48 protein-coding genes and 1 CRISPR repeat array (1 of these 49 running past the window's edge) are annotated in these 57,671 nt (G+C 48.3%); of the genes, 29 read left to right on the top strand and 19 right to left on the bottom strand.

All coding sequences use genetic code 11. The features are described from left to right. From OU814_RS19405 to OU814_RS19320, 18 genes are all read left to right on the top strand, one after another. Nucleotides 1–4 carry the final stretch of a hypothetical protein gene (locus OU814_RS19405; RefSeq protein ID WP_268241829.1) on the top strand. Its footprint begins 503 nt before the window's first position, so only the last 4 of its 507 coding nucleotides appear in the window; its start codon lies beyond the left edge, outside the window; the stop codon is at nt 2–4. A gap of 132 nt (nt 5–136) precedes the next feature. Further along, entirely contained in the window at nt 137–463 is a 327-nt protein-coding gene (locus tag OU814_RS19400) for a hypothetical protein (RefSeq protein ID WP_268241828.1), read from the top strand. Beyond that, nucleotides 460–1,101, top strand: coding sequence for a hypothetical protein (locus OU814_RS19395; RefSeq protein WP_268241827.1), 642 nt, complete (start codon nt 460–462; stop codon nt 1,099–1,101). The genes OU814_RS19400 and OU814_RS19395 overlap by 4 nt, the downstream gene beginning before the upstream one ends. 79 nt (nt 1,102–1,180) lie before the next feature. Beyond that, nucleotides 1,181–1,615, top strand: a complete 435-nt coding sequence (locus OU814_RS19390; RefSeq protein ID WP_268241826.1) for a hypothetical protein — start codon at nt 1,181–1,183, stop codon at nt 1,613–1,615. After that, nucleotides 1,612–1,896: a hypothetical protein gene (locus tag OU814_RS19385; RefSeq protein WP_268241825.1), complete on the top strand. Its 285-nt coding sequence runs from the start codon at nt 1,612–1,614 to the stop codon at nt 1,894–1,896. Before OU814_RS19390 ends, OU814_RS19385 begins: the two co-directional genes overlap by 4 nt. After that, entirely contained in the window at nt 1,868–2,551 is a 684-nt protein-coding gene (locus tag OU814_RS19380; RefSeq protein WP_268241824.1) for a hypothetical protein, read from the top strand. Before OU814_RS19385 ends, OU814_RS19380 begins: the two co-directional genes overlap by 29 nt. A 2-nt stretch (nt 2,552–2,553) precedes the next feature. Next, nucleotides 2,554–2,883, top strand: a complete 330-nt coding sequence (locus OU814_RS19375; RefSeq protein ID WP_268241823.1) for a hypothetical protein — start codon at nt 2,554–2,556, stop codon at nt 2,881–2,883. Further along, nucleotides 2,859–4,457: a hypothetical protein gene (locus tag OU814_RS19370; protein ID WP_268241822.1), complete on the top strand. Its 1,599-nt coding sequence runs from the start codon at nt 2,859–2,861 to the stop codon at nt 4,455–4,457. The genes OU814_RS19375 and OU814_RS19370 overlap by 25 nt, the downstream gene beginning before the upstream one ends. Nucleotides 4,458–4,790: 333 nt before the next feature. Continuing rightward, nucleotides 4,791–5,759 (top strand): helix-turn-helix transcriptional regulator, encoded by a 969-nt coding sequence (locus tag OU814_RS19365; RefSeq protein ID WP_268241821.1) that lies wholly within the window; start codon nt 4,791–4,793, stop codon nt 5,757–5,759. A gap of 275 nt (nt 5,760–6,034) precedes the next feature. Then, nucleotides 6,035–6,259, top strand: coding sequence for a hypothetical protein (locus OU814_RS19360; protein WP_268241820.1), 225 nt, complete (start codon nt 6,035–6,037; stop codon nt 6,257–6,259). 89 nt (nt 6,260–6,348) lie between these two features. After that, complete coding sequence (gene cas6 / locus OU814_RS19355) at nt 6,349–7,020, top strand: type I-MYXAN CRISPR-associated protein Cas6/Cmx6 (protein ID WP_268241819.1); 672 nt, start codon at nt 6,349–6,351, stop codon at nt 7,018–7,020. Beyond that, a complete protein-coding gene (cas3, locus tag OU814_RS19350; protein WP_268241818.1) occupies nt 7,013–9,418 on the top strand; it encodes a CRISPR-associated helicase Cas3' in 2,406 nt (801 codons plus the stop codon). Before cas6 ends, cas3 begins: the two co-directional genes overlap by 8 nt. After that, nucleotides 9,411–11,069 carry a type I-MYXAN CRISPR-associated protein Cmx8 gene (cmx8, locus tag OU814_RS19345; protein WP_268241817.1) on the top strand — a complete coding sequence of 553 codons (1,659 nt, stop codon included), beginning with the start codon at nt 9,411–9,413 and terminating at the stop codon, nt 11,067–11,069. The genes cas3 and cmx8 overlap by 8 nt, the downstream gene beginning before the upstream one ends. 33 nt (nt 11,070–11,102) lie before the next feature. Continuing rightward, on the top strand, nt 11,103–11,993 hold the full coding sequence (cas7i, locus tag OU814_RS19340; protein ID WP_268241816.1) for a type I-B CRISPR-associated protein Cas7/Cst2/DevR: 891 nt from the start codon (nt 11,103–11,105) through the stop codon (nt 11,991–11,993). Next, nucleotides 11,994–12,704, top strand: a complete 711-nt coding sequence (gene cas5, locus OU814_RS19335) for a type I-MYXAN CRISPR-associated protein Cas5/Cmx5/DevS (protein WP_268241815.1) — start codon at nt 11,994–11,996, stop codon at nt 12,702–12,704. It begins immediately after the preceding gene. Nucleotides 12,705–12,856: 152 nt separating this feature from the next. Continuing rightward, a complete protein-coding gene (locus tag OU814_RS19330; protein ID WP_268241814.1) occupies nt 12,857–14,533 on the top strand; it encodes a type I-MYXAN CRISPR-associated endonuclease Cas4/Cas1 in 1,677 nt (558 codons plus the stop codon). Between the two features lie 8 nt (nt 14,534–14,541). Next, on the top strand, nt 14,542–14,835 hold the full coding sequence (cas2, locus tag OU814_RS19325) for a CRISPR-associated endonuclease Cas2 (RefSeq protein ID WP_268241813.1): 294 nt from the start codon (nt 14,542–14,544) through the stop codon (nt 14,833–14,835). A gap of 249 nt (nt 14,836–15,084) precedes the next feature. Next, a CRISPR array of direct repeats spans nt 15,085–21,039; the repeat unit is 36 nt; unit sequence GCGATTCGATCTGTGATGCCGAAAGGCGTTGAGCAC. A gap of 794 nt (nt 21,040–21,833) precedes the next feature. Next, complete coding sequence (locus OU814_RS19320; protein WP_268241812.1) at nt 21,834–22,064, top strand: hypothetical protein; 231 nt, start codon at nt 21,834–21,836, stop codon at nt 22,062–22,064. Between the two features lie 190 nt (nt 22,065–22,254). Here OU814_RS19320 and drmC read toward each other — a convergent pair whose 3' ends face one another. From drmC to drmD, 15 genes are all read right to left on the bottom strand, one after another. Further along, a complete protein-coding gene (gene drmC / locus OU814_RS19315) occupies nt 22,255–23,058 on the bottom strand; it encodes a DISARM system phospholipase D-like protein DrmC (RefSeq protein ID WP_268241811.1) in 804 nt (267 codons plus the stop codon). A gap of 3 nt (nt 23,059–23,061) precedes the next feature. Continuing rightward, complete coding sequence (drmB, locus tag OU814_RS19310) at nt 23,062–24,933, bottom strand: DUF1998 domain-containing protein (protein ID WP_268241810.1); 1,872 nt, start codon at nt 24,931–24,933, stop codon at nt 23,062–23,064. 8 nt (nt 24,934–24,941) lie between these two features. Next, the gene (drmA, locus tag OU814_RS19305) at nt 24,942–28,937 is read right to left on the bottom strand and encodes a DISARM system helicase DrmA (protein ID WP_268241809.1); all 3,996 of its coding nucleotides are present in this window, start codon (nt 28,935–28,937) and stop codon (nt 24,942–24,944) included. Then, nucleotides 28,934–31,024: a UvrD-helicase domain-containing protein gene (locus OU814_RS19300; RefSeq protein ID WP_268241808.1), complete on the bottom strand. Its 2,091-nt coding sequence runs from the start codon at nt 31,022–31,024 to the stop codon at nt 28,934–28,936. Before OU814_RS19300 ends, drmA begins: the two co-directional genes overlap by 4 nt. A 172-nt stretch (nt 31,025–31,196) precedes the next feature. Next, nucleotides 31,197–31,817: a ribonuclease III domain-containing protein gene (locus OU814_RS19295; RefSeq protein ID WP_268241807.1), complete on the bottom strand. Its 621-nt coding sequence runs from the start codon at nt 31,815–31,817 to the stop codon at nt 31,197–31,199. Between the two features lie 64 nt (nt 31,818–31,881). Continuing rightward, nucleotides 31,882–33,174, bottom strand: a complete 1,293-nt coding sequence (locus OU814_RS19290) for a hypothetical protein (RefSeq protein WP_268241806.1) — start codon at nt 33,172–33,174, stop codon at nt 31,882–31,884. A gap of 327 nt (nt 33,175–33,501) precedes the next feature. Then, a complete protein-coding gene (locus OU814_RS19285) occupies nt 33,502–34,803 on the bottom strand; it encodes a PDDEXK-like family protein (protein ID WP_268241805.1) in 1,302 nt (433 codons plus the stop codon). A gap of 380 nt (nt 34,804–35,183) precedes the next feature. Further along, nucleotides 35,184–35,522 (bottom strand): HepT-like ribonuclease domain-containing protein, encoded by a 339-nt coding sequence (locus tag OU814_RS19280; protein ID WP_268241804.1) that lies wholly within the window; start codon nt 35,520–35,522, stop codon nt 35,184–35,186. Beyond that, a complete protein-coding gene (locus OU814_RS19275; protein WP_268241803.1) occupies nt 35,506–35,823 on the bottom strand; it encodes a nucleotidyltransferase family protein in 318 nt (105 codons plus the stop codon). The genes OU814_RS19280 and OU814_RS19275 overlap by 17 nt, the downstream gene beginning before the upstream one ends. 15 nt (nt 35,824–35,838) lie before the next feature. Further along, nucleotides 35,839–40,044: an Eco57I restriction-modification methylase domain-containing protein gene (locus OU814_RS19270; RefSeq protein WP_268241802.1), complete on the bottom strand. Its 4,206-nt coding sequence runs from the start codon at nt 40,042–40,044 to the stop codon at nt 35,839–35,841. A 35-nt stretch (nt 40,045–40,079) separates the two neighbouring features. Then, nucleotides 40,080–40,754 carry a DUF1232 domain-containing protein gene (locus OU814_RS19265; RefSeq protein ID WP_268241801.1) on the bottom strand — a complete coding sequence of 225 codons (675 nt, stop codon included), beginning with the start codon at nt 40,752–40,754 and terminating at the stop codon, nt 40,080–40,082. A 160-nt stretch (nt 40,755–40,914) separates the two neighbouring features. Next, nucleotides 40,915–41,058 carry a hypothetical protein gene (locus OU814_RS19260; RefSeq protein ID WP_268241800.1) on the bottom strand — a complete coding sequence of 48 codons (144 nt, stop codon included), beginning with the start codon at nt 41,056–41,058 and terminating at the stop codon, nt 40,915–40,917. Next, nucleotides 41,051–41,179, bottom strand: coding sequence for a hypothetical protein (locus OU814_RS19255; RefSeq protein WP_268241799.1), 129 nt, complete (start codon nt 41,177–41,179; stop codon nt 41,051–41,053). The genes OU814_RS19260 and OU814_RS19255 overlap by 8 nt, the downstream gene beginning before the upstream one ends. 33 nt (nt 41,180–41,212) lie before the next feature. Next, nucleotides 41,213–41,704 carry a hypothetical protein gene (locus OU814_RS19250; RefSeq protein WP_268241798.1) on the bottom strand — a complete coding sequence of 164 codons (492 nt, stop codon included), beginning with the start codon at nt 41,702–41,704 and terminating at the stop codon, nt 41,213–41,215. A 39-nt stretch (nt 41,705–41,743) separates the two neighbouring features. Next, on the bottom strand, nt 41,744–44,902 hold the full coding sequence (gene drmD / locus OU814_RS19245) for a DISARM system SNF2-like helicase DrmD (protein ID WP_268241797.1): 3,159 nt from the start codon (nt 44,900–44,902) through the stop codon (nt 41,744–41,746). Nucleotides 44,903–45,327: 425 nt separating this feature from the next. Between drmD and OU814_RS31385 the strand changes: the two genes are divergently transcribed. The 9 genes from OU814_RS31385 to OU814_RS19195 all read left to right on the top strand — a co-directional run bounded on the left by OU814_RS31385 (nt 45,328) and on the right by OU814_RS19195 (nt 52,006). After that, nucleotides 45,328–46,072, top strand: a protein-coding gene (locus OU814_RS31385; RefSeq protein WP_442786146.1) for an IS1 family transposase whose coding sequence is annotated in 2 segments (ribosomal slippage) — nt 45,328–45,587 and nt 45,586–46,072 — 747 coding nt in all. Because the reading frame shifts where the segments join, the coding sequence is not laid out codon by codon here. 700 nt (nt 46,073–46,772) lie between these two features. Then, nucleotides 46,773–47,447 (top strand): hypothetical protein, encoded by a 675-nt coding sequence (locus tag OU814_RS19230; protein WP_268241794.1) that lies wholly within the window; start codon nt 46,773–46,775, stop codon nt 47,445–47,447. Nucleotides 47,448–48,054: 607 nt separating this feature from the next. Continuing rightward, entirely contained in the window at nt 48,055–48,351 is a 297-nt protein-coding gene (locus tag OU814_RS19225) for a hypothetical protein (protein WP_268241793.1), read from the top strand. A gap of 66 nt (nt 48,352–48,417) precedes the next feature. Further along, complete coding sequence (locus tag OU814_RS19220) at nt 48,418–49,566, top strand: saccharopine dehydrogenase family protein (RefSeq protein ID WP_268241792.1); 1,149 nt, start codon at nt 48,418–48,420, stop codon at nt 49,564–49,566. A 6-nt stretch (nt 49,567–49,572) separates the two neighbouring features. After that, nucleotides 49,573–49,773, top strand: a complete 201-nt coding sequence (locus OU814_RS19215) for a hypothetical protein (RefSeq protein WP_268241791.1) — start codon at nt 49,573–49,575, stop codon at nt 49,771–49,773. 21 nt (nt 49,774–49,794) lie between these two features. Then, on the top strand, nt 49,795–49,932 hold the full coding sequence (locus OU814_RS19210) for a hypothetical protein (RefSeq protein ID WP_268241790.1): 138 nt from the start codon (nt 49,795–49,797) through the stop codon (nt 49,930–49,932). A 151-nt stretch (nt 49,933–50,083) separates the two neighbouring features. Then, nucleotides 50,084–50,428 carry a rhodanese-like domain-containing protein gene (locus OU814_RS19205; RefSeq protein ID WP_268241789.1) on the top strand — a complete coding sequence of 115 codons (345 nt, stop codon included), beginning with the start codon at nt 50,084–50,086 and terminating at the stop codon, nt 50,426–50,428. A 44-nt stretch (nt 50,429–50,472) separates the two neighbouring features. Further along, nucleotides 50,473–51,201: a TerC family protein gene (locus OU814_RS19200; RefSeq protein ID WP_268184743.1), complete on the top strand. Its 729-nt coding sequence runs from the start codon at nt 50,473–50,475 to the stop codon at nt 51,199–51,201. A gap of 76 nt (nt 51,202–51,277) precedes the next feature. Continuing rightward, nucleotides 51,278–52,006, top strand: coding sequence for a Bax inhibitor-1/YccA family protein (locus OU814_RS19195; RefSeq protein ID WP_268184742.1), 729 nt, complete (start codon nt 51,278–51,280; stop codon nt 52,004–52,006). Nucleotides 52,007–52,335: 329 nt separating this feature from the next. Here the strand turns inward: OU814_RS19195 and OU814_RS19190 are convergent, their stop codons facing one another. Together OU814_RS19190 and OU814_RS19185 are read right to left on the bottom strand one after the other, a co-directional pair. Next, nucleotides 52,336–53,133: a cyclase family protein gene (locus OU814_RS19190; protein ID WP_268184741.1), complete on the bottom strand. Its 798-nt coding sequence runs from the start codon at nt 53,131–53,133 to the stop codon at nt 52,336–52,338. 222 nt (nt 53,134–53,355) lie between these two features. Continuing rightward, complete coding sequence (locus OU814_RS19185) at nt 53,356–53,874, bottom strand: hypothetical protein (protein WP_268184740.1); 519 nt, start codon at nt 53,872–53,874, stop codon at nt 53,356–53,358. 486 nt (nt 53,875–54,360) lie between these two features. On the opposite strand from OU814_RS19185, the gene OU814_RS19180 reads away from it, so the two are divergent. Both OU814_RS19180 and OU814_RS19175 read left to right on the top strand, forming a co-directional pair. After that, a complete protein-coding gene (locus tag OU814_RS19180; RefSeq protein ID WP_268184739.1) occupies nt 54,361–55,767 on the top strand; it encodes a cytochrome P450 in 1,407 nt (468 codons plus the stop codon). Between the two features lie 28 nt (nt 55,768–55,795). Further along, nucleotides 55,796–56,983: a hypothetical protein gene (locus tag OU814_RS19175; RefSeq protein WP_268184738.1), complete on the top strand. Its 1,188-nt coding sequence runs from the start codon at nt 55,796–55,798 to the stop codon at nt 56,981–56,983. Between the two features lie 62 nt (nt 56,984–57,045). Here the strand turns inward: OU814_RS19175 and OU814_RS19170 are convergent, their stop codons facing one another. Together OU814_RS19170 and OU814_RS19165 are read right to left on the bottom strand one after the other, a co-directional pair. Next, complete coding sequence (locus OU814_RS19170) at nt 57,046–57,288, bottom strand: hypothetical protein (protein WP_268184737.1); 243 nt, start codon at nt 57,286–57,288, stop codon at nt 57,046–57,048. 221 nt (nt 57,289–57,509) lie between these two features. Beyond that, a partial coding sequence (locus OU814_RS19165) for a dihydroxy-acid dehydratase domain-containing protein (protein ID WP_268242086.1) occupies nt 57,510–57,671 on the bottom strand: 162 nt, incomplete at its 5' end.

The raw sequence follows: 57,671 nt of genomic DNA, 5'->3' as shown, positions 1-57,671 counted from the left end.
TTAGTCGTTGGGAATCCAACGACTTTCTAGTTTGGAGCCGTCCAAAATGCTGGGCAGTTTTTTATTGTGTTGATAGTCCAACGCTTGGACTGTGATTCCAACCCTATCTTTTCCAACCCTTGGAACCCCTGGAAGTATGCCGACTGTTGAAGTGACTGCGATCAATAGCTGCCCGGTTCTGAATGTCACACAAGCTCGCCAGTGTCTCGGAATTCAGAGTCCGACCACCTTTAACGCGGATCGCGAGGTGTTTAACTTGCAGCAGGTTCATCACTTTACTCAAGCCGATCTCGTCCAGTTATTCACGTTGCGGCTCTGGCTCCAAGCCCGTCCTGGAGTCAATAGTCGTGAGAGTTTCAAGCGGTTTTATCGTCAGCCTGCCCTCCTGAACCTCAAATTCCAGCAGTGGGGCATCCACCTCGACGAGCGCATCCAACACTTCAAAGAGAGCCTTTCCTCATGATCACCCTCGCCCAATTGGAAGCTGAATATGGTGCGGAAGCACTTCTAGAAGCCGCTTCCAAACTTAATATGGATCTCAAAGATGCCTACGATTCAGATGATGAGCAGCTTCTAGCGCTGATATCTGAAATCCAAACCTTGACCACTTCCAGTCCTTCGAGTACTGCCAATGCTGCTGGAAGTGATGCAAAAACCGATGTTCAGACTGTAGAAGTGCGACAATCACAGTCCCAAGCCACAGCCAAGCGCTTGAATGAGCAAAAAGAATCGCAAGGGGCGATGGTGCAAGCCCAACGAGAAGCTGCCCAGACGATCCTCAAAACTGAGCGGAATAATGCCTCGCAACTCGCGACCCTTGCCAATCGAGAATTCACCAAATCCTTCCTCGCACAGCGATCTCAAGGGCTAACAGATTTTGCTGCCAGCTACTTGGAGACAACCGACATCTTCTCCGAAGTCGCTGACCAAGCATTCTTAAATGCTGAAGGTGAGCCCGACCCTTTCGAGCGCAGCGGCAGCTTCAATCTGAGATCGTTCATTACGCCAGAGCCCAAGGAGTCCTCGCCGCCCAGATCGAATCGCAAGCCGAACGCCGAATTGTTCTGGGATTCTCAACGGGAGCCGCAGTCGGCACGCTGATCGCCGTTCTCACCCATGCCCCACTGCTCGTCTTCCTGCTGGGGATGGCTGGGGCGCTCATCTGCAGAGACCTGAAACCATGCCGCACATCAAAGCCATCCGAATTTCCCAGTTCTCGGTTGAAACCTACGCCGCCATCGCCGCCGCGATCGTCGTGTTGATCGGTGTACTCATTCAACGGAGCACTGCCCTGAACGCTTCGCCCAAACCGCAGCAACCTGACTCGATCGAAACGGTGCTCTATCAAGCTGAAGCAAAGCGACTCTTGTCTGAAGCGTTGCGGCTCAGTCAAACGCGAGGTTCTGGATGCTTTCAGCGCGGCGCAAATTGTGTCCTCGCCCGGATGCGGCGCGAAGCCGTTGCCCAACTCGAATCCAGTTACAGCAGCAATCCCAATGCAGCCTTAACCGCCTACATGCAGATTCGGGCACTCAACACGATTTCGACGTTGCGGCAGTCACCCGCATCAGACGAGATCCAGGAGTTCATCCACACGCAACGGAGGACGAAATGATCGACCTCAAGGAAAAAGAAGCGCCGCCCGCCATTCAGGTGGAGATTGAGCAGCGACCGGACAAGACCGTGATTTGCTACACGGGCAGCGAAGAGGGATTCTACAACGTTGCGGCAGCGATTCGCTCTCTACCCCATCCCCGTGATCCGACTGCGGACATGATGGTGCGGATCATTGCCATCCTCTCAACTTTGGTGGGAGTCCTCTATTTGTCTTACGGCTTTTTCACAGTTCCACTTCACGGAGAAACTCATGCCCTCAACCGAGATCGTCCGCTTTAGACCCGGTCAATCAACTCTGGCTCGTCTTCCACAACCGCAGCGGCGCGGCATCCAGTCGAATCTACTACCACAGGCTGGAAATGTAGCAAGGGCGATGCATCAGTATTTCGGAATCGACTTGAATGCCCTGCCCCAGATGAGTGATCCGCAGCTCGCAGAGTTCGCGAATCGCGCCCAAGAAATGAAACGTTTACGTCAAGCCCTGCCCATCCTCGACCAACACTTCCAAGAACTCATTGAGGGTCAACTCGAATACGAACAGTTCATTCAGAAGTTTCTGAAGATAGGCGGCAAAGCAGCGGAAAAGATCGATAAAGGGATTCTCGATGCCTATCTATTGTCGATCGGCTACAACAATCACTTAAAGCTGATGAGCCAACAATCGGCAACTGGTGCTCAAAAACTGAATGCAGAGTTTCAGGCTGCATTCAGTTTGAATCAACTCGATTTGCAAACTTCGCTCAAACTGGTGCAAATGCGGCGGCAAACTGCTCAGAAGCAGATCCGCGATCGCATTCCCAACTACCAGAAACAGCAGCAAATTTCAGAAGAGCAACGCCTCGCCAACCAGCAGCGGCGCGACTTATTGATGAATGGAACTCAACAACAGGGTGGTATTTGGGGACGATTCAGCAGTTTCTTTAGCGGGTGGTAGCCATGTTGAATCCCTTTCAGGATTACGAATCTCACTATTTCTATCGCCCAGATCGGTCTGAAGAGGAAGACTCACTCATTGCTGTCATTGCGATCTCGCAATCGGGGCTCTGTTTCACACTCTTACTGTTTCTTGCGTTCTTAGCTCGATTATTTAGCGCAATCTTGGTCTTCTATTGGCTCGTCCTGTTTGCCTTGATGGTTAGCTTCGCGATCGGCTTTATTTCCAGCCGACGCTTACGATTTCTATTCCTATTCCTCGCAACGCTTGCGTCAGTACCGGCGGGGCATTGGGATGGCATCCAACGATGGTTTCAATCGTTCCCGCTATGAATATTCGTACCAAAATCACAGCCAGCTTGATTGTCGGTTTTACCCTTGCAGGAGTCGCGACAACCGGACATCTGCACGGCAAGTTTCTCAACTGTTCCGGCGATTCATGTTCTACGATTCCTACTGATCAGCCACCTGAATCTTCTGAAGGGTTAGAGTACCAGCCCGGATGGGCAATTTCTAAAGTGCCTGCCGCACTGCTCAGCGCGATCTCCTTCGCGATGGCTTGGAGCTATGCTGAGCGGCTGAAACATGAGCGAGAGAAAGAAGCAATCCGGCGACAAATTGAACTGGAAACCTATGGTGCTGCTGCTCAAATGCAGGCGGCTGAGCAATACTACGACGAGTTTGCGCCCTACCTCGAAGTAGACTCCGAACCTGTGCCCGATTCGCCGCCGAGCAACCCGCACAATAGTACGGTTGCCCAAATCGCGGGCGAGTCTCAATCAGGTGCTCAGCCTGCAATTGCGATCTCGTCTCCGCATTGCGAAGCTCTCACCACCCAATCTCAGTTTGCATGGCGAGAAAACTTTCTCGAATATCCTGCCCTGATCTATGGTGGGATGGGATCCGGGAAGAGTTGGACGGTACGAGAGATTGTGCGGCTCAAAGTCGATCGCGCTCATCAAGTTGTCGTGCTCGATCCTCATGCCGCCTCACGGGAATGGCAAGGGGTGAAACATATTGGCGCAGGTATGAACTATCGTGCGATCGGCGACTATCTGGAGAGCTACATTCAAGAAGTGAAGCGTCGCTATCAGGAGTTTAATCAGAGTCACCTGAGCGAGGAAGAATGGCAGGCGCAACTCCGGGCTCAGGGTCAGATCATCAGCGTGGTCGGTGAAGAAATGACGAACTGGGCAGAGCGGGTGAATGCGGTAATGGAGCGAGATATCACTGGAGAATTCTTTAAGTGCGGCATGACTGACTCTCGCAAAGTGCTGATGCCGCCTTTGTTTGTGGCGCACGATCGCACGCTGAGCTGTTTGGGCGATGCCAAAGGACTGGCAAAGCTCAGGGATGCTGCCTTGATGGAACTCGAACTGATTCCCAAGATTGACCCCGATGCGAAAAAGCCGATTGCCAGTGGCAAAGGATGGCTGAAGCTGCCAGGGCACAAGGAGCGACTCGAGATCCAGCTGCCGCCTCAGTCTTGCAAGATAACCAGCTTTACGGCTCCCCAAACTCCCACAAATTTTCCTGCCGCTGTTGAGGAAAGAGAGTTGTGGGAAACCGCGAGGCAGCGATTACAGCAGGCTTGGGGACTTCCGCTTGTCGAGCGAGATGGCTCTACTGCCTTTACACCCTCTGATCTGGAACGAACCTCAGCACTGGTGAATGCGCTCCAGCTGCTGATGAAGTTTGATCGCATTGATGCGGCAAAGCAGGTCAAATCGATGCTGGAGGATGAACCGAATCATGCATTGTGGATTGCCCTCAAGTCCCTGGGGTTAGGTGTAACAGCTGCCAGTCGAGAGGTGTTTGGGTTCGGGTCAGGCGGCAGTAACTTTCAGAACAAGGCTAAGCCTTGGTATGCGGCGCTAGAGAGACAGTTTGGGCAAATCAAAGAGTGACAGAGATTTAGTTCCTCACTGTTACCACAATAGCTGTGAAGCAATTACCTGACTACTTGAACTACTTCACCTCTTGCGCTCGGCTTCGTTTCTTTCGCCCTTCTACAGGTGCGCCTTCTTTGGAGAATGACGTTAAGTAAAGAGGGAGTTTGGAAAGACAATGATCAGTACCCGATGGATTACTGAAGAGAGCAACAGGCAACACATCAATAGAAATGACTCGAATTTAACTTTGCAATGTCTTTACGAAAACATCCTAATTCTTTTAAGTCGGAAACGTTTTTGCAGGCTACTCTGCTTAAGATGTGGCTCATTGAGTTCTGTATAAATATAGTGTCTCGTCATCTAGAACGATTATTACAACTTGATATGTTGCTGAGAACAGGACAAAGGTATACGGCAGATCGTTTAGCTGAATCCCTAGAAATCAGTGAACGAACCGTCCGAAGTGATCTATCTTTCCTGCGCGATCGCTACCATGCCCCAATCCAATACAGCAGAACTAAGGGCTTTCATTACACCGATCCGGACTGGCGATTACCGAGTATTAGCCTCAGTCAAGGAGAGTTGTTTGCTTTAACCTTGGGTGCGAGGATACTGCAAGCTTATGCAGGCTCTGTCTATCAATCCCAGCTACAGACAGCGATCTCGCGGTTAGCAGAACGATTACCGGAGCAAACCTGGGTTGATTTACAGCAGTTAGCAGACCAAAATGTGGTCTTTCGGGTTGGAGCGGAACTCGATTTAGATCCAGAAATTTGGCAAATTCTAGAGCAAGCCTGCCAGCGTAAACAGCGAGTATGGATGCGCTACTACAGCCCAACCAGTAACGAAGTTTCAGAACGGGAACTTGACCCGTATGTACTGCACTTTTCTCGCAATAACCCTTACGTCACAGGCTTTTGTCATTTACGTCAGGAGGTACGTTGGTTTCGTGTGGATCGCATTCAACAAATAGAACCGCGCTCCGAGTCGTTTGAAGTTGATCCGACTTTCGATCGGGAGAGCCATTTTGCTGGTGCCTTTCAACACGAAGTTGGCGGAGTGCCCAGACCGATCACAATTTGGTTTGATGCACGGACAGCTCCCTATATTCGAGAACGACGCTGGCATCCAACCCAGCAAATTGAAGAACACTCAGATGGCAGTTTGACGCTGCGGTTGGTGGTGCGCGGGTTAAACGAGGTTAAACGATGGGTGTTGTTTTATGGCAAGGGTGCGATCGTCAAGCAGCCGGTGGAGTTGGTGGAGTTGGTACGTGATGAGGCGGAGGTAATGAGCAAACAATACAAAAGTCAATAGAATCACACTGCAAGAGGATTTCTGTACTATGTCTTTGCAAAGGTATACTGAATTTGTTGTCACCTCAGATGCTTATAGCGTTGAGCACAGGAGTGCAACAGACTTTGGGGTTTCATCAACCTCATTCCCTACCTTGGATGCCGTAAGGCGATTAATCACATATAATGTGATTAAATTTTGGAGTATGAGGAGAGCAAAGACTTAGGGGTTGACAAACTCAAACACCTTAAGCAAAAATTGCCAATAGAATTTCTTCTCAAACTCTAAATATGGCGATGCTTACTTTTATTTTTCACTGTGAAGCTTGCGGCAAGTCTCAGTCCTTCTATATCAGCCAAACTTCACCAGAAGAACTGCAAGAAGAAAATAAGTGGCTTCAGGAGATGGCTCTTTATCTCGATCGAAACTGTGAAAGCTTGAGGGACAGGCTTGCCGTGGCGGAATCCATGGCAGCTTGGAGTGATCCAGACGGTACGCCTATCGCTGACTTACTTGGATAAAACAAGTACCACTCTTAAAGCCTTTACAAGTAGTATCACTGATGCCGTCAGGCGCTAGAGAGTAACCTAATGTTTTGGGAGGAATAATAGTGCTAGCTACTGGACAGGCTCAAGAAGCCGCTGCGCTAGATTTATCATTTGTTGAGTTGTGTTTTGGGGTAGTTGGACAAACACTGCCCGCTGATCATGGGTATGGATTATATAGCGCGATCGCCCATCTTTGTCCTGATATTCATGAACAAGAGGGTATCAGTATTCAAACGATCTCCGGAGAACCAGATAAGCAGGGCAAAATTTATCTTTCTCGTCAATCTCAGTTAAGAATTCGATTACCTTACGATCCTAGAAAAATCGCTTTGGTACTGCCACTAGCAGGGCAAAGTGTAGTGATTGGTAACCATGCTATTCAACTAGGGATACCTCAAATTTATTCGTTACGACCAACTGATAAATTGAGATCGCGCATTGTCACGATTAAAAAATTCCAAGAACCAGAGCCCTTCCTAGAAGCTGTAAAACGACAGATGGATGCACTGGAGGTTCAGGGTCATGCTTTTGTGCCTTTAGATGAGGCGGGACAGCCGATGCGCAAAACAATCAAAATTAAAACCTACACTGTGGTCGGGTTCAGTTTGGCAGTGACAGATTTGAGCGATAAGGATTCGATCAAGTTACAAGCCTACGGATTGGGCGGAAAGCATCGTATGGGTTGCGGCATTTTTACATCATTTCCTAGAGCTTGGAGATTTCCAGATGTCTGAACTCCCAGAGAACCTTTTAGCAAAAAGTAAACCGAGATTAACCCTCAAGCAACACTTGTTAGATGCGGAACAAGCTGCGACCCTGATTTTTCGGTTGGATGGTCGATGGGGAAAAAACTGGTGCCGTTTCTTTCGGATTCCGGGAGAGGCAGGACGACAGAAGTTCTTGCTGAATTTGCGGATTGCCGCCCTCTTTCACGATATCGGTAAAGCCAACGCTGACTTCTATGCTGCAGTTACGTCTCCAGGCTTTAAGGCGCAAACGCTGCGCCATGAGCATCTCAGTGCATTGGTTTTATCGTTGCCAGAAGTCCGTCAATGGCTGTCGGACAATGATGAATTAGATGTTGATGTGATTACAGCCGCAGTGCTTTCCCATCACCTAAAAGCATCTGAAAGTCAGATTACGATCAAGGGGGGTCCGGAAGCGAATGAGAAGCTAAAGAACTACAAATGGTGCCAGCCATCAGCGGACGCCGCTAAAACTTCTGTGGTGTTGTATCTTCAGCACGATGAAGTTCGGGAAACCCTTCAAAGAATCGCAGTGATCGCACATCTAAAAGCCCCTCCTAAACTACCAACCGATGTTTGGCAAGAGAACTCACATTGGAAGAAGGCATACCAGCTTGGAAGATCAGCGGCGGAAGACTTTAAGGACGAGTGTCAAGATGACCTTTCTCGGTGCTTATTTCTTTGTGCTGTCAAAGCAGGGTTAATCGTTGCAGATTCTGCTGCGTCCGGTTTGGTGCGCGAAGGGAAGAGCATTTCAGATTGGATTGAAGAAGTTGTTCACGCTGCGCCGATCAATTCAACAGATATTGCAACTGCAATTTTACGACCTCGTGCTAGACAGATTACTGTCCGAACTGGGCAACCCTTTAAACCACGCAGTTTTCAAACTCAAATGGCAGAGCAAAGTTCTCAAGCTTTGCTGTTGGCTGCCTGTGGAACAGGGAAAACCTTGGGGGCTTGGATGTGGGCGGAGGCACAGTCCAAGAAATACGAAATTGGCAAAGTGATTTTCTTATATCCAACGCGAGGCACCGCAACAGAGGGTTTTCGGGATTATGTGGGCTGGGCACCGGAAGCTGATGCCGCACTGGTGACAGGAACAGCGCGATATGAACTAGAGGCAATGCAGGAAAATCCCAGCGATGCAATTCAAGGGAAGGACTTTCAAGCGGATGAACGTCTCTATTCACTAGGATTTTGGTCACGCCGTTACTTTAGTGCGACGGTCGATCAATTCCTTAGCTTTATGGAACACAGCTATTCTAGCCTTTGCCTGCTGCCAGCTTTGGTCGATAGTGCAGTCATCATTGATGAGGTACATAGTTTCGATCGCAAGATGTTTGATACGCTGATTAGCTTCCTGAAACACTTTGATATTCCAGTGTTATGCATGACCGCGACCCTTCCGACTTCAAGACGTAAAGAATTGATTGAGGCAGGTCTTCAGGTTTTCCCAACGGAAGCAGATCGAGAGATTCTAAACGATTTGAAAGATAAGGAAGAACATCTTCGCTATGATTTAGTACCTGTGGATAACTTCGATGCTGCTTTTGATAAAGCAGTGGAAGCATACCGGGCAGGAGAGCGGGTGTTGTGGGTTGTAAATACTGTCGATCGCTGTTTAGCGATCGCAGAAAAACTCGAAATCACCCTAAAAACAAAAGTCTTGACCTATCACAGTCGATTCCGCCTGCAAGATCGTCAGAAAGTTCATGCCAAAACGATCGCGGCGTTTGCTTATGAAAAAGATGTAGAAGACCGAAAGCCAGCCATTGCAGTTACAACTCAAGTTTGTGAAATGAGCTTGGATCTAGATGCTGATGTTCTGATTACTGAGGTTGCCCCTATTCCCTCACTAGTTCAACGATTTGGCAGAGCGAATCGCCACTTGGCAAGAGGAGACAAATTCAGGGCTAAAATCTACACCTATTCTCCACCAGTTAAAAGCATCAAGCCCTATATAAAAGAGGATTTAGAGTCAGCCAAGCAGTTTTTAGCAGAACTGAGTCATAAATCTGTTAGCCAGTATCAACTCGCTGAAGCATTAGAGCGGTATTTCAAATCAGAACGAGATGCCGATGGCAGCGCTCCGTTTCTCGATAGCGGTTACTACGCGATTCCTGGCAATTTCCGAGATACGGATGATTTCTCGATTCCTTGTGTTTTGGATACCGATTTAGAAGCTGTAAAGGCGATCTTGGAGTCCAAAGAAACTTACAAGAAGGAACCGTTCATCATCAGCGTACCGAGGAAATGGGCGCACCAAAATACAGAACACCATCGTTGGCTTCCAAAATATCTAGGAGTTGCTGAAGCCGCAGGGCACTATGACAACCCAGAACGGGGATTTGTAACGAAGCCGTTGGAGGAGGTAAAACTTGGCTAAGACAAAGGTAAAACAAGAAATTGATATTCTGACACTGGATTATCAGTTGGCAGAATTGCCCTCCTCTCAGCATCGATCAGGACTCGCGGGACTTGTATTGGTGATGCAATGGTTGGAGCGTCAACCAGAGTTTAAACAACAAGTTGACGCTGGTGCAATTTGTAAGATCACTCGCCTGGATGATAGAGGCGCAACCCTAGTCTTGAATCAAGCAGGATTGGCGGTTCTCTTTAATGAGATCTACGATGCCAGCACAGAGGAACAAGAGCGCCTGCAACCCCTTAAAAATAGACAAAAGGAGGTGATTCCACCGCTACGTGAGGAAGAGCATGAGGAAACTGATGCGAAGGGAAAGACAAAAGTTAAAAGAGTCTATATCTATCCTGTTGTTGTCCCACGCGGTTCTTTCCTAGCAGATTCAGATTACGATCAAAGCTCCGACGGCAAAAACGGGCATTGGATTAAACTCTGGCGGGATATGGTGTGGAGTATTTTACGCGGTGTGCCAGCCACTCGAAAACCGTTTGAAGTAAGGGCAGAAGGGATTTCAGCAGAAGACCATAAAGCAGCCTGGGCACAATTGATCCAAACTTCTGAATTTACGGTTGATTTGCCCAGTACCTATTTTCTGGGAGCACAGGCAAATAATGCCGAAAATATTCCCTTTAAAGATCGAGCACGGTTTCAATTTCTCTTGCACTTTTGGCTATTTGCGGCGCAGATTTATGTGCCTGCGATCGTCAATAACGAGGGCAAGCGAGATTTTGTGGGGTACGCGATCACAATTCCTGATATCGCTAACCTCCAGCGGTTTTGCAGGAGACTGCCCAAGATTCTGAAAGAACGCTCGATCGAGAAAAGTGGATACCGCCCTCGCGATGCCATTGTGGATTTAGCGGTTGAAGGTGCCTTGGATCTGATGAAGCGATTACGCGAGCGCATCACTCAAGCAGCAGGCGAACAATCAACCGCATCGACCGTATACGGGATTGACGTGATTCATGCCGAAAAACAAGGAAATAACGTACGGATACTCAGCATGACTCGGCTCAATCCAGAAGACACCATGATTGATGAGTATGCACAGATTCGACAAACCTACTGGAGTCCTCTATTCCGACGACAGTGCTTGTTGAATTTGGTGAACCATTCCCCTTGGCACAGCGAATTTGATGCCTTGCTTTGTACGTTGCCCTACGAGCGAAGCATTGAAGATGAATACTTTCGGCGAGATGTGCGGAAAAAGATTGAATCAATCGAGGAACAGGAGAAAATGAGCGAAACGGGAACGTCAACTGCAATCGAAACAATGGTTTTTCAGCTTGTGAAAAACTACGTGGGACGCAAACTAAAATCCAAGTATGGTCTGGAGTGGAAACCGGAATGGAGAGGTTTAAAGCAGGAAGAATTGGCAAAGCAACCTGGTTATCCGAAGTATGCGGAAATGAAAGCGAAAATTGCCAAGTCTGCATTTCTGGACATTCGCAGTCGCACTGAACAAACAGATTTTATTAACTATTTCGTATCCAGCTTGTGCTCTGTTCCTCAACATATGAAGTCTGAGGATTACGTCAGCCTTACCCAAGTGCTGTATCAAGACACAGACAGAGTTCGTACCCTCACGTTGCTTGCGCTGTCGGCTAATAGCTAAATCCCATTCACCTCAAATTAGGAGTTACCCTTCATGAACAAGAATCTTTTTGCGACCGTTTTGACCTATCCTGCGCCAAGCTCCAACTATCGGGGCGAGAGCGAAGAAAACCGCACTGTTCTGCAAAAAATTGCCAAAGGGAAGCAAGAGTATACGGTGATCAGTCCTGAGTCGATGCGGAATGCACTACGAGAAATGCTCATCAAAGCAGGGTTGCCCTGCAATCGTCGCCGCCTCCATGATCAAGAGCAACTCGCAGTTGAATTCAAGGAGTTTCCTAACGCAACCAAGTACGCTGACGACTTTCTGTTCGGATTCATGGTAGCAGATAATGATGCGATCAAAAAGAATAAGGGACTACCTTCTAAGCGGGACAGCGTTCTCCGAATGAATTTAGCGGTGGCGCTGACTCCCTATCGATTTGACGCGACCTTCCATCAATCGCCGCAAAATGCAGGTGCAAGTCCCTGGAAGAACTCGGCGAACTCGGCGCTGTTGCATCGCGAAATCTCTCATACTGCTTACCAATATCCATTTGCGCTGACAGCTTCGGATTGCAAGGGTCAGCCAGAATGGACAAAAGTGTTGTTGAATGCGATCGCACAACTGTCTGATGTTGCAGGTGGACATGCTCGCAGTTACTACGAAATGGCACCGAAAAGCATTATTGCTCGACTGACTTCTAGTTTAGTTGCAGGCTACAACACTTATGGATTTGATGAACAAGGTCACTTCACAGATCTCTCTCGCATCAATGCAAATGACCTGCCTCCCAATGAGTTTTGGATTGGGGGAGAACTAGCTCGAAGTATGGATGCAACTCTAAAAAAACAATTAGCGGATGCAGGAGCTATGTTTTACGATAATCCACAATCTATGTTGACGGATTTGGCGGAAGCATTTCTCAAGTCGGAGGAAATCTAGATGGCGGAACTTTGGCTGCGGATTCGTGCTCCATTTGCTGCATTTCGTGGGTTTCAGGCTGGCGTTTATCGCTCTACTAGTCCAGTTATGCCACCCTCTGCTGCGTTTGGATTGGTTCTTAATCTAGCCAGTATTGAAATGCGAGACGCATCATCTGGTGCGAATACGACAATTCGATCTGACTTGCCTTGTCTCAAGCTAGCCATCGGTATTGTCCCAGATACGGAAAGCGAGGTTTGTTCGCTCTATCAGCAACTTCATAGTTATCCAGTCGGAGCTTCTGGGAAAGAACTGAGAGCCAGAACTCACGGCGCGAAGTATTGGATCACGCCTGTCCGTCGGGAGGTGTTGGTTGGATTTGATATGGTGCTAGGAATCCAAGCAGAACCCGAATTACTGAAGAGGGTTCAACAAGGCTTGAGTGGACGGCTGCAAGAGCCTCGCTATGGCTTACCTTTTGCAGGCGATAATAACTTTTTGTTTGATCAAATTGATGTGCTAAATGAGCGATTGCCAGTGTGTTGGTACGTGCAACTGCAACCGGATGATCCACCTATGCGCAATTCCTATCGCTTAACGGTTGGAATCGATCGCACGGATAACAGTAAAACAACTAGTTATCTCTATGCTCCAATTGATGTCCCTTCACTTGAACCACCTATTCACGCGTGGACCTGGACACCTAGAGAGCCTGCCTTAACTACTCAATAGATGAGTACACAATGGCTCTAATGCGATCTCGAGATGAGAGTATGCTCTCATCTCGAGATCGCGCTTTTTTATTTGACGGATTATTCAACTCGGAACTAAATTTGCAGGGTACAACGCAGATAGTAGAGGCAAAGCAATACAACCATTAATCTTTGCCACAACCGATGTTAGAAATTTTGCAAGATTCTGCCATTGAACAGACTACCCTCCGTGTCTCTGCTCTTCACGCCTTTGCCTACTGCCCGCGCTTGTTCTATCTGGAAGAAGTTGAAGAACTTTACACCCAGGATGCTGCTGTGTTTGCCGGGCGCAGACTGCACGTTGAGCTTGAGAATCAGGGAGATGGGGAATGGGAAGAACTATTCCTGGAGAGTGAATCCCTTGGTTTACGCGGACGAGTGGATGCCTTACGAACGCGCGATGGACAAATTTTTCCCTATGAACATAAACGAGGGCGATCGCACCGAGACGAAAACAATCAGGCGCAGGCGTGGGAAAGTGATCGGCTTCAAATTCTTGCCTATGCTTGTTTGCTTGAGGCAGCTTTAGGAATAACCGTGCCCGAAGGTAGAATCCGTTACCACGCGGACAACGTCCTGGTTCATGTGCCATTAGATGTGGCAGGACGCGACCAGGTTCGGGCAGCGATCGAGCAAGCAAAATTGCTCCGCCTCTCGACCCACCGTCCTCCTGTGGCTGAGAATGAGCGACTGTGTGCGCGATGCTCCTTAGCTCCAGTCTGTTTACCTGAAGAGGCGCGGTTAGCCCACGATCGAGAATGGCAGCCCATTCGGCTATTTCCTGAGGATGACGACCGTCAGGCACTGCATATTTTGGAACCTGGAACTACGATTGGGAAAGCTGGGGAACAACTGAAAATTATGCGCCGAGGGCAGCCGATTGAGAAAATTCCAGCACGGCAGATTGGACAAGTCGTGCTGCATAGTTATTCCCAAATTTCGACTCAAGCCCTGTATTTTTGTGCGGCTCAGGAGATTGGTGTTCACTTCATCTCTGGTGGTGGTCGGTATCTGGGTAGCTTCGATGCTCGGCAAGGCAGTATCCAGCGACGAATTGGGCAGTATAGTGCTCTGAGCAATCCAGAAATCTGTTTGGAACTGGCACGCAAGCTTGTCTATTGCCGGGGGCAAGGACAGCGCAAGTTTCTCATGCGAGGGAAACGCGGAATGGCACAGTTTCCAGAGAAACTGACACATGCGATCGCGCAAATGAAAGCAGTTTTGAAGCAGATTCCACGTGCTAACTCTCTAACATCATTGCTGGGATTGGAGGGAAATTTAGCCGCGCTTTATTGGGGAGCGTTAGACAGTTTGATTAGTGAGCGGGTTGACCCAGCGTTACGCTTCTCCAACCGTAACCGACGACCTCCACGAGATCGCTTCAATGCCTTACTTGGGTTTGGATACTCACTGCTGTTAAAGGATGTGATGAATGCGATTCTCATCGTGGGGTTAGAGCCCGCGTTGGGGTTCTATCATCAACCTCGGACACAAGCGCCACCCTTAGCACTGGATCTCATGGAAATCTTTCGGGTGCCATTGGTGGATCTCCCGATCATTGGCTCAATCAATCGGGGACAGTGGGACATTCAGGTAGATTTTGAGATTCGGGGTCAGCAAGTGTGGTTAAGTGACAGCGGACGACGCAAGTTTGTTAGCCTCTATGAGCAACGAAAGCAGGAAAGTTGGAAGCATCCTGTAACGGAGTATTCGCTCACCTATCGTCGTCTCATCGAGTTAGAGGTTCGGCTGTTAGAGAAAGAATGGACGGGTGAAGGCGGCTTGTTTGCTCAATTGGTGCTGAGGTGAGTTGGGGAATGGCAGAGTCTAAAAACTGGTATCTCATTTGCTATGACATTCGCAGTCCGAAACGTTGGCGTAAAGCTTATAAGCTGCTGCAAGGTTACGGAGAAGCGGTGCAATATTCTATTTTTCGCTCAAGATTAAATCAGAGGGAGCGGGAGAAGCTGCGTTGGGAATTGGCGAAGATCCTTGCATCGGAGGACAATTTGCTGATAGTTGGCTTGTGTCATCGATGTGTGGAGCGGGTACATCAGTGTAATTGTCCTGGAGTTTGGGCTGAGTCTGGAGAAGGTTATCGAGTCCTATGATGCAAGAATAGCTTGCTGTAAGGCGAGTTTGAGCTAGTGGACAGTGCCAAGTTCCATGTTTATCAATCTTTTGATGCGATCTACTAGACCTACAGGTGCTTGCATATCCTGAAATGTTCTCAGCGAGGTGGTTTTGATAATGGAATTGGATAGCGTAGAATTTCAGTTAATCACGTTTTTTCCATTTGAGTGAGGGTGCTTGCAAAACTTGTCAGGGTGTGGTTCCTGGCAAGGATTTTGAGGAGTGCCGCGATTCGATCTGTGATGCCGAAAGGCGTTGAGCACAAGATACTGGAGTGCTGACCCGCAAAGGTTTCCCAGCGATTCGATCTGTGATGCCGAAAGGCGTTGAGCACAGGACGGGTTGAAGTAGGGGGTAACAACAGAAAGGGCGATTCGATCTGTGATGCCGAAAGGCGTTGAGCACAAACAGATCCCCTCTGCTTCCATCCAAGGCTTTGGTTGGCGATTCGATCTGTGATGCCGAAAGGCGTTGAGCACCTTGTCTTTGCCAACTAAGTCCTCAAGAATTTTCTGAGCGATTCGATCTGTGATGCCGAAAGGCGTTGAGCACCTGCTTAATCCAGGAATAATCCCGCTCGATTGGGATCGCGATTCGATCTGTGATGCCGAAAGGCGTTGAGCACTTTTAGAAGACCCGTCTGACTTAGAAGACAGATTGCGATTCGATCTGTGATGCCGAAAGGCGTTGAGCACCAATGGAACGGCAACACAAACGATCGTTTTGCAATCTAGCGATTCGATCTGTGATGCCGAAAGGCGTTGAGCACTTGCAATCCTCTCCAATTCAAGGAATAGAGAAAATGAGCGATTCGATCTGTGATGCCGAAAGGCGTTGAGCACTTTGGGAGCTACAGAAGCGAGGGGCACTGCATCTTGCGATTCGATCTGTGATGCCGAAAGGCGTTGAGCACCTTTTGACACAAGGATGTTGTACTCCCTGACTCAGGGCGATTCGATCTGTGATGCCGAAAGGCGTTGAGCACGAACACTTCGACAAGCGGGATTTGCCCTCTACGAGAGCGATTCGATCTGTGATGCCGAAAGGCGTTGAGCACTTGAAAATTCTTTCTGTTTCGGTTGCCGCCGCTTTAATGGCGATTCGATCTGTGATGCCGAAAGGCGTTGAGCACTTTCAACTCGCCAGAACTGGGTCATGACTTCAATCGTTGCGATTCGATCTGTGATGCCGAAAGGCGTTGAGCACAGTCCGGACTTCGCCATCTCTCGATTGAACTCTTCTGCGATTCGATCTGTGATGCCGAAAGGCGTTGAGCACATGAAGATAGGCAATATGCGCCCTTTACCCAGATGCGATTCGATCTGTGATGCCGAAAGGCGTTGAGCACGAGACAAAGTAGGCATGGGCTTGAACCATGTTTTTTGCGATTCGATCTGTGATGCCGAAAGGCGTTGAGCACGGATTTCTTTATTCTTGCGAACGAGGACATTCCCGGGCGATTCGATCTGTGATGCCGAAAGGCGTTGAGCACGAGAGGATTGCAACATTATGCACTATGCGAGGTGCGGCGATTCGATCTGTGATGCCGAAAGGCGTTGAGCACTCTGCCCGTCCTGCTATTCCCCTTTCTCTCTTGTCAGGCGATTCGATCTGTGATGCCGAAAGGCGTTGAGCACGGACTGGTGCTAGTCCACCCAGGCATTGCACTAAGCGATTCGATCTGTGATGCCGAAAGGCGTTGAGCACTTTGACGATGACAGTATTGATTTGGTGATCCACCCAGCGATTCGATCTGTGATGCCGAAAGGCGTTGAGCACATTCAAGGTAATCCGCTGATGAGCGAGATGCTTGAAGTGCGATTCGATCTGTGATGCCGAAAGGCGTTGAGCACCAGACATGCTCGCTCGTGCAGAATCATTTGCTGAGGCGATTCGATCTGTGATGCCGAAAGGCGTTGAGCACAGTGGGTTCGCAACATCTAATTCACCTCACCCGGTTGCGATTCGATCTGTGATGCCGAAAGGCGTTGAGCACGGTTCAGGGTAAGGTTAGTCCTCACTGGCTAAGAGCGATTCGATCTGTGATGCCGAAAGGCGTTGAGCACATTTCTGGTAGTGTTGACACAAATTTATTTTCGCGTGCGATTCGATCTGTGATGCCGAAAGGCGTTGAGCACTGAAAGAATCGGTAAGTATGACTTACGAAAAAGAATGCGATTCGATCTGTGATGCCGAAAGGCGTTGAGCACAGCAAGAAGTTGAGAATATTTGGGGGAGATTCTACGAGCGATTCGATCTGTGATGCCGAAAGGCGTTGAGCACGATTTCAGGCTGTGCCGAAAGCGCCTTCTCTTCTTGCGATTCGATCTGTGATGCCGAAAGGCGTTGAGCACTATTGAGACGTGTAATCTATTCAGAGGTAAGCTATGCGATTCGATCTGTGATGCCGAAAGGCATTGAGCACGTGGGGTTGAGTATGACACTCCAAGAGGGCAAGAGTGCGATTCGATCTGTGATGCCGAAAGGCGTTGAGCACCGAACTCAACAACCAATCTGTTTTTACTAGCCGCAAGCGATTCGATCTGTGATGCCGAAAGGCGTTGAGCACGTAGAACGCCATAGAAGGATTGATTCAATAAGAGCTTGCGATTCGATCTGTGATGCCGAAAGGCGTTGAGCACGAATCCTAACCCGCGCCCCGCCCCGCCTCCTGTTGCGCGATTCGATCTGTGATGCCGAAAGGCGTTGAGCACCACAAGAAGTTACTAAGTCGGTAGCAGCATACCTAGCGCGATTCGATCTGTGATGCCGAAAGGCGTTGAGCACACAACGGTTGCTATGCATTGGTTCTCAACACCAACGGCGATTCGATCTGTGATGCCGAAAGGCGTTGAGCACGCTTTGCCGTCGATTTGCCAAGTTAGGTTATGTCGCGAGCGATTCGATCTGTGATGCCGAAAGGCGTTGAGCACCTTGACCGACGAATTGAGATAGCTGCACTGCCTCATGCGATTCGATCTGTGATGCCGAAAGGCGTTGAGCACCTACTGCGAGAGCAGATTCAGAATCGGATTGAGCAATGCGATTCGATCTGTGATGCCGAAAGGCGTTGAGCACGATCGGGGTTATCACGAAAGGCTGGAAGTCTCCGACGGCGATTCGATCTGTGATGCCGAAAGGCGTTGAGCACGTAATATGTCATGTTACATAGGTAATCAGTTCTAAACGCGATTCGATCTGTGATGCCGAAAGGCGTTGAGCACCTTGGAGTATGTTTCAAGCACTCCATGAAAAACACGCGATTCGATCTGTGATGCCGAAAGGCGTTGAGCACCCCCAACCGCCGCCTTCAACTTCAGCCAGTAAGCGAGCGATTCGATCTGTGATGCCGAAAGGCGTTGAGCACAGTAATAGTCCGTTAGAGCCGAACTATAAGACCCTTGTGCGATTCGATCTGTGATGCCGAAAGGCGTTGAGCACGCTATTCCGTTGCATCCGTCTCTAGAAGTCGCCTGCGATTCGATCTGTGATGCCGAAAGGCGTTGAGCACATCTGCCTCTTGCGAATTGGAGCGACTTTGTTCGCGGCGATTCGATCTGTGATGCCGAAAGGCGTTGAGCACGTAAAGATTGCTGGTTTTGGGATCAGCTTGAGTCTGCGATTCGATCTGTGATGCCGAAAGGCGTTGAGCACATCGAGAGGCTATCAACTCTATTTAGAACCTGCGGGCGATTCGATCTGTGATGCCGAAAGGCGTTGAGCACTAGGCGGATGCTATCGCTTTAATCGAACAGCGAAACGCGATTCGATCTGTGATGCCGAAAGGCGTTGAGCACATTGGGCAACTATCGATCGAAGGGGTGCGCGGGCAGCGATTCGATCTGTGATGCCGAAAGGCGTTGAGCACAAACATATCCGATTCGCAGTCGGACGAGTAATGGAGTGCGATTCGATCTGTGATGCCGAAAGGCGTTGAGCACGGTTTTGATTCGATGAATCGCTTAATGTCTCCGGTTGCGATTCGATCTGTGATGCCGAAAGGCGTTGAGCACGAGTAATTGAGCGCGGGAAACAGTCCCGTCCTTGATGCGATTCGATCTGTGATGCCGAAAGGCGTTGAGCACAAGAGGGTGAAACCAATGCCTCTCTATATCAAGCGTGCGATTCGATCTGTGATGCCGAAAGGCGTTGAGCACGCTAGTAAACCTGCTAGTAAAACTGCTAGTAGTTACGCGATTCGATCTGTGATGCCGAAAGGCGTTGAGCACGGTCGAATTCGGAAGACTGTCGCAAACAACGGCTGGCGATTCGATCTGTGATGCCGAAAGGCGTTGAGCACGACATGGATCGTCAAACTTGGGCAAAACTGGGCAGCGATTCGATCTGTGATGCCGAAAGGCGTTGAGCACACTCAGACAGAAGCGATCGTGTTGAGAGATTTGATTAGCGATTCGATCTGTGATGCCGAAAGGCGTTGAGCACAACCGTTCGTCAACTCACACAACGGCTACGGGATTGTGCGATTCGATCTGTGATGCCGAAAGGCGTTGAGCACTAAACAGTTGTCACGTCTGAATACGTTAGTTATTTTTGCGATTCGATCTGTGATGCCGAAAGGCGTTGAGCACTGAAATAACCCATACAAACGGATAGAAAAGTAACCGCGATTCGATCTGTGATGCCGAAAGGCGTTGAGCACCCATCTGCGCTTACTCCGTATGTCGTCATGTTTCAAGCGATTCGATCTGTGATGCCGAAAGGCGTTGAGCACTAATCGATTTAGGCGGCAGATCGTTCAATACGTTGCGCGATTCGATCTGTGATGCCGAAAGGCGTTGAGCACTTCATCAAGGGGCGGGAGTGCAGCATATTGCTTACTCGCGATTCGATCTGTGATGCCGAAAGGCGTTGAGCACAAATAGGCAACAGTAGGGCTTTCGTCGCCATATCCAGAGGCGATTCGATCTGTGATGCCGAAAGGCGTTGAGCACGACAAACGAAGAAGATTTCGCGGCAAGAGTGGGATGCGATTCGATCTGTGATGCCGAAAGGCGTTGAGCACATCTGATCCATAACTCCAGGTTGATTTGGGACAAACGCGATTCGATCTGTGATGCCGAAAGGCGTTGAGCACGAAATCTCCTCAGTCTCAGTTTCAGCGATCGGCAGTGGCGATTCGATCTGTGATGCCGAAAGGCGTTGAGCACGAGGAAGAGTGAGCGTTGCAAAGCTGCAACATTTTCGCGCGATTCGATCTGTGATGCCGAAAGGCGTTGAGCACTCTATCTTAGGAAGAGTTTCAGAACTCCTCCGGGATGCGATTCGATCTGTGATGCCGAAAGGCGTTGAGCACTAGGCTATTTGTGCCTTATCGGTCACCCCGGACTTAGGCGATTCGATCTGTGATGCCGAAAGGCGTTGAGCACAAGTACAGACTCAGGGTGGAAAGCCTTTTTTAGAGAGGCGATTCGATCTGTGATGCCGAAAGGCGTTGAGCACGGATTGACAGTGATTGGAACGCGATCGTCGCTGGCTGCGATTCGATCTGTGATGCCGAAAGGCGTTGAGCACTGAGGGAGGATTTGAGAGGTGACTTGTTGTTCTTCGCGATTCGATCTGTGATGCCGAAAGGCGTTGAGCACACAAAAACGCTAGGGGCATCTGGTCTAGCCTCAGAGGCGATTCGATCTGTGATGCCGAAAGGCGTTGAGCACGTCAAGACACATCGAAGGACGCTGCGCTAGAGCTAAGCGATTCGATCTGTGATGCCGAAAGGCGTTGAGCACTGTGGGGCGCGATTCGCGCGGAGCCAGACGTTTTCAAGCGATTCGATCTGTGATGCCGAAAGGCGTTGAGCACAAAGACTTCGATCTGCTGGTCTGTACGGAAAAGCAAGGCGATTCGATCTGTGATGCCGAAAGGCGTTGAGCACCAGCTTTCTTAAGCCCCGCATCTGCTGAATCCCCTAGGCGATTCGATCTGTGATGCCGAAAGGCGTTGAGCACACATGCTTAGCGACTACGATCCCATCTGGAGATTGTGCGATTCGATCTGTGATGCCGAAAGGCGTTGAGCACCCTGTAGGTTCATTTCGATTCTTGGCGATTATCACCTGCGATTTGATCTGTGATGCCGAAAGGCGTTGAGCACTGAGAACATTTTCCAGATGGAAAATGTTCTTCGAGGTGATTCAATCTGTGATGCCGAAAGGGGTTAGGCATGTCATCAGGGGTTTATCAATCGCACGCAATCCCATCTCAGGATGAGCGCGAGCTTCAGCAAGATTGATACATTGTTACTAAGGAGTAAGCCGGAATAAGCCATGTCTAGGTCTAGATGTCTTAAGCACGCTTCTAGCCAAGATGGCATTCCGTACCACAGCACGTGATCGACGCATTGCTTTACTAAGTGAAACTGGGTACGAATACTGCGCTCAATGACTTGAGATAGGAGAGAGTTGCTTCCTTCATCGTGCCCGTCGTCCGAATTGAAACGGCTCTGATATATGAAAGTGCTGTCCTATAACGATGCGGGCTTGAACTGAGAAAAAGACCACTCATACTTTCACATTGCTCTTTAAGTCATCTAGTTTTCTAAAACGTCCGGTGAATACTTCACTGACCAGACTGAATTCGCGTAAAAATCAGAACTTTCTCGATTGTCGATCGCACTAAATCGCTAGGGCACTTTGACAGCAGCAGTCTTGTACCACTCCATGCCGTTGATATATTAACAATCCAACTAGGAGAAGAAAACGTGATCGCGCATTCTGGCAGTTCTCACCAAAACAGACGGACTTACCCGCAGCGAATTAGTGGCGCGCTTTGGTCTCACTTAATAAGCAGGTTAGGCGACAGACCTGTAATCTCAGCATCTTAGGCGAGATCGAGTCTGGGTTAGTTGAACGAGAGCAGCGTTAATTCATCAAACGAGTGAAGGTGGCAAACTTGCACCGATTGAGTCAGCCAATCTCGTAGCAGTAGAGGGAGGCGACCTGGCAGAACAGAGACCGATATTGGAGGAGCCGCCCATCGAGAAAGACCTGGGCGAGCAGATTTATCGAGAAGCCGCAGGACTGAAGACTTCCGAGCTACTGATGCGACCCGCGATCGTGCGAGGAGTTGCGAACCGTATAACAAAAGACGATCTACCCGAAGACCTCAAAGCCCAAGTGGAGGGAACCGAGGAGGCAATTCGCCCATTTTTTCACCCCAGCTTGATTGCGGACAAACTACTCGATCGATAGTGCGTCAGACCTATGGATACTTTCGCTTCAAGGCTCGCCGCTAGTCGGTTCTGTAAATCTAATCCACAAGTTTAGCACATCACTGCTTGCCACATACAGCCTCTTGAAATACTAAATTCCTGCAGAGTTTGTCAAACACGCAAAACACGATCGTAATAGAGTTTATGTTTAGAGCAAGGTTAACCCTCTGCTACCAAATCACCAAACTGCCATGCAAAATTAAACTATTAATCTGCTGGATTACTTGTTCCGCCAAACTTTGATTATGAATTAGCACACCCATCTCTATGTTCAGCGACATTGCATACTCAGTCAAGTTTGCACTGGAAACAAAAAGGTGTTGTCGATCGCTTACAGCACATTTGGCATGAAGTGAGCCATATCTACCCTGCTCATCGACGGGGCGTTTTGCTTTCAACCAGACATAGAGTTGAGAACGCTTGAGAACCTCAGCCCCGAACGTCGTCACAAGCCCGAACGAAATTTTGCCATCGCTCGCTTCAGGAGTTTCTGCGACGATGCGAATGCTAACACCACGATTCAGTGCCGCGATTAACGCTTGAACAATCTCAGGAATGTTATAGATCGCAAAGCTAACGATTAGAAGATCATGCTGTGCATCTCGAATGAGTTGCAGCAAGGTTTGATCGGTTCGACGCAACGGAAGGGCTTCTGGATTTGGTCCTGTCCAAACAAGTTCAACCGATAGATCCTGGTGCATTCGGGTCTGGCAATGAACTGCTGTGGAAAGCGCGATCGCAATCGCTTTGCCATCCAACTCGCTCGTCTCTGTTTGCCAAATTTCGATCAGGTAATTGAACTCCTTCCGCCATGCCGCTCTCGGTAGCAGTTGGAGAAGGTTATGCTTCATCTTTGACAGTTCGCCCTGCCGAATTGTCATGAGAACTTGAATCAAGGCATCCAGTGTTGAAGCCGGAACTTCCTGAGCTACACGGCGAATTTGTTCTAGTAGGTTGGAAGAGAACGTATTCACCGATCAACCCCCAGGTTTGAAAAAGGCAAGTTGAGCGAGTTCAGTCTTAACGGTTGGGATGAGTACCGTGCGATCGAGGTACTTATTGCCCCGTTCACAGGACGTTTCTGGACTAAAGAGACAAGCATGACAAGCCGCCCAGTGCAGCGTATTGGGAGATTGCAAAGGACTGTGTTCTGCACAGAGCGGATCAGAGGCACATAAACACATCTGCTCTAATGCCTGATCAATATGGCGACCGAGAGTGGTCGGCTCTCCCAAGCTAACAAGCCCTCCTAATGTGCCCTCACTATCCGGAGCAGCCGTATAGATCAGAATTCCTGCCATTGGTCCGTTCTCGTCCTGCGGAGCTTTTGAGTAGATGCGCTCTCGGAGACTGGCAGCGGTGTAGCCACATTCGATCGCGAATTGTCGCATCAAAGCATGAGCAAAAGAATGCAGCAGAATGTATCGAACTCCCGGATAGTTTGTGTCTGGATTGAGCGATCGTGCAGTGCGCCAACGACGATGAGCCTCAATGCTCTGTTTTTCGTAAGCAATTACTTGCGGTAAAGCTTCCCATTGCGCGATCGCGGATTCCTTGAACTGGATAAATAACCCTTCTCCCCGAACTTCCGTAGCTGGAACCCACTTTGGCTCTTGACGACTGAGGGGTGCCCAGTAATCTTCGGGCAACTCGCCAGTTTCAGCAAAATCGCCAGGAGATTCGATGCGTGAAAAACCGACTAATGCCCGAACTTCTCGCAAGCGATCGACTAGCACCACCTTCTCAATATAGGACTCATAGCCTTTGGGAGACACAACAGGCGTGAGCCAAAAATCCGAAGAATTTAGGCTTGTTTCTGCGGCTGAGAACACCTGCCACTCTGGAGTTTTAATATCCTTCGCTGCATTACTTTCATCGTCGATCGTTTCAGACCGCTTCTGCTGAACTTGTGCCCAAATCTCCGAATCTGAGTACTTAGCAAATTCCTTCAGTTGCCCAATTGAGCGGAAAGCAGCGAGAACTTCTGGACTCACCGCTTTTTCCAGAACTGTCCAGTGTTTTTCGACCAGTTGTGCCAGCTTATCGGTTGCTGTTGGAATTGAAAGTGCAGACAGGGTGATGGGAAACCAGCTATTAGAAGCACCTAACAAAATGCCGACCATCTGTTGGTCGCAACCGCCTTCATCGAAATTCCGCAGGTGAACATGGCGACCACGACACTGAGGCATATTCTTTTTGCCAGGTTCACCAAAGGCATCAGACATCCGACGCTTTGCGCCACAGCTATCACATTTCACCTCAATATCTGCCGCAGAGCCAGATACCCCATACTCGTTCAAGCGTAAGGTTCCTTTCTTGCAGTCAGCCCCACGATGAACAAAATATCGCCAAGGAAAGTCATCTAAATGCCCATGCTTACAGGCAACGAGAAAACGAGCCGGAATGACTGTCGGCGGGTATTTGCCCTTCGGACAGTTCGTATGTACGTAGCGGTTTTGATCGGGACGAAAGCGATCTGTCTTGAGGTCAAACAATCGAGACTGTAGCGGCGCTAAGAGGCGACAATTTGGGCAGAGCATCCAGGTGGGGAACGGAGAAACCGGAATGCCAATGCGGTGGCTTTCGTCGAGAAAGCTTGGCGCTCCATCGGATTCAGGAGGAAGGGGTGGAGACAGTAGGCGCTTTACAGAGAGTGAAAGAGATCGCTTCACTGCTCCAAGCAATCGTTCCTCTCCTAATTCTTTTGAATGATTAATGTCCCAATCATCGAGTCCCATGACCATTGTGGAAAGATTGGGTAAATCAATCACGGAGCCGATACCAGCCGAAAAGAGAATCTGGCTAGGTCGGAGTTCACCAACTTTATTACGAGGTTGTGTTTGTGCCATAAGAGAGTTCAATCAGAGGTGGGCATGGGTTGAGGAGTGCGGAAATCATCATCGGGAATGCGATCGTCCAGAATTAGCCCGATCGTCGGTTCCACATTGCGAAGCGAATTCAAACAGGTAAACGGTTGCCAATCCCCCTGTCCAGGCTGTGTGAGTAAACCCTGAGTCACGCCATCTCTCTGGGACTGATAGCCCAGCACGGCTCCGCCCACCAAATTCGTAGATTGTTCTAGCCAGTAATCGAGCTTGGCTTCTAATGCCTGTCTGACTAAATCTCGCGTTTTGGGACCCTCTACATTGGCAGCACGAGTGACGATCGCATTCATTGCTTCTTGAATATGCGGATGATTACGATCAATGCGCCCAGCTTTGTCATTCTTGTTGAGTTCCGTTCCCTTCAAACGCACCAGTGCAACGAGCAATGCCGCGAGACCACGATCAATGGCGCGAGGCGCAAAGGGAGTCACCGATAATGCTTCAACGTGCTTGTAGAACGTCGCGTGATAGTGTTCAAACTGCTCATAGTGAGACAAGTCTCTCGGTCGTGCCCAGTTGTAAACGGTGAACACAATGCCAGGAAACGTTCGTCCAACCCGCGAGGTTGCTTGAATATACTCTGCTGTCGTTTTCGGCTGTCCGGTCACAACCATTGCACCCAAGCGCCGGACATCGACACCGACCGAAATCATGTTCGTTGCGAGTAGAACATCGATCGGTTTACGCGGATCTGCTTTCTTGTCTCGATTTGGATTGAACGGAACTTCTAGCGCATCCAGCACGATCGGGATATCCGTCGAAGCAATTCGGGACGTGAGTTCTTTAACTTCGATACGCGATCGCCTTGCGAGTCCCCGTTGATCCATCTTGCCAAGACGAGATTGAATGTCATCATCAACAAGTCGTCGGGTTCCGCCCAATTCTCGCATCGAGTTGAAATAGCCTACCATTGTCATCCAGGGGTCAGCCGCTTCGCCATACTTCTCATAAAGCGCCTGAGATGCTGCAAGACCTGCTGTATAGACTCGAATCAGGGCAGCTTTTAACCTGCGTCCGGTTGCACAGATGCCCAGATAGCGTCGTCCTGGATAGTCTTCACTCGGCTCTCGTTGCAGCGAGAAGAAGTTGTCGGTGACATCTAAACCTTGCGGTGGAAAGATTTGCACCTGGCGCAAGAACAGGTGATGGATTTGATCTCGTGCTTGTCGAATGGTTGCCGTAGAAGCAATCACTTTGGGGCGAACCGTTTTGCCATTCACGGTCCAGGAACACAGTTTATCGACGGCTGTTTCATACAGTCCTACTAAAGTTCCAAGGGGTCCACTAATCAGGTGTAACTCGTCCTGAATAATTAAATCTGGAGGGCGCAACGGATTATGAGATAGCGTTTTGGCAGATGGTTGACCGTACTTTGCGGGATGGCTCGGAGAATCTTCAATCTCAGGAGACACAAATCCATGCCGTTGACAGTAGCCTTCAACCTGTCCAAACAACATTTGCACTGCACCATTCCAAGGCATCTGAGCAAATTTATCGACCGTTGCAATGAGCAGAGTCGGTAAACGACGGTAGATCTCTTCATCGACAACGAGGATCGGTAAGCCTTCAGTGGGAGATTGTTTTTGAGAAAATAAGCAGCGACCGAGAGTATCACCGCAGTAGATCAGCGTTCGTGCCTGCCCCTTGGCAAAGGATTCAACTTTGATATTTTGTTTTCCAGGGTCAATCTTAGACCCACACCAAGGACAGTTCGTGAGTTGGTGGGGAGAACCGCTACTCGTGGGCTGATACTGTCCGAGTTTTTGCTTGAGGAATTCTTCACTTTGTTCAGTACGGTTGGGAGTGGTTTTCTGTCCAACCCACAATCCAATCCGAAACGGTTCTTTTCCCCATTTCGCAGGGTCTTCTCGACGAATCGCTTCACAAGCGCAGATCAAAGCTGTGGCGCGTTGAAATTGTTGTAGGGTGAGCAACCGAAGCGTATACCGCATCAAAACAGCAACACCTGATTCACCGGAGCGACCTTCGATCGTGCCTTGCAGTCGTCGCAATCCAATCGTATAAGCGGTTAGCCCCAGGTAAGCTTCCGTCTTACCGCCACCTGTGGGGAACCAGAGTAAATCTGCGATCGCTTGCGTTTCATCGGTACGATCTGAGTGATTGAGGTCAGTAATACTTGGCAGATTGAGTAGGATGAATGCAAGCTGAAAAGGTCGCCAGGAGCGATTTCTAGGAATATCAATTGTGCTAAGTTCCAGCGTTTCACCACGGCGAATCTGTTCTGCATAAAGGGAATGAACTCGCTGCTGCCACATTGAGCGATTCATGAATTGAAACGCTTCAAAGCTTTGTAGATCAGATTGCAATAACTCCAGACCGGACTGAATGCGTTCTAAAGCATGAGTACAGTTTGCGAGAGCATCCGTTGCGATCGCCTCATAGCCTTGCAGCTTGGCGGTTGGATCAGCAATCCGAGCAGCTTGCCCTTCTATCCAATTTGCGTAGGCAGCAACGAGCGGATTTAGCTTCGTGACTAAAGCCTCTGGAGATGATTCTGCTAACCCCTTCATGTCTAGAACAAGTCCTGTGAGTCCAGGAATTTCGTCTGGCGTGGGAGCATCCGTTTTAGGAATTTCATAGGCAGGAACGACACGAGTGCAAAGGCGAATCGCGTGATCACCACTTCCTTCTGATAATTCAGCGTGAACGCCCGTTCCGTGTCCAACAGCAAATTCAATTTGATGCCGATAAAGCATCTCCATTGCTTGTTCTTCGGCGTACTGTACAGGGTCGAGTTTACCGAGCGATCTCTGAGTTGCTTTACGGATAAAAATTTCGCGATGATTGGGGTCAGCGGATTCAACGCTGAGTTCGGGCTGAAATAGCCATGCCTGATCGGGAGAGCGATCGGGTTCTCGCTGTTCATTCACGAGAAACAGGCTAATAATCCAATCGGAGCCAACAGCACGAATTTGCCCACGCACATAGACTTCGCGCTCTGGGTCGATCTGCCAGGACTTCACTGCACCTGCTTTTAGAGCAATGGGCGGAGATTGCCCAATAACCGGATACCTACGCCATACGGCTTTAGGTGCGCTTGTTGGAGTCTGGAGGTACTCGCTCTTCGTGCGATCGTATTGTCCCCATCCCGCTTTGATCGTGATTGCTTTGGCAGCACCACTTACACAAAAGCTCATTCCCAGCGAGGAGGGAAACATCGTTTCGATCGCAGGAGTGATCGTTTCAGTTGTGCCGTCCTCGATCGTACTGGTTCCACCCACAGCCAGTTCATCAAGCTGCTCCGTACTTTCATCAACGGTTCCAGTCTTCGCAGCAATCATCTCATCAAGCTGTTCGAGCTGATCATCCGATTGAGTGGGGCGATTGCGTCGATGCAGGGGAGCCAGTAACCCGACAATATAGCGATCGCTGACTCGCGCTTCATCGACCTCTTCATATTCTCCGCCTGCTGGACCTAATAAGTCCGCTAAGACAGCCTCCTCTAGCTCGGCTCGGATTTGGTAGTAAGAAGGGGGCTGTAGAACGGGTGTAGCCTCAGAAGATAGCTTTTTGTCATTTTCCACAGCAGGTAAATCCGATTCCGACGAAGCTGTTGGAACAAATTGCATCTCAATCAGAGTACCTTGCCCTTCACTTTGTGCTGGATCAGTTGCTACAAACTGAGGCTGTAATAGGTTAGATTGCTGCCAAATGGCGGGAGCGGTTTTGGGCTCATTGGGCTTTGATTGCTTAGTTTTAGTAGGTTCTGGTTGTTCCTGAAGCACCTGCACAATCTTGCTGGCGACCGTTTCCGACAATGTGCTATCTCCCAAAACATCCGCATCGTCAGATAAATCAAGTCCAGCCAGTAAAGTATTGAGAGACTGATCAGAAGCTGAAACGACTGCACTCCAATCGAGTTGAGCAGTACGATCGCGCAACTGTTGGTTGATCTTTTCTAGATTTAGATTGCCAGGAAGAATTGCCGGGAGTTTGATAATCTTCATGAGTTGCCGAGGTTCCAGAATTGGGGGTCAAAGGATTGCAAGAGCGATGACGGTTTCTTAGCAGGAACGAGAACGAGCAGGGCACGCATTGCTCTAGTCATTGCGACATAGAGAGTACGCCGTTCCCGGGCAAGAATTTCAGTGGTAGCTTCGGGGAGAGTGCCTTTCGGGATTGTCGGATAGGAGGCTTCTAGAAACCCTGCGATCGCAACGATCGGGAACTCTAATCCTTTAGCAGCTTTGAGTGGCAGAATTTTCACCCCCTTACAGTTCAGGTCTAAGTCTTTGCTCGTCATGAATCGTGCTTCAATGCCCAGATAATTTAGCTGTCCAGTAATGTTCTTTCCAGCTTTTTCAGTCGGGACGAGAATCGCACACGCTCCAAGTCCTAAACGGAATTCATGGGCAGCCGTGCGGCAGAATTGAGCCAGTAAATTTCCTTCTGAAGCGAGATCGACAATGGCACGAACCGCAGGCGGTGGACCTGTATGAACATAAAGTCGCTCCTCACCTTCTGGATCGAGTGTGCCGTCTTGCAGATACGAATAGGCGGCTTCCCCGATTTCTTGAGTGGTGCGGTGATTAATTTTCAGAATGCCTGTGCGTCCGACGAATTTCAGTGAGTCATGCACCTCGCTCCACCGAAAGCTACTGCCATAAATCGATTGGTTGGCATCGGCAGTAATAAACAGGCGATTCGGTGCGCCACAAAGTTGAATCAGGAAGCGTAGCACGGTGGGACTGAGATCTTGGGCTTCATCAATGACCACAGCATCATACATTGGCAGCATTTCGCTATCCTGTAGCAGCTTGAGGGCACGAAGCCGGATCTGTGCCCAAGTTTCCATTCCTTTTGCGCTCAAGAGACGATCGAAGTGTTGCCGCAGGTGCCAAATTGCTTGACGTTGAATCTTATTGAGCGGAATACTGCGACCTGTGCGGGGGGTGGCTTGATAATCCTCTAAGCTATCAATTCCTCTTGCATCAATGACTTCGGTAAGTTCTTCGAGTAAATATTCGGGCTGGAGACGTTGCAGGATTAGCCGTTGTGCCTGTTGCTGTAAAACATTGCCCTCAAGCGTTACGATCGCGCATGGAATCGATTGCTTAACGAGGGTGAGCATTTCCTTGGTGGTTGCAATTTGGGGCTGACCACTGAGTTGATTGACGATCAAATATATCAAAGCATCAGCCGTTTTGACTTCAACAAATTGAGTATCTTTGCCTAAAAGCTGTTGCAACAACTGCTCAGAGAAATGAACAAGAGCATTCGTGTACGTAGTAAATAGAATGCGTGGATGGCGAGTTCCTTTGGCTTGAAGCTGACAAAGAATTTCACGAGTTCGATAGAGGGCAACGGTACTTTTGCCTGTACCGGGGCTGCCCTTCAGTAGAGTTGGACCTGTTGCATTTACTGCCCAAGTGACAAACTTTTCCTGCTCAGAATTGAGTTTGAGCAGAAAGCCTAGTAAATCTCCTTCCTTGAAGCGCAGTAAGTCATCAGAACTTCCTGTAACAAAACTAGGTTGCTTCAACACTAGATCGAAATTGGGGGCGGTAATGCAGTCGAATACGCGATCGCGCACCCCCTCTGGAACGTTTACCTCCAGTAAATCATCGAAGGTTCGACAGGCAAGCAGTGCCTGGAAACAAGGTTTGGGGATCAGCAAGCGATCGAGCAGTTCTTCGGTTAGCTCGATCGGGAGCAGAGTGACAGTTTCGGCAGGTTTGGCGGGAGGAGCCGGAGCTTTTTCAGGGGTGAGCAGATTCTCAAGGTTGGAAAAGGCGGTGATATCGAGTTCGGTTTCTTCAGCAACTAATTTGCTGCCTCGATAAATGTCTTTCCGAGCATCGACTCCGAGCAGCGCGACCCATCCATCTCCGTATGTATAAATAATACGATAATCACCAGAGCGTAAACGGTAAATCTCACCTTTGTAGCCGTGTAATTTTTTCTTCAGATTGCCATGAGGTTTCGGATCATCTCGTAGAACTTCGATCTTCTCCAATACCTGTAGAACTCGCTCTTTTGGAATAGCGAGGAGTTGATTGGTGAACGTGGGTTTGTGGATGATCTCGAAAGACACGGAAAGTCAGGGGGCTAAAACTTCCTCCTATGATAAGTGTAAAAAACATTACGCGATCACAGACTTCTGTGCTTTGTTCTTTACGGGGATTGAAGATTTGATGAAGCAGATTAAACTTCAGTCAACACCATAATTTTTGGCAATAGGACTTCTCTCCTCAACAACATAACTGCTAGTCATCGTCGTCGCCAGGTACCCAGGAGCCAGGAAAGCCTCGCAAGCCGATCATATCTAGATAATCCTCATCACTAATGCTAAGATCACAATCCTCATCGAACTCGAAGTCTTCCTCAGACTTTCTAGTTGTTTCTAAAATGAAGCGATCGCAGAACCAATCATATACCTTTTGAAAATCGCGATCGCTGTCGAGGTAAATCACGGCAATGAGAACCTCGAACATTTCTCCATAGACTCCGGGTTCGTCTTGAGGTAGCTTGCGGCTTGGCTTGTTCCAAGATGAGCAGAAATTAGGCAACCCCAGACTGATTGCAAATTGAGCAAGAGATTCGCGACTGGTGGTGTATTGCCTTGAGTCATCCAGGTCTTGATTACTAAGTGGTGAGCAATTTGTGAAGTAGTAATCTGCTACAACAGCGTCTAGTAGACGATCGCCTAGAAATGCTAGTCGCCGATATTGCAGTACGATGTCTTGTCGTTCTTGCTCCGAGACAGAGGGTAGTTGAAGGGTTGAGAGATCAGTGAGAGCAAGTCGAAGCAGATCGTCGCGTTTGAAGTCAGGAATCGCTATCGCTTGTTTAGCTTCTGCTAACTTAATTTCTAGCTTGTGCATCATAGAGCGGCTGCAAAAAGTTTTATCACGGCAAAATCTGAGGACTGCTACCTTGCTTGATGAGCTTTTAGTAATACTCTGGATGCTCGCGCCAATATTGAACGTAACTTAGATAATCGCTATAACTTGCGTAGTCCGGTGGGTTCCAAGCCTTTTCTCTCGCCTTTGACCGACTAGCTTGAGAACGCCAGTATGAAGCTTCGGCTTCTAGTTCGCCTATTCTGTCAGCATTGTGATCCTGCACAAGAATTTGAAGGCTCATATTTTCTTGATTGGTTTCTAGTTCATCAGGAACTAGTTGCAGCTCTTGCTGCTGAATTTGGGATTCTTGCTGTAAAAGTTCACTCCTTACATGCTCAATGTCTTTGTTCAGGCTTTCGATAGTCCTGTCTCGTTGCTGGATTTGAGCTTCTTGTTGTGCAAGCTCACTCCTTACGCGCTCGATGTCTTTGTTTAGGCTTTCGATAGTTTGAATGTATTCTTGATTAGCGTTTTCAAGAGCACGTACAGTTAACTCACTTTCATGCCTTGATCTTTCTAGTTGGTCGTTTTGTTGTTTTAACCGAGCATTTTGCTTCCCCAATTCGACATTTTGGTGTTCTAATTGAGCAATTTGACGATTGGACTGAGCTAACTGCTGTTTAAGAGTAGATTCGGTCTGCTTCAGGGTTGCAACCTGTCGTTCGAGCATCTGTACTTTTTCTTCTGCACTTCGGAGCAGCTTTATTCTGGTTTGTGAATACTCGTGAAGGCGCGATAGTCGCTCATTCTCCGTTCGCAGCGTAGTCTGCTCGTCAAGCAAAACGCTAATTTTTTGCTTAGTAGCTTTATTCTTTGCCTGGAGAGCCTCTAAATCTTTTGACAGGGCTTCAAAGTTACCATCGTATGAGTTGACAAGCTCTATTTTTTGATTGACAAGCTCTATTTTTTGTAAGAGAGCTAGACGATCGTTGACCAATAGATTGACTGCTTGGATCATTTGCTGCCAGATAGAAAACTCAATGTTGAAGAAATCTGATGAGCCGCCTAACTCTTGAAGCAGAGCTTCTCGACTCTGTTCTAACTCCTGAATCTTGTCTTTAAGAAATACGTTGTTCATACGGGAGCGAAGTAGCTCCAGTTCTGATTTTTCTAGAAAATCACTCAGTTCACCAAAAGTTTTGGCAATGGAACGACGGAAAGTGGCAATCGTGTCTGGTTCAAGCTGATCACTGACAAAAAAGAGGAGCCTGAGTCGAAAATTCGCAATTGTCTTTTTAGCCACGGCGATCGCTGTCTTGGCTTGTGTGAATAAAACAATTGCTGCGATTGCAAAGGCACCAATATACCAATACCAGTAGTGAGCGATGAGATCAGACACAGATTAGCCCCTCTTAATGGCTGATAAATGCACGACTTCAGATTAAACAGCGGAACTTATTCGTTGGCGACACTGAGTTGAGAGCAGTGGGGCATTTCTGAGTTAGGGGCTTTTTGTTTAGTTTTCCCTTTTTTCTTCTCTTGTTGTGCAAACCTTTAGCAACTTCTTCAGTGTCGTGATGCCTTTGGCGCGGCAAAACTGCTCGTGGTTCAGTTGCAACAGTCGATGCTTGCACCACGCTTCGTGATCGAGTACTTTGTGTCTTGCCGTTTCACTGATGGTGAAGCGATCGCTTGTTTTGCCTCGGCTAATTTAATGCCCAGTCGATCAATTCCCAGTCAGCGCCCTACCTGTAGAACGCAAGGAATCGCAATTCACGATCGCCTCCCGGATCACTTTCATATCGCCCTGGATGTATTTCAGCCAAAATGCTCTAATTTTTTCTTGTAAGCTTTCTAAATCCCCATCTTCATAGTCTGAAATGTCGAGAATTGGCACAATAGCAATATGGTTCCATTTTGATTCATCAATTTTGCATTTGCTTTTCAATCCGCTAATGTTGAGCGTTTTTAATTTTTGGTAAATCGCTTCCTTGATTTCCATCCTTCTAGGACCAATCACTAGATGAAGACAGAGATTTTGAGGCTCGTTCCAAAACTCAAAGAGGAAGATTCGATCGCTTCCTGTCCAGTCAGGGCAAGTCTTTTGAAATGCCATGCCATCCCACTCCTTCGGAGCGAATCGGATGTATCGTTTGTCAACGGAGTCTAAATCGATATTTTCTGCTTGAGAAAACTCTTGGATAAGTTGTTTTATGTAGTCTTCGACATCCGATCGCATATCAGGGCGATGCTCGTAGATCAGATCGATCGCTTGACGGTGCTGTTTATAGATTTTGCGGCAGAGTTCAGCAATGTCGGACTCGCTCATAATGTGTCTCCTGACTAAATCAACGTAATGGCGGATTGCAATGTAAATTTCGTCTGTAAGGCATGATCTTCGCTCGTTACATACGGTTTCGATGATCTCTGCGATCGTCCCGTAGTCGAACGATATCCATCGAGGGCGAGAGGCTGGTGAACCTTCTTTAGTGAGGAAAACAAACATTTTTTTGCAGTCTCGAAACTCTTTGTCAACCACATCCTCGTAGGTGCGAAGTTGATGGGGTCTTTCTACGGCATCCACTTTGTTTTCGATGACGCAAACGAAGGAGTTAGTGGGCGAATAAATTAAGAGATCGATGTTCTTCCATTCGCGCCGAATCTCGGCATCGGAGAAATCGGAACCAGCGATATCAAGGCTATCTATATGGGCTTCTTCGGCATCGGTGAGGATGGCGATCAGGAGTTTTTTCAGGAAGAGATCGCCGAGTCGATGTTTTTCGGAGGGGTTGAGGAGAAATTGGATGAAGTTGGAATGCTTAATTTCCTGGCGAACCATGCCAACGGCTTCAAAAATATTGAACTGAGATATTTTTGCTTCCAAGGCTTCCAGGTCTGGATTATCGATAATAAATTTCTCAAGAATTGCTCTCTGTTCTTGTTCAAGCGTCATGTGAATTGGCTCTGTTTCTGGAATTGGTAATGCTTCTTTGGAGTCGCTTTGTGAATCACTGGTTAGTGCAGTCATACGCATTCACTCTGTTACAACAGCTTGAGTTGTTGCTCTTCTGGTTCAACACCCGGCTGTTGCTTTTTACTAGTCTTCCCTTTTGCCTTCTGTCCCTTGACTTTTGACTTTTTCTTATCGTGTAAGCCTTAGGAGACAGCGATGCCTTTGGCACATCGACTGCTGCTCGTGATTCAGTTGCAGCAGTCGATGTTTTCAGTGCACTTCGTGTTCGAGCACTTCCCGCCGCGCCGTTTCACTGATGGTAAAACGGATGCCTTGGTTGGGTGGAAGTCGTGCCCTAAGTCGAGGTCTTGCCAACCATCGGCGTTTAGCGCAAAGCGCGACTCCGCAGGAACCGCAAGATTCATTTCGTAGATTTGCGTATCGGCAGCAGTGGGTTAAGGATCATGAAAAAATTCTTCTAGTTTTTCCACCAGTGGCGGTAGGTCATTCGTGATGATGTCCCAGATGATATCGAGGTTAACATCGAAGTAAGCGTGAGTTAAGCGATCTCGAGTTCCAGCCATTTGTCTCCAAGCGACATCAGGAAGTTGATCTCGGATATCTTGAGAAACGTTTTTTGCGGCTTCCCCTAAGATTTCTACTAAACGGACAACTGCCAGTGCCAACAGTTCATCAGTGTCGAGATCGGTTCGCTCACGTCCTTGAGTAAAGGAGATCGCTTTTCTGGCTGCATCGAGCATATGACGCAAGCGAACTTCATCCCGGTTGTTCATAGTACACCTCGGCTTCTGCTAGGACGCGATCGCGGAAGTAGCGGCTGAGATCTTGGGGAGTGTTGAGGTCAATCGTTCGCCCGAAGAGGTCTGAGAGTTTGTCTTGGATGTCGATGAAGGCAAAGCCGGGGGTGTGCCCTGGTTCAAATTCAACTAAAATATCGATGTCGCTATCGGGGCGAAAGTCTTCTCGTAGTACGGAGCCAAAGAGGGCAAGTCGGCGAATATGGTACTGTTGGCAGAGTTCAGCGATTTTTTCGGATGGGACTGGAATTCGCGATCGCTGGGTCAGTTCAGGCATGGTGGGGCTGCTCCTTTACAGTAAAGTCAGTTGTTCGTCATTCATATGAGTTTTTGGTGGTTGCTTTTTACTGGTTTTACCTTTTGCTTTTTTACTTTTACCTTTTTTATCATGCAAGCCTTGTTCGACTTCTTCGGCATATCGTTTGTGATTGAGTTCGAGAAGTAGATCGAGGACTTCCCGCCGCGCCGTTTCGCTGATCGTAAAGCGGATGCCTTGCTTAGTTTGGTGGAAGTCGTGCCCTAAGTCGAGGTCTTGCCAACCATAGGTGATCGCAACCGCTTGATCCATTTCGATGTGCAGCGATCGGAGTTTGTGAATGTCGTCTGCGGTTTCATCAGGATCATGGAAGCGGTTGTAGGTTTTGGTCAGTCCTTCTTGCCGAACTTGCATGATGGATTGGCGATGGGTGTAGTAGGTTTCGCCAATAGCATTGAGAATAGGGAATTGAGAGCTAAGATCCGGAGGGTCTAATGTTGGAAAGGGAAACGTTTCAAAAGCTTGTTCGTGAAAATAAGTGTTGCGAGTTTCAAGAGTTGTCATACCTGGTCTATGTGCCCAGTGATCATGCACTGAAGAGGACAAAAGCGAGAATGCTCCATAACTATTCAATGCCATCACGACAAGCCTATCAGATAAAACCTGTTGAGCCGGAACAAAAGCAAAATAGTGGTGTGCACTGACTCTTATAGCAACTAATACCGATTCATAGTCTGAGATTGCTTCATAAAGTGCAGGGCGCTTATCTGCATAGACCCACCACTTCTGAGGTAACGGCTTTCTTAAAACATATTCACCATTCTCTTTTTTACGTCGTCGCTCAGGCTTTACTTTTTCGCGTACGATTGCCAAACAGTCTGGATAATCTGCTGCATAGGGTGGACCTTTTGGTTTCTTCAAGTCATCGTGTTCTGCATCCAATGCCCAGTCTCTAAAATTAATCACCCAACGACTAGCAATCTGAGCAGGGTGATCTCTGACATCTTCACCATTAAGATATGGAAACAATACATCCTTGTTCTTTTGATCTTTTTCAATCAATGCAAAAGCCTCCACAGGCGTTAATACAAAGCCCATGCCTAGAACATATGAACCAACATATGATTTATCTCGATTCGCAGCAAGCTGATATGGGCTGCCAAGATTTTTTCCAGGAGATGTAAGAGAGGCTGTGATGCCAGCGACAGTTTCATTATCTAAAATATACTCGCCCAGCCACTGCTGATTACATAACCAGACATAAGCCACTTCTAAACTTGCTGTTCCGCTCCAGGGACGACTCGAAACTGCACGATTAATTACACATCCGTTTGCAATCAATTGATCTAAGCCAACTTCACGAGTGTCGCCTTGAGAGATCGTATTGGTCGCAACTAATCCGAGTCTGCCTACATCGTTCGTAAGCTGTTTAGCTTGCAAGAAGAAGTAGGTGCATAAATCTGCATTTCCCCTTGCATGACTTGCTATATTTTTTACTATAAACTCACGGTAATTTGTACCAAAACTTCCTGTGATCTTTTTTCCTAGCATAAATGGAGGATTTCCCACGATCGCACTAAATCCCTTCGTTTCCCCTTCCAAAAACACTTCAGGAAACTCTAGCAACCAATGAAACGGTTTTCGCGGCGGTTGACTTGCTGGATTTCCTAAGTTCATCATCCGTTGCGTATTTGCTTTCAGGGCTATAACATCCAACGTTTCCGATTGAGTTGCCGTTCCTGCTAATTCCTTCTCAATCCTCTGAGCCACTACCATTAATTCTTCCGTTGCCAAATCTGTTGTTTTTCCCGCATCTGCCAACGCTCTCGAAATCAAGTAATCGCCCACAAATCGCAATCGCTCGATCGCTTGTTCTGCTTCTGCAAACAGCCGTTCTTTTTCCTGTAAATCCTGAATCACATTCGTACTAAAACTTTCTAGCTTGCGGCGTTTCGCGATCGCATCCTGCAAAATCGGCTTCCAGATATTTGATGCGATCGACAGCTGCACCGCTTCGTTGTCTGGATTCAGATGCAAATACTCAATCTGTTCAGCGCGAGTAATCCCCAACAGCGAATCGCCCCACTTCAGCGCATGATCCAAAAACGTAAACGGTCGTCCCTTCGCCAGCGTCACCAGCCACAGCGACAACTTCGCCATCTCCACCGCCAACGGATTCTTATCGACTCCATACAAACAGCGATCGGCTACAATCCGCTGCGCCACCAGCAACCGCTCCTCTGGCTCCTTCGGAATCGGACATTCTTCTGGACGAGCGATCGACAGCGTACCATCCGGCGCAATCACCACCTGTCCCGGATGTTCTGCCTCTGCCAACTGCCAAGCCTCGACTAATTTCCCCGCCAAATAGCGACAAGTCTGCACCAAAAACGCCCCACTGCCCATCGCCATATCGCAAATCTTCAATTGCAGCAATTCGGATGCCGATCGCAGTCGCCATTCTTCTTTCGGTTTCCCCTCTGCCACGCCCTCATACACCAATGGTTCCAGCGTGTACTGCACAATCTCCTCGGTCAAATTGCGCGGCGTATAGTGTGTTCCGCTCTGTCGTCGATCGACTCCTTCCGTCACATACACACTACCCGCCAAAATCACGATCGGGTAGTCCAGCGTATCCTTCCGAATTAACCCCGCAAACGGAAGAACGCGATCGAACAATTCCGCATCATTATTACAAGTCGATCGCAATCGCTGCGCCTCACGAGGTTCAATTTCCATATTGAGCAATTTCTTCAAAGCAGCAAGCGATTTCCCCATCTGCTCTTTCAAAAATGCCAATAGCTTTTCCTCACCCTCAGCCCGATACCGCTCTAATTCTGCAAGTTCGATCTCAGGTTCCTGGTAGCGCGTCCCCACCAATCCCAATACCGGAACCGTTGCCCGAACTGCCGTGTGGTCGAGCAAGCCCTCATAAACATGCCCAATCTGCTCAATATTCAACGCTCGAAATGACAACCGACGCGGCTCTACACCACTTCCCTGCACCCGAATCTGTAAAATCTGCAATGCTTCGAGCAAATGCAACACAACTCGATTATTCAGCCGCAGCGGATCAGCCTCACTCTTGTCCCATTCCGTCCCCTGCTTCCGCCCCTCCAGGAATGGAAAGCGATTGGGATCAAACAAACTCCCACCATACGCCGGAAGCTGTAACGTATCGTGAAAAATCCCGCCATACACCGCCCGAAACGTTGCCAGCAAACGGCACCACGCATCCGATCGACGCTCCAAGACTTCTTCGCCATACTGATCCGCGTGCGATCTCAACTGTTCTCGCAACGTAGACACCGCATAATGCTGGTCATAAATCGGATCGCCAAGCAACAATAAGCCCCGTTCCTCCGAACAAAACAGAAACACCAACCGCATCATCACAGTCAGTGCCGCCTCATAAAGCTGAGATTCCGAAATGTCTTTCAGTAATGCCCCATTTTGGTCTTGATCGAGACGAGCGATCGCGCCGACCAGCACTTCCACCGCCCGACGCACCTGATAGCCTAACTGATCCGTCACTTCCTGCTGATCGGTCAAGCTCTGAGCCAGCAGCGTCTCCAGCGTTTCCGAGTCATCCACGGCAAAGAATCGCCGCACACCCAACAAGCTCCGAAATGCCCGCAGCGTCAAATGTTCCTCAATCCAAAGAGTACTGTACCAAGAGATAAACCCAGTAGTTTCTCCCTTGGGTGCATTCACCAGCATCCAATGCTCGCCATTCGTCACCAGCCCCAACCGCACATTGCAAGCGTGCAGCAATTCCATCATTCGAGTCGCGGGACTCGCCGACGATCGCGACCCCTTCAATGGCTTTTCCAATCCCTGCACTGCCGGAACCATCTGCACTAATAGTCGAGGCTTCCCAGCGTTCGGTGTTCCAGTCGGCTCAACAATCACCCAATCTGGGCGAATCGTCTCATTCTGCTCCGCGATCGTCACTTTTAGCCCAGATGAAATCTGTTGTCCGCTCAGCAACACCTCATCCGGCAATTCCAGTGTTTGTTTCAGCACGAATTCTACCCATGCTCGATGAATGGCAGGTTCTGGCTTGAGTCCAAACTGATTGTCCTGCCATTCTTCCGATGCCGATCGCAACAGCTTCAAATGCTCCGGATCATGAGCATCCAACCCAGCCGGAAACGTCTTGAGCAACACGGGCAAACTCAAAAACGGACCCGATGCCTCAACGAGGGACAACCATTCAGCGTGATGACGAGCAGTGGACATGAGCAATTTCTACGGATTGGGGGACTTGTATCAAGCTAGTTTTCAGCGTTACCTCGAATCGAGATACCTTTGTCTTCAAGTAACAACTGTAACGCTCGTTCGTTGTTGCCGTGGTTAACCAGTTCAAGAATCGTTTTTGTCTTTATATCTCGCAGCTTAGTTCTGTACCAGCCAGAGACACCCAAAATCACCATTCCTACCCCTAGGATTGTGTCGTCAAAACTGCCAACAACGGGCAAAAAATCAGGAATTACGTCAGTTGGAGAGAGAACGTAAGCGCCGCCCAGAAAAGCATTAAAGATTCCTAAAACATAACCCTCGATGTTTTTAGGATCAAACGTTGCCCAAGCCAAACAATAGGCACACATAAAGATAAATAGCCGAAAGACAATATCGATGTAGCTGATTGTGCTAGTTAGAACTTCAGTAATCGGATTATGTTGAATATGCTTCCAAAATTTCCACCAGGGAATCGATGGTTGAGAATCTATCACTACTGGCTTTGAACCAACTACCAGATCATGCAACCAAGCGTTGTGATCCAACAGAAATCCCCAGAAGCCGGATAAGAAATAGATTCCAGCAAACAGAAATAGAAGTGCAACCATTGCCCTACCGCCGTCATACTGTTTGAAAGCAAACAAAGTCCACGGAAATCCTTGTAGGGGTTCTAACTTATATCCTTGGTCTGAAGTCGTATCAGCAACCATAATCCAGCACCTACTCTTTCAACTGAAGAAATTTGACATTGCTAGAATTCCCTGAACATTTCGTACAAGCGACTTAGCTCGCGATCTGATAGCTCTCGCTTCAGATGTTCTGAATTGCTTTGCTTCAGCACTACCTTTTCCCAGTCTCAACGATTAAAGCCTAAACAAGCTTTTGTGGCACTAAAAATGTCACTACCAGAGGAAATAGCCGTACCGTTGGATTCTCAAACCGCTTGTGAATTAGAGCCGTTTCCTGCTCCATCTCTTTTGGAATCTGTTCTGCCCTCGCTCTAAGGCTATTCATATTCAGATGCCGATCGCAGCAGCGTCAAATGCTCCGGGTCATGAGCATCTAATCCCGCCGGAAACGTCTTGAGCAGCACAGGCAAACTCAAGAATGGACACGATGCTTCAACTAACAACAACCATTCAGCGTGATGATGAGCAGTGGACGTAATTTAGGGGAATTCGATCAGAACTGGACCTTCGGGAATAAATCGAGCTTGATAATTGGTCTTCTTATTTTTACCTCGCAAATTTCCAATGGGAATCGCAGTCTTCAGCCGTTCTAATTCCTGAACTTCCCAAAACCCTGCCCAAGTCGGACTATCTGTAATCGTCGATTTAGGACGATAAATCGATTTCCCTGGATACCGCCCCCGACGCGATCCAACATATCCCACATACAATCCTCGCCAAGTTGCCTCTGGATTCAATGGCTGTTCGCCTTTCGCATGAGACGCATAGATCAAAACCTTGATCGCTTTTCCCGCTCGCAGTATCTCAACTTCCGCAAACAATTCAAACGCCATCGTGCCAAACGCCACCTTCGGTAAATGATCCGCAGGAAGGTCATCTGAATCGAGTTGAGCCGCGATCGCTTCCAATCCAGAAATCAAGTGCATCTCTGGAACTGGGGCAAGGATTGCGAAAGCTTGGGTCTTTTGCATGAGTTCACCATCGAACGAAAAGTCAGCTTTACCAGTCTATTAGGGTCGAATAAGCTTTTGTGGAACCAAAAACGTGACCGTTAGAGGAAACAGCCGTGCAGTCGGATTCTCAAACCGCTTTCGGATCAAAGCTGTTTCTTGCTCGATCTCGATCGGAATTTGTTCTACCCTCGCTTTCAAACTATTGATATTCCGCTCAAACTGCTCCCGCTCTGGATTACTAAAGATTTCAAGCTGTTCGACTTGAGGTTCTTGCAACTCAGCTAAAATGCTTTTCTGAAGTTCTGTCAAAACCGCAGTAATATCAGCAATTTCTTTCTCAGCCCGGTTTTGCAAATCCTGTCGCAGACTCGTCGATCGATCCGCTTTTCGTACCTCTAACGCCTGCATCAGCGAACTCTCGCACTTATCCCACATCTGAGCCAATTTCTGCTGCATCGCTTCGGGAACCGATTGATCAGAGATATTCCCCAATGCCGCTTGCAACTTCATCACCCCTAACCGATTGAAGCGCCCCTCTTTCAATTCACCACCCGCTACAATTACTTCTTCATGGAGTCGCTGTTGGTCACTGCCCAGAATGACTAACCGCCCATATGCGACGACTGCGGGAGTTTCCAGCCCTGACTGTGATGAAACGACTCTAGCAGCCACGCGATGCAGTTGCTTTCTACCCTCCGTAGACCAGACCTCCGCCCGCAGCAAGCGAAGACACATCTGAACCAACCGATGATTCAGGTGTGCCAAAACAACATCATCCCGCCCGTGTGCCGCATCTGGATCGAATACGATCGGGCGAATCACCTTGGTGTGGGGATGCTCTAGCCCCTCGGCACAAACTGCCCAACTACTTTTAAGTTGCGGCAAATGAAACGCTCGACCTGGCAGCCCTTCGATTTCTGCTTCAATCAACGGAGGCTGATCCGCTAATTCCAACCCAATTCGCACCACCGCTTCAATGTTCTCCGGAGTCAACCGAAGGTTTTGTCGCGTCTCCTGTAATTGGGCACGGAGCTTTTCAATTTGATCGCGCACTTTGCGTTCAAACTTCAGCATCCGGCGCACAGGCTCCGATTCCCGCTCTGCTCTCGACGTATCCAGCGTCACCCGCCGTCCCAACATCGCTTCTTCCACCTGAGACGCGATCACTGGACCTACTTTCCCCAGGTCTTCCCGAATATTGTTGACTTTCAGTGCCGCTCGCATCAGAAACTCTAAGTCCCCCTCCAAGTCACCGGGACGAATCCCACTTGTGGATTGCTCTTGATAGTCTTTACCGACAAAGTGATAGATTCGCACTTCGCTCGATCGCTGTCCATGTCGATCGATACGCCCATTCCGCTGCTCCATCCGATTCGGGTTCCAGGGAATTTCATAGTGAATCAAGCGCGAACAGAAATTTTGTAAATCCAAACCTTCCGAGGCTGCATCAGTGGCTAACAGAATCCTCACAGGAGAAACATCAGGATGGGCTTGGAATGCCGCTTTAACCGCCTCGCGATCGTCGGAATTCATCCCGCCATAAAGCATCATCAGACGATCACCCTGTACTAATCCCTCTGATGCCATCAAGTTATAGAGCCATTTCTGCGTCGCTCGATACTCGGTAAAGATAATCACTCGTTCATTGAGCCACTGCCCATTGGGGCAAATGACCGTATTCATCCAGTTGAGCAGTTCAGTAGCTTTGGCATCGGGTTGCCGAGCCGCCGTTTCCGCCCACTGAAGCATTTCTCGAAGTAAATCCTGTTCTTCTGGAGCCAGCACCCGAAACAAACGGCTCGTATTGCTAATCGATTCATCCGTTGCCGCTTCGTACAGGTCGTCGTCCGCGAAATCTTCTTCGACCTGTTCGAGTTGCTGTCGCAAAATTCCTTCGGTTGGTTTTGCACTGAGGCGACTGGCTTGACGACGACGAGCGGTTGTTAACGATTCTTGGTGCTGTGTCAACGTGGTCAAGAACGCCTCTGGTGAGGAAAACAGCCGTTTTTTGAGCAGCTTCAGTACGAATTCCGTGGCGTATTTCTCAACATTGTCATCCACGCCTTTTGTTCGGAGTTCTGTATAGCGTTTGAGCGAGGCATGAACCTGCCGTTCTGCTTGGGGATAATCGACTGCGATCGCTTCTAATTTGCGTCCCGGAAACATCGGCGACCCATCCCAATTTTGCATTTCCTGCTTTAACCGCCGCACCATCACGACTTGAAGCTGATTGCGATCCGGCTCGACCCCTCTGGCAAACCGTTGCGTGTCCAGAAGTTCGAGCAGTGCTGTAAAACTCTCTGGATATCCATTGTGGGGCGTTGCCGTCAAAAATAATTTGTGTTCAAAATGCGGAACCAGCAGGCGAATCGTGGCGGTGCGTTGAGAATCGATCGCATACTGCCCACTGCCAGACGGAGCTACATTATGGGCTTCATCAACGATCAATAGATCAAAACGGCGGGGATAAATTGATTCACCTTCTGCGGGCAGCACCTCTCGAAACAGTCGCAGGGGGCGATCTCGCTTGAGAAAATCGATCGAGGTAATCAGCCGAGGAAAATGAATCCAGGGATTAACATGAATCCCTCGCTGCCGCCGTAACTCCTTCATTAGGGCACTATCGACGATACGAAAATCTAACCCAAACTTATCCCGCATTTGGTCCCGCCACTGAATTTGCAGCGAAGACGGACAGATAATCAGCATCCGCCGACAGCGATGGCGAATCAGGAGTTCTTGAGCCACTAAACCCGCTTCGATCGTCTTCCCCAATCCCACATCATCCGCAATCAGTAAGTTGACACGCGGCATCTGAATGGCTCGAACCACCGGATCAAGCTGATAATCCTCAATATCAATGCCGCTACGGAAGGGAGCTTGAAGGGTGCGAATGTCAGCGGAAGAGGCAGCACCCCAACGCACAGCATCCAAAAACGCATCCAGTCGGGCTGGATCATCAAAGCCTGTGGGTTTTGGCAATTCTACACGCTCAAAAACCTGCGTTCCAGGCTCCAACTCCCAAATTACTTGAAGTTCTTCACCCAAGCCATCATCTTCGATCGAGGACAACAAAACGAGATGTTGAGCAGGCGTGACGTTTGAAAGCAGAACACCTGCAGGCAGCGTCGTCTGGCGCACGTCGGTCACTACATACAGGCGCTGCCGCACCTTAACGAGTTGTCCTTGCTCTGGAATGGCTTTAATGGCGCTCATAGAAAATACAGAAGCCCGCGACGAATTGATTCTGCTGCAAGTAACTTGCAAGTTACTTACTTCAGCTATCATACTCGTACTGGTATAAAATGATCGCTAGCCATAAAAGACCAAAGCTGTATAGGAGTGCTACATTCTAAATTGGGAAAAGCTCAGGGCAATTACGAGATTAATGGCATCAGCAACGCTTTGATAAGGAAGTGTAGTCTCAAACCGTCGTAGATAAGCTCAGGGCAAGCTTAGTTCTATGAATTAGTAGTTTTGGCTGACACAAGTTGCAAGACTTTTTAGCCGAGGCAAAACCAATTCCTTTAATTTCTAGGAAAGATATCAAGCTCTGTATCTCTGGTTGTCCAACAGCGGTAATGTTTTAGATGTGTGGATATATGAGAGAATTGCTGTGCCGAGCTAGCGATAGTTGACCGATGGTGCTAGAACCGGTTCATTGTCCCGATTGCCACAGCATTGATGTCGTGAAGCATGGTCGTAGTGCCGCCGGAAAACAACGCTATCGTTGCCGTAACTCTGAGTGTTCGAGACGGTCGTTTATCTTGAATTTTAGCTATCGGGGACGACTGAAGGAAGTCAAGCAACAAATCAGCGACCTGGCACTCAACGGCTGTGGCATCCGGGACACGGCACGCGTGTTAAGAATTAGCACCAGCACGGTGATAGAGACGCTGAAAAAAGTCACAGCACCTTGAGCAAGTGAATACAGCCTTATTGAGACAGCGACAACCGGATGACCAAGCCATCCTGGTAGTGCAAGTTGAGGCAGCAGAAATGGATGAAATGTGGAGCTTTGTGCAGTCTAAGAAACAGCAACGGTGGTTGTGGCACGCCATTGACCACAAGAGTGGGGAAGTCTTGGCGTATGTACTAGCAACTCATGAAGATGCAGCATTAAAACAGCTTCAGCAACTGTCAGCTCCCTTCTCGATTCAGCAGTTCTACACTGATGGCTGGGGAGCTTACCAGCGATTGTTAGACGAGCAGCAGCACACTATCGGAAAAGGCAACACTCAGCGCATTGAGCGCAAGCATCTCAAGTTGAGAACTCGGATCAAGCGATTAGCAAGAAAGACGATCTGTTTCTCTAAGACTGAGGAGATGCACGATGCGGTGATTGGATTGTTCATCAACCGCTATGAATTTGGACGAGCGGTATGACTGCATATCCACACATCTAAAACATTACCAACTCTTCGATAGTATACATACCGTCCCACAGGCGCTAGAAACTTTGTACTTTTAGCTTCATCCTGGGGGATTCTCTTAGCAAAAAATAGTTGCACATCGCGTGAACTATGTAGCTCCAATGTTCTAATTTCAGCCTGCTTTGAGGAGGTCTGTCAAGCTTGAGACGATTTATTTCGATAAATCGAAATTTGAGCCGCTATTAATAAGCTGTGATATGATGAGAAAGATTACGTAAAAGTAAAGCAGTTTAAGACATTGTGCCATCATGTGTGAAGATGTTCACCGATGCTTGAACCTCGAACCAAGCACGGCTTTTAGCTCAAACCCTGATCATTTCACCGCTCGACATTGGGAAAGAACTGTCAAGCAAAAGTTTCTGTCGCTTCGTTAACCTAATGCTTGCTGACTCTCTGTTCTCAGCGCCTAAAGCTTTTTACCTGAACTCTATTTAGTTGTTAATCGGCACAGAGTTTGTTGCTGATCCAGATTACTTGTGTTCAGGTTTTTGATTACTTGATTTGGAGCCACGATTAGAGTCGATCGCGCTCGGATGAAAGTATTTGCATCTTATTTGGGTTATCTCTCTACTGATGGAGACAATTCACTCGAATAAGATATTGAATTAAAAGTGTAGCCGTCGTTACCGTTTTGAAATAGAAATCCCCGAATTATGTTATCAACTCATCCGGTGCAGGATGAAATCTTTTATTCCAGCGCCTTTATGGAGCATATTGTTCCAACAACAAAACAACTTGCGTTTCGACAATGGCATCAAACGTTAGTCCACAGCATCCAGCAGGCTAAGGGATTTGTTCAGGTGGATTTGCATTCACCGCTAGAGTGTAGAAATGGTGTACTTAAGTGGTATTCAGTGATTCACTTCGATTCACCCACTCACCTCAATGATTGGCTAACCTCTAGCGATCGCCAAGAGTTAATGAAATTGGGGCAAGATTTTTTCGAGACTTACCGATTCAAATCGTTTACAACGGGTTTAGAAGGTTGGTTTTCTCGTCAGGATGGAGCGGAGATGTCTAGTCTAGGACCTTCAGCCTGGAAACAAGCGCTTATTGTTGTTTTAGGACTCTATCCAGTTGTGTTTCTACAATCGAAACTGTTTGAATCTTTAGGGATTATGCAGTCTTGGTCTTACGCCAACTCAATGCTAGTCAATCTGATTGTGACGACCATCATTTTGACCTGGTTTGTGATGCCTCAGATCAGTCGTCCACTGGAGTTTTGGCTGCAACCTGCTTATGCGCTCTCTAAAGGTAAAACAGAGTTGATGGGAGTTAGCGCGATCGTCTTGGCGATGGCTGCAATGGTTGTGTCGTTTAACTACTAAATCACTGACGATACTTTACTAAGTATCATTCACCTGAAATTAGATTGATGGAGTGTTTAGAATCATGGATGCTGATGTTCATCGATACTTGAACGCTACTTTAATGGCTACTGTCAATTCTGATTGTTCTGTCGATCGACATTGGGAAAGAACAGTCAAGCAGAAAAAGCTGTTTGACTCGCTTTATTGAAGTAGCGCTGGCTGCTCCTTGCGTTCAGAGTTAGAGTCTTGTTCTACTTCTCGTTGCAGTTTCCACCTTTCGTAAAGTCCATCTAGCAGCGGATTTGTTTGCTTCATTCTGAGGTGAACCTTATCTGCATAGGAATTAAGTTTGGTCAAATTGGGTAACGATAGATTGGATTAGGAGTTTCGATCATGGTGATTCTGCAATGTCAGACAAGAAGCTCTATGACAAGGATTTGCCCCTGCTGTTCTCATTTACTACTTCGGCATATCTGTAATCACCGCATCTATTGGTTCTGTAGAAATTGCTGGCAGGAAATACCGGTGTTGGAAAAAGTAACTTCTAAGAGAAGTTTGAAGAACCACAGATAGCGCCGATGTCGCGAAGGACTTTCTAGAACTCGTTTGGTTAGGAGTTTCAATCATGATGTTTTTAGAACGATCGATAGGATGTTCTGTTCGATCGCGGTTTTACCGCAAGTGTTTCACGAATTGGTTGAGCGTTGGCGCGATCGTCGTTCTCATAATGGCGGCTGTTCTATCGCTTCTGGCATTCATCGACACATCATTCATTCAAATCAATGATGCTCACAAACCGATTTCAAGTGCTTTGTTTTTTAGCGACAGCACGATCGACAATCATGACTTGCCTCGGTTCTACGGCTATCAGATTGCCCTGTTGTATGACTTTGGTAATCGGATTGCCCAATCCTTTGTCTAGCTAATCTGCGAACTCTAGAACGGTGTTCTGAGAGGCAGTCTTGTTGTTTAAATTGCAGTAAAGAAGATGACACAACACGTTTTAATTTTGGGTGGTACTGGACGCATTGGCAGCAAAATTGCAGCAGATTTACTGGCACATACTGAGGCTCAAGTGACGATCGCAGGTCGCAATCCAGACGTGGGAATCAAGCTGAGTAAACAGTTAGGCGATCGCTGCCGTTTTGCGCCAATTGACTTGAACGATTGGATTTGCCTCCTCGACTCGATCTCGCAATCTGATTTAGTGATTCATTGTGCAGGTCCTTTTCATTATCGAAATGCAGTTGTTCTAAAAACTTGCATTGATTCTGGCGTGAACTATCTCGATGTTAGCGATCATCCTTCATTTACTTGTAAAGCGATCGCGCTGCGAGCCAAAGCAGAAACCGCAGGAATTACCGCGATCGTCAACACAGGCGTTTTTCCGGGCATCTCTAACAGTATGGTGCGGCGTGATATTGAGCAGCTAGACGAAGCTCAGAAGGTTCATCTGAGCTATGTAGTAGGGGGTTCTGGAGGTGCAGGACTCACCATGATGCGCTCGACGTTTTTAGGATTGCAGCGTCAGTTCGAGGCTCAGATCAATGGCAAACGCCAAAAAGTCCAGCCTTACAGCGATCGTGAAGTCATCGATTTTCCGCACTATGGCAGAGTTGGGGTGTATTGGTTCGATATGCCTGAATCTTTTACGATCGCCGATACTTTCCCCATCGAAACGGTGATGACCAAGTTCGGCTCAGTTCCACACTTCTATAACTATCTTACTTGGAGTGTAGCGCGGCTCTGGCATCCTCGACTGCTCAGATCACAGAGCGTAATTGAGTTTCTATCACGAGTTAGCTATGCGATAACACGGATCAGCGATCGGTTCGGTGGAACCGAGGTTGCCATTCGATCCGAGGTTACGGGATTTAAATACGGTCAACGAGTGCGCTGTGTTTCAACTCTGGTGCATCCGAACACTGCGGATGCTGCGGGAATCGGAACCGGGACGATCGCAGAATTGTTGCTATCCGGTGAATTGAAAAAACCAGGAGTCTGGGCACCCGAACAAGCGATATCAACTCCAATGTTTGAAGCAGCAATGCAAAGTCGAGGCGTTGACATTCAACAACAGTTCGTCCCCAACGCTGATTCTCACTTCTCTAAGGTCCCTTCTGCTGTCATTTATTAACTTGCCATGTCGTTTTTCGTTGTATCTGCCCTAACCTGCTTTGCTACCTATATTGCCAAGGTTGCACAAGAAGAAATGGTTGGGATTTTTGCAGCGATCGTTGCAATTTTGAGCTTTGTAATGAGCTTAGTTTTAGCACCTTGGTTGGTTCAAGCCTCAATGCTGATTTTTGTTGTTGTCGCTTGGCGACATCTTCCTATTCGGTAATGTTTCCTGAGGATAGTTAGAATGTTGAATCGTCTCTGTTTTTCAGAATGGTCTGATTCGCGATCTCGGCGATTGCTCCTAACGGCTGGACTTGCGATCGGGATTTGGTGCATTTCTATCTCGGTGCTTTGGTCTGCACTGCGATCTCATTTAGCTTAACCATTACAAAATCGGTATCTTAATCATGAATTCACACTGTAATTCTCAATGCTGCATTACGAGTTGCATCGTAATTGAGCTAATTTTCCCACCATAGTTCGCCTGTTTAATTCATCAGATCAATCGCTCAACAGTAACTAGGAGAAATTCAATGAAAGCTCGATCAATCAAAATTCAACAACAAATTGAACCAATTTTGCTGACACCAGAGGAAGCAAGAAAACAGCGAGGACAGCTCCTCATCATTGATGTGCAAAACCCGAAATTCATCACCGGGACGGTTCCGGGAGCGCAACGACTCAACGTCGATGTAGCGCTGAAAGACATTCCTAGAAGTCAACCTATTTTGGTCACTTGCCTATCGGGAGGGCGAAGTCTGTCTGCTGCTCAACAATTAATTCAGCGCGGTTACGGCAAAGTTTACGTTCTTAAAGGAGGACTTGCGGCATGGAAAAGGGCGGGATATACAACCTGGTTGACTAAAATTCCTGCCTAAATTCTGACAGTCTGGTTACTCAAGTATAAGGTGAAATCAACTCAATGCTGGATCAAATTTTCAATTCTCCCTTCAATATCGGCATCGAAACGCTGTTTTTGCTGATTGTCCTGGTTGCGATGGAGGCTGTCCTATCCGCAGATAATGCGATCGCGCTGGCAGCATTGACCCAAACCTTGCAAAACCCAGCACTAGAGCGACGTGCTTTAAACATTGGTTTAGGGCTTGCTTACGTCCTCCGAATGCTGCTAATTGCCAGTGCAACCTGGATTATTCAGTTCTGGCAATTTGAACTTGCAGGAGCGCTGTATCTGCTTTGGTTAGCTTGGCAGTATTTCACAATAGAGCCATCAAACAGTCGCAATCCGACTCAAGCGCGATCACTCTGGCAAATCATTCCGTTGCTTGCCTTAACGGATCTAGCATTCTCTTTGGACAGCGTGACGACTGCGATCGCAATTTCTCAGGAACTCTGGCTGATTATTCTGGGAGGAACGATCGGCGTGATTGCACTGCGGTTTTTAGCCGGATTGTTCATTCATTGGCTGGAAGAGTTCACGCATCTCGAAGATGCAGGGTATCTTGCAGTTGCGCTAGTAGGACTGCGGTTGCTACTTCGGGTCGTCAGTCCTGACTTAGTGCCGCCAGAATGGGCAATGGTCAGCCTGATTGGACTGTTGTTTGTTTGGGGATTTTCTCGTCGCATTCAGAAACCCTTGCAGAATTCACCGGAGATTCGAGAAACCGCAATCGAATCTCTGCAAAAATCCTGATGTTTTCCGTTCTAGTCTCGTAAACACTGCAAACTAGAACATGATTGTTTCACTGCTGTTTTATTGTTAGGAAATCATGAGCAACACGAGTAACTTTCGCAAAGCGGTTCAAGATGCCAAATCTCAAGCGCTGATTGGACCTAATGTTATTGCTAATGCCCTGCCTTGGTTGGGCGGTGGACTAGTTCTAACTGCTGTCGGTACATTTGGGGGCTTGCAGGTCATTCAGAACAACCCTCAGATTTTCATGCCGACATTTATCGGAGCGATCGTACTGGAACTGATTCTGTTCTTTGTCGCCTCTAGTGTGGCTGAAAAAGGCAACAACGGCGTTGCGCTACCGCTCCTGGCTACCTATAGCTTGCTGTCGGGCTATACCTTGAGTGGACTGGTGTTTCTGGCATTGCAAACCGAGGGAGTCGGAATCAACGGCGTGGGATTTGCGGCTCTCGGTTGTGGGGTGACATTTATTGGCGCAAACTCGATCAGCTCAAATCTCTCTGAGCAAGACGGCATGGCGCTCACCAAAACGGTACAACTGGGCATCATTGCTTTGTGTATCGTGTTGATCGGTCAACTACTGCTTTCTCTGTTTGGGATCTACATCCCTAGTTTTCTAGAAGTTGCCATTTCTGCAATTGGGGTTCTTTTGTTTGTCGGAGCGGCGGTAGTCGATTTCTTTGTGTTGCCGCGCAGCTACCGAGATGAGCAGTATCTTCCAGCGGCACTATCAATGTATCTCACCTACATCAATCTGTTTGTATTTATCCTGCGGTTTCTGATTGCGCTTAATAGCCGTGACTAAAGCTGGATTGGCTTGATGAAGCAAAGCGCGATCGCATTACACGATCGCGCTTTGAGCATGAATAATCCGGAAAATCTAACGCTCAAGGATCTCGGACAAACAGTATAGCGGGGAACTTGTCCACTTTCGGTGATCTAATATTCAACAAGAATTAATTATTGTCAAAACTGCTCTAATAAACTTCCTGCGTAAATCTCTCAAACCTTTCACCCTTAAGTGTTCGGCTACAGAAACGAAGTCCGTAACGGCAGGTTTTGCCTGTGTAGTAGCGAATTCTATTCATTAAGGTATTTACGCAAGAGACTGAATGCTACTCTCATTAGGGAATGTTACCTTGTTAGTACTAGCCCAATGACTCGTGACCATGCTCCACTACCACCCTTGACTTTGATCGGAAAGCACAAGATAGTGCTACCAACAGCGGGAAGCTGATTCAAATTTGTTAATTTCTCAATTTGACTATATTTTCGTTTTATCCCTGCAAAATGAGCCGACCACAAACGTTTGGAGTCTTGAGAAGTTGCCCACTCCTTACCAATAATCGGGTAAGGACGATCTAAACTCCAAGCATCAGTACCAATCACTCGAACACCTCGATCAACTAGATAAAGAACTGCTTCCTCGCCTAATCCGCACCCATAGCTAAAAAACTCCTCTGTGCCCCACACAGCATCTGCTCCAGTACAAAAAAGCACTATTTCGCCGGGTGCAATAGTATGGCTTAATTTCTCTAAACGTTTCTCTATTTCATCGGGTGTGATCAAATATCCTGTGGGTAGATCCGATACGTCTAGAACGATCGCTTGCCCCACGAACCAATGCAGTGGAGTTTCATCAATCGTCCAGGCAGGTTCTCCCTCCGAAGTTGGAGCGTAATGCCAGGGTGCATCTACGTGAGTACTAGCGTGCGTTGAAGCTTCGACGATTTCGCCTGCAAAACCCAGTCCATTCGGAAGAGCTGCGGATGGAATGCCATACATAAATTCCCACATCTCAGCACAATCCTGATGCGAGATATGCTGTATCCGGGGCGGAGTGGGTTCACTCGCAGTGGGTTCAAGGGGACGGCTGAGATCAATGAGTTGAACACGCTGCCCCAGAAGTTCGACTGTTTCTTGATTGATCAAAGTGTGTTTCTCCTTGCATAAGTACCATTTGTCTCACCCTTTATCGTCACACAGATAACTTTAGCCCTCATTTGTCACTTTGGCAGGTGCAAAAGCTGAAAGCTTTGCTGCACCTGCGTTTTGCTCTTTTGTCATTTTCGACCCCTCAAAATAGGAAACCCGCGCCACAGATGGATTTTAGAGTTCACTCTAGCGAGAGTGACAAATAAGGGTTAAGCCGGATTAAGCCAGGTCTGGCTGTCTTAAGGCGTCTTCTAACCAAGATGGCATTCCGTACCACAGGACTCGATCAACGCATTTCTTCGCAGAATGAAACTGCTTGCGAATCGCTCGTGCCACTGCGATTCTTGCTTGTACCGTCTCCTCGCTGCCGATGTAGGTGGCATACACCATAAACAGACACCAGCAATTGCCGTTTCCATCTTGCCCTTGATAGCGCTTCACCTGGAGATCAGCATAGTCAGCCGGATACACCCTTCGATCTGCCTCAAAAGCTGCGATCGCCTGCTCTGCCTCCAAGCAGCCTTGCTCAAAGTCTTCTTCCCAACTTTTGACAAAGCGCTTGTAGGAGCCAGGACGCACGGCATTGTACTTGGCACTGAGCTTACCGAGTGGACTTCTGGCACCCGTACTGTTTCTCCAGGGGCAGTGTTGCTGTACCCATTCCCGTGCCGTTTGTTTCTGGACTGCACTTGCGGGCGCTTTGCCGCCCTTGCTCTGAGCCGATTTGGGAAAGGGCATACTTACTTCTTTAATTTCTTAGAGGATACGAAAATTCTGTCGCCTTTTGTGTCTGGATTGTTTTTTTGTGCTCTTTTCACTCTACAGATACACAATTTAATGCTTTCGATCTTGTATCGAGGCTGTACAGCTTGAGTAAAGGCACAATAACCTGGCTCAACTTGCCTAACTTCTCGCTCACCTCGATCAGCAAATGATGCCATCAATCAAATATAGTGAGATCGCTGCGAAGCGTGATCGTCCCGACCTTTCTGAAATTTCTCGCATCGCTCGATCAACTCCCACCTCTACTCAACGGATTGGGGAGTATCAAAGTTCAGCCATCAAAATCGAATCGTCAAATCAAACAATAGCAACCCCATTCTGACTGCAAGAATCGTCAGAAAAAGTGAATCGGTTCGCGCTCACGTTATACAACTTGGTCAGGTTGACACTCGTTACACTTTAAGAAGCATTGTTCGCCCATCGATTCGGATTCAATCGCTCATGACTGGCAGCATTCCTCGCTCACTCAATGGTCCTGCTCAAACTCCCCAGTGGCAACGTCGCCTCTGGGGACTGCGCTTTCTGTTTCGTCCACTCGAAACTGTGGAAATTCGTCGCCAAGCTTACGGCGATGATTACCGCGTGTCTCAGCCTGACGCAAAAACCGCAATGGTCTACTTCAGCAGTCCCGAAGCCCTTGAAGCGATCTTCACAGCGAACCCTGAGCAACTGAGTGCTGGACGTGGCAATCAACTGCTTCAAGTTTTATTAGGTGAACATGGCATTGTTCTGCTTGAAGGTGAGGCACACCAGCGTCAACGGCAACTATTAATGCCTCCGTTTCACGGGGATCGAATGCGCTCCTACGGCAAACTGATCCAGACCATTACCGCTCAAGTGACCCAAAGCTGGAAAAGCGGCACGACGTTTCGAGTGCGTCCTGTAGTGCAGTCGATTTCGCTCCAAGTCATCTTGCGGGCAGTGTTCGGACTAGAGCACGGAGAGCGGTATGAGGAGATTCGGCAAGGATTAACACAGATGCTTGATCGCTTTGGCTCTCCGCTCGGGGCGATGCTCTTGTTCTATCCATTCCTGCGGCAAGCCTGGGGGAACTGGAGCCCGTGGGGACGATTTCTGAAATCGCGGCAGCGGGTAGATGAGTTACTCTACGCTGAAATTGCCGATCGTCGTCTTCATCCTGATGCCCACAGAACCGACATTTTGGCACTGCTGATGGGCGCACGGGATCAAGACGGGCAACCCTTGAGCGATGTGGAACTGCGCGACGAACTCATCACACTGCTATTTGCTGGACATGAAACGACTGCCTCTGCCTTAACATGGGCGCTGTACTGGATTGCAGCCCTTCCTGACGTGCGGACTAAACTTCTATCAGAATTTGCAACGCTCGATGCCGAACCCGAACCCATGACGATCTCACGGTTACCCTATCTCACAGCGGTTTGTCAGGAGACCTTGCGACTTTACCCGATTGCCATGAGTGCCTTTCCACGTGTGGTCAAACAGCCGATTGAGATTGCGGGTTATGCGCTCGAACCGGGTACGGTGATCATGCCCTCAATCTATCTAGCGCATCATCGAGCAGCAGTTTACCCGAATCCAAAGCAATTCGAGCCAGAGCGGTTTCTGCATCGGCAATATTCGCCGTATGAATATTTACCGTTTGGTGGTGGCGATCGCCGCTGTATTGGTGCTGCTTTTGCATTATTTGAGATGAAGCTCGTCTTGTTTGAGTTGCTGTCGAACTGGAAGTTGACGTTGGTGAACCCGAAACCGATTCGACCGACGCGGCGGGGAGTGACGATCTCGCCCTCAGGGCATTTCAAACTGCAGGTCTTCAAGGATAATAGGCTCACCCCATACTTCAGCAGGAGTGAATTGAAGTAGAATTCCTCATCCCCTCTAGATTTTGCAAATGGTTGAGCGCATTGCTGGGAACGTGATCAGCACTATCCTGAAACATGATGCCAAAATTACAAGTTATAAAATTGCGCTGCTTCGCGCTGTCAATGATGTGGTGCTGTCGTTTCCTGATTTGCGAAGTTATGGTCAGGACGTTGCGATTCCACTCCGGCTACTGGCTGAATTTTGGGTGGCATATTACTGGGGATTTGTTCAGGTTGATCAACCTATCTGGCAAGGACAGCGAGCCATTGCTTCAAGCGACACCACCCTTTACGTCGGGACTCAACGCAAAAACGATATGGCATTTCGCCCTGCTCTAACCCGCTTTCGGGCAGTATGGGAGCAGTGTCTTAGCGGTCGTGCGCGTCCCTCAGATGGGTTCTTTGTCATCAATGATCTGCGTGTTCCCCGCAAGCGCAAAACCTATCCAACCGGTGTGCTCGAAGCATACGAGCAGGTGCTCAAAGATATTAGCAAAACGCTTGAGATGCCCATTCGATACGCGGGTCCTGGCAACTGGACGGTCTTTGAGAAGCCAATCCAGTTCAGCAATCTCAGCGATCGTGCGATCGCAGTTCCGAGTACTCAGCCTCAGGAAAAATGCTTGGTTGTGAAAGCAGAATTATGGCAAGTGTTTCGAGAGATGTCGCTCTGGGTTGAAGCACTCTGTATTCACGAATGGTGCTTATTTACCGAGTCGATCGAGCAGGATAATCCAAACCTCGATCGTGGGCACATTTACAAATTGTTGACCGAGCGCCCTGGTAATCGTCGCCCTCTGACTTGGGAACGCAACAACATCGACCTCCTGATCCTCGAAGGCAACACCTTCATTTGTCCCTGGACAAGACGTGAAATTACTCAAGGCATCGCCTACGATTTAGATCACCTAGTTCCTGTATCTGTTTACCCGATCAACGAGCTTTGGAATCTGCTCCCTGCTGACCCCAAATTCAATTCTCAGATCAAACGAGATCGCTTCCCGACCATTGAGCGGTTGCAGCAAGCGCAGCCCTATTTTGAACTTGCCTACCGCCAATACCACGCTTCACAGTCACTTGCTCAAGTCCTGCAAGAAGATGCTGCCATCCGGTTCTCACGGTTACAGCACAGTGCTTTTACCAAATCCCTAGCTGCTGCGGTCGTAGATTTCATTGAGCAGGTGGCAGAGACCCGTAATCTCGGTCGATTTGGATAGCTTGTTTACGATCTTGGCACTGCAATTGGAACTCCACGTCTAGAACATCACCAGAGTTCTGTTTAGCGTGACTGTTGTTCAATTTCTTGCAGCAGTGACTCATCCGAATAATCATTTCGCCAATCGCCAGATAGTTTGAGCCGAACGGACTGCGCTCCACCACTTGGCGTACAGACCACCCAGTAAGTATCTTCCTGCCCTTTTACTTGCGCAGCTTCTGAGTGTTCTGCCTCGTCCGACAATCCGGTGAATGCCTCAACACAAGACCAGGTAATGCCGTCTTGATCACTAACCGTCCGCTCCATTAAAATTCTCCTTAATTTCGTCTACGAATCCTTTCATTGGGTTAACGACGATTGTGGCAAGTTGTCGAGCAGCAAACATCATTCTATGAGCGGAGACAAACCAGAAGGTAGTTCAGACTACCTTCTGGAAGTTAAGCAGATGATTCTCATTGATGAAGCAGGCTTTTGCCAATAGACGAGATTTTTGCGTTTCAAGAATTGCCGAATTTAATACTGAACTTTCATAAGTCAGTTACGGCTCCTAAACTGCTGGTCGAAACCAATTTTGCATACTTTGCGAGTACGCCTCGCTGATAGTGGGGTGTAGGCGGTTGCCAAGTTGCGCGACGCTGTTCAAGTTCTGCGTCTGGAACATTAAGATGCAGAACTTGAGCATGAGCATT

Origin of the sequence: Leptolyngbya sp. GGD (assembly GCF_026735145.1) — a bacterium.
Taxonomy (GTDB): Bacteria; Cyanobacteriota; Cyanobacteriia; order Leptolyngbyales; family Leptolyngbyaceae; genus Leptolyngbya; species Leptolyngbya boryana.
This window is presented reverse-complemented; position numbering and strand designations above follow the sequence as displayed.

What these genes read in the sequence shown, in the direction of transcription:
- OU814_RS19220 (WP_268241792.1), top strand. Translation starts at nt 48,418, where the DNA reads ATGACACAACACGTTTTAATTTTGGGTGGTACTGGACGCATTGGCAGC.
- OU814_RS19360 (WP_268241820.1), top strand. Translation starts at nt 6,035, where the DNA reads ATGCTTACTTTTATTTTTCACTGTGAAGCTTGCGGCAAGTCTCAGTCC.
- OU814_RS19200 (WP_268184743.1), top strand. Translation starts at nt 50,473, where the DNA reads ATGCTGGATCAAATTTTCAATTCTCCCTTCAATATCGGCATCGAAACG.
- OU814_RS19375 (WP_268241823.1), top strand. Translation starts at nt 2,554, where the DNA reads ATGTTGAATCCCTTTCAGGATTACGAATCTCACTATTTCTATCGCCCA.
- OU814_RS19380 (WP_268241824.1), top strand. Translation starts at nt 1,868, where the DNA reads ATGCCCTCAACCGAGATCGTCCGCTTTAGACCCGGTCAATCAACTCTG.
- OU814_RS19385 (WP_268241825.1), top strand. Translation starts at nt 1,612, where the DNA reads ATGATCGACCTCAAGGAAAAAGAAGCGCCGCCCGCCATTCAGGTGGAG.
- OU814_RS19280 (WP_268241804.1), bottom strand. Translation starts at nt 35,522, where the DNA reads ATGAACAACCGGGATGAAGTTCGCTTGCGTCATATGCTCGATGCAGCC.
- OU814_RS19250 (WP_268241798.1), bottom strand. Translation starts at nt 41,704, where the DNA reads ATGCAAAAGACCCAAGCTTTCGCAATCCTTGCCCCAGTTCCAGAGATG.
- OU814_RS19215 (WP_268241791.1), top strand. Translation starts at nt 49,573, where the DNA reads ATGTCGTTTTTCGTTGTATCTGCCCTAACCTGCTTTGCTACCTATATT.
- OU814_RS19185 (WP_268184740.1), bottom strand. Translation starts at nt 53,874, where the DNA reads ATGCCCTTTCCCAAATCGGCTCAGAGCAAGGGCGGCAAAGCGCCCGCA.
- cas2 (WP_268241813.1), top strand. Translation starts at nt 14,542, where the DNA reads ATGGCAGAGTCTAAAAACTGGTATCTCATTTGCTATGACATTCGCAGT.
- OU814_RS19175 (WP_268184738.1), top strand. Translation starts at nt 55,796, where the DNA reads ATGGTTGAGCGCATTGCTGGGAACGTGATCAGCACTATCCTGAAACAT.
- OU814_RS19260 (WP_268241800.1), bottom strand. Translation starts at nt 41,058, where the DNA reads ATGAATAGCCTTAGAGCGAGGGCAGAACAGATTCCAAAAGAGATGGAG.
- OU814_RS19225 (WP_268241793.1), top strand. Translation starts at nt 48,055, where the DNA reads ATGATGTTTTTAGAACGATCGATAGGATGTTCTGTTCGATCGCGGTTT.
- cas3 (WP_268241818.1), top strand. Translation starts at nt 7,013, where the DNA reads ATGTCTGAACTCCCAGAGAACCTTTTAGCAAAAAGTAAACCGAGATTA.
- drmA (WP_268241809.1), bottom strand. Translation starts at nt 28,937, where the DNA reads ATGAAGATTATCAAACTCCCGGCAATTCTTCCTGGCAATCTAAATCTA.
- OU814_RS19400 (WP_268241828.1), top strand. Translation starts at nt 137, where the DNA reads ATGCCGACTGTTGAAGTGACTGCGATCAATAGCTGCCCGGTTCTGAAT.
- OU814_RS19285 (WP_268241805.1), bottom strand. Translation starts at nt 34,803, where the DNA reads ATGACTGCACTAACCAGTGATTCACAAAGCGACTCCAAAGAAGCATTA.
- drmB (WP_268241810.1), bottom strand. Translation starts at nt 24,933, where the DNA reads ATGGCACAAACACAACCTCGTAATAAAGTTGGTGAACTCCGACCTAGC.
- OU814_RS19275 (WP_268241803.1), bottom strand. Translation starts at nt 35,823, where the DNA reads ATGCCTGAACTGACCCAGCGATCGCGAATTCCAGTCCCATCCGAAAAA.
- OU814_RS19395 (WP_268241827.1), top strand. Translation starts at nt 460, where the DNA reads ATGATCACCCTCGCCCAATTGGAAGCTGAATATGGTGCGGAAGCACTT.
- OU814_RS19370 (WP_268241822.1), top strand. Translation starts at nt 2,859, where the DNA reads ATGGTTTCAATCGTTCCCGCTATGAATATTCGTACCAAAATCACAGCC.
- cas5 (WP_268241815.1), top strand. Translation starts at nt 11,994, where the DNA reads ATGGCGGAACTTTGGCTGCGGATTCGTGCTCCATTTGCTGCATTTCGT.
- drmD (WP_268241797.1), bottom strand. Translation starts at nt 44,902, where the DNA reads ATGAGCGCCATTAAAGCCATTCCAGAGCAAGGACAACTCGTTAAGGTG.
- OU814_RS19170 (WP_268184737.1), bottom strand. Translation starts at nt 57,288, where the DNA reads ATGGAGCGGACGGTTAGTGATCAAGACGGCATTACCTGGTCTTGTGTT.
- cas7i (WP_268241816.1), top strand. Translation starts at nt 11,103, where the DNA reads ATGAACAAGAATCTTTTTGCGACCGTTTTGACCTATCCTGCGCCAAGC.
- OU814_RS19270 (WP_268241802.1), bottom strand. Translation starts at nt 40,044, where the DNA reads ATGTCCACTGCTCGTCATCACGCTGAATGGTTGTCCCTCGTTGAGGCA.
- OU814_RS19390 (WP_268241826.1), top strand. Translation starts at nt 1,181, where the DNA reads ATGCCGCACATCAAAGCCATCCGAATTTCCCAGTTCTCGGTTGAAACC.
- OU814_RS19265 (WP_268241801.1), bottom strand. Translation starts at nt 40,754, where the DNA reads ATGGTTGCTGATACGACTTCAGACCAAGGATATAAGTTAGAACCCCTA.
- OU814_RS19295 (WP_268241807.1), bottom strand. Translation starts at nt 31,817, where the DNA reads ATGATGCACAAGCTAGAAATTAAGTTAGCAGAAGCTAAACAAGCGATA.
- OU814_RS19205 (WP_268241789.1), top strand. Translation starts at nt 50,084, where the DNA reads ATGAAAGCTCGATCAATCAAAATTCAACAACAAATTGAACCAATTTTG.
- OU814_RS19210 (WP_268241790.1), top strand. Translation starts at nt 49,795, where the DNA reads ATGTTGAATCGTCTCTGTTTTTCAGAATGGTCTGATTCGCGATCTCGG.
- OU814_RS19180 (WP_268184739.1), top strand. Translation starts at nt 54,361, where the DNA reads ATGACTGGCAGCATTCCTCGCTCACTCAATGGTCCTGCTCAAACTCCC.
- OU814_RS19195 (WP_268184742.1), top strand. Translation starts at nt 51,278, where the DNA reads ATGAGCAACACGAGTAACTTTCGCAAAGCGGTTCAAGATGCCAAATCT.
- OU814_RS19230 (WP_268241794.1), top strand. Translation starts at nt 46,773, where the DNA reads ATGTTATCAACTCATCCGGTGCAGGATGAAATCTTTTATTCCAGCGCC.